The organism is Caballeronia sp. AZ7_KS35 (genome assembly GCF_023631045.1).
In the GTDB taxonomy this organism is placed as follows: Bacteria; Pseudomonadota; Gammaproteobacteria; order Burkholderiales; family Burkholderiaceae; genus Caballeronia; species Caballeronia zhejiangensis.
In genome coordinates, this window is sequence record NZ_JALQDV010000065.1 from 1 (window position 1) to 57671 (window position 57671).

Consider the following 57671-nt stretch of genomic DNA (forward strand, 5'->3'; position numbering starts at 1 on the left):
TTGCCGACGGTGCACAGCGCGGTATTGCCCGCCGTCACGCCCGACAGCGCGACGGATTTCTTCGGCTTGAATGCGCCCGCGCTTGCGGTGCTGTTGTCTGCTTCGCTCATGAATTTGTCTCCTGAAACAAGGGTTATTTCTTCGCTGCGAACAATTGGTCGAGCTTGTCTTCGTAGGCGTGATAGCCGAGGTATTTGTACAGGTCGGCGCGCGTCTGCATCGTTTCGACGGCGGCCTTTTGCGTGCCGTCGCGCTTCACCGTCTCGTAGAAGTTCAAGGCCGCTGCGTTCATCGCGCGATACGCGCCGCAACAATACAACGCGATGTCGACGTTCGCATCCTTCAGTTCATCGACGGTGAAGAGCGGCGTCGAGCCGAACTCGGTCAGATTCGCGAGGATCGGCACGCGCACCGCAGCCTTGAAGCGGCGATAGTCATCGAGCGATTTCATCGCTTCGGGGAAGATCATGTCCGCGCCCGCTTCGACATACGCGACGGCGCGCTCGATCGCCGCGTCGATGCCTTCGGCGGCGGCCGCATCGGTGCGCGCCATGATGACGAACGAATCGTCGGTGCGCGCATCGACGGCGGCTTTCACGCGATCGACCATTTCGCCGGTCGGCACGACTTCCTTGCCCGGACGATGCCCGCAGCGCTTCTGTCCGACCTGATCTTCGATATGTACCGCCGCCACGCCCGCCTTGATGAACGAGCGGATCGTGCGCGCGATGTTGAATGCGCCGCCCCAGCCGGTGTCGATATCGACCATCAGCGGCAGCGACGAGGCGTCGGTGATGCGGCGCGCGTCGATCAGCACGTCTTCCATCGTGCTGATGCCGAGGTCGGGCATGCCGAGCGAATTCGCGGCCACGCCGCCGCCCGACAGATAGAGCGCCTTGAACCCGACGGCTTCGGCCATCTTCGCGGCGTAAGCGGTGATCGCGCCGACGACCTGCAGCGGCGATTCCTCGCGGACGGCCTGGCGGAACCGCGCGCCGGCGGTCTGTGCGGACTGGATTTCGGAACTCACGTTTGTCTCCTGAAAAAGTGCTACGTATAAGAGCAACTACCTTGCCAGCTGCCGATATTTTTATAACCTGTTGATTTTTATGAGTTTGGACGTTTCGGCTCCCAGCGCTTCATTTCAGGTCTGAAATTTCTTGTTTCGAAACTGAAATCCGTATCGCATACTGGATTTTTTTGCGCAGACGATCATGCAAACGGAAACCGCGGCGCGCCCGCGCATCTGGGCTGTCGGCATCAGCCGGCTAAGGGATTTGTTCATCGATCTCGTCGACACCTACGCCGATCGCGCCGAACTCGATGTCGTGGCGCTCGGCTTCGAGGATGCCGCGAACAGCATCGAATCGGCGCGCGACGGCCGGCCGGATGTCGTCGTGGCGGGCGGCTCGAACGGCGCTTATCTGAAGAGCCGCGTGTCGGTGCCGGTCGTCGTCATCAGTCCGACCGGCTTCGACGTGATGCATGCGCTCACGAAGGCGCGGCGCGAGGGCGCGAGCGTCGCGCTCGTCACGCACGGCGACACGCCCGCGGAAATTCGCCGCTTCCTCGCCGTGTATGGCATCGACGTGATTTGCGCGTCCTATCGCTCGGCGCAGGACGCCGAAAACCTCGTGCTCGATCTGCGCGATCGCGGCGTCGATGTGGTCGTCGGCCCCGGCCTCGTCGCGGATCTGGCGGCGGACGCGGGCATGAGCGCGGTGTTTCTGTATTCGCGCACGTCGGTCGTCGCCGCGTTCGAGACGGCGCTCGAAGTCGCGCAGGCGATGCGCCGCGAAGTCGCGCGGCGCAATCGGCTCGACAACCTGTTGCAGCATCTTCGCGATGGCGTCGTCGCCGTCGATGCGCTTGGCCGCATCGAAGCGATCAATCGGCGGCTCGCCGCCGCGCTCGGCATCGCGGATGCGTCGCGCGCCGTCGGACAGGCGTTGCTCGATGTCGCGCCCGAACTCGACGGCGTGCTGCCTTCCGCCGACGGCGACGTGTTCGGCGCGGTGCGCGGCGTGAGCTACGCGATCCATCGCGGACCGCTCGCAAGCGATGGCGCGTCGGGCGGCACGATCTTCACCTTCCAGGAATCGCGCGCGGTCGAGCGGCTCGACCGGACGCTGCGCTCGCGGCAGGGCGCGCAGGAATTCGTCGCGCGTTATCGGCTGGAGGATGTCGTCGGCGAATCGGAGTCGATCGAGCGCGTGCGTTCGCTCGTGCGCCGCTACGCGAAATCCGACGCCACCGTGCTGATTCTCGGCGAAAGCGGCACGGGCAAGGAGATGGTCGCGCAGAGCATGCATCGGCTGAGCCGCCGCAAGGACTTTCCGTTCGTCGCGATGAACTGCGGCGCGTTTCCCGAAGCCCTGCTCGAAAGCGAGCTTTTCGGTTACGAGGAGGGCGCGTTCACCGGCGCGCGCAAGGGCGGCAAGGCGGGGCTGATCGAGGCGGCGCATCGCGGCACCTTGTTTCTCGATGAAATCGGCGAGATGCCGCCGTCGCTGCAAAGCCGGCTGCTGCGCGTGCTGCAGGAGCGCGAAGTGATACGGCTCGGATCGACGGAGCCGACGCGCGTCGATATTCGCGTGATCGCGGCGACGCATCGCACGCTCGCGCAAGGCGTCGCCGATGGTTCGTTTCGCGCCGATCTTTTTTATCGCATCAATATTCTGAGCATCGCGTTGCCGCCGTTACGCGCACGTTCCAGCGACGTCCTGCTGCTGGCGACCGCGCTGCTGACACAGGCCGCGCGGCGCGACAAGGCGCTTGCGTCGCGCGTGCCCGATCGCGAAGCGGCGGCGCGCGTGCTCGCGCCGCTGGAAGATGCGCTGTGCCGATATCCGTGGCCGGGCAATGTTCGCGAGTTGCAGAACATCGTCGAGCGTATCGCGGTGGAGTTATCGGATCGGGATGCGCCCGTTGCACTCGCGCTCGACGAACTGGAAGCGATCGCGCCGGAGCTGTTCGAGGACAAGTCCGACGCAAACGCGGACCGCTCGCTGCGCGATCTCAGCCGATCGGTGGAAGCCGATCAGGTCCGCGCATCGCTGGCTGCGTTCGGCGGCGATCGCGATGCCGTCTGCAAGGCGCTCGGCATCAGCAAGACGACGTTGTGGCGAAGGCTCAACGCGAAGCCGAAAAGCTGACGAGCCGCGTAAATGTGTCCGTAAGCTCGCGCTGCTAGCATCTCCTCTCTTTCCCAATCCAGAACCTAACGAACTCATGAAAAAGGCTGTCATTGCTGTGTTTGCCGCTGGTGCGGCATTTTTTTCCGTCGCTCCGGCTTTCGCCGCTTCGCACAATCACCATCAGGTTTGCCACAAGGTCAAAGTGCATCATCACTGGGAACGCCACTGCAAGTAAGCGCGTTTCGCAGCCGAAGGCGATGAGCCCCGTTCGCATCTTCCGACGGGGCTTTTTTTCGTCTCGCGACGCCGCGATCGCGCCGTGAAAGCGCGCTGTTAACAGTCGCCGTCGCCTATACTTTTTTCGAAGTCAATCGATATCCATACTGCGGCTTTCCCGAACGGAAGCGCTGTTGCTCATGCGCCATTGCCGCCTTGTCCTGCTTCCTCTCTGCCTCTTTATGCACGCAAAGAAAACGCGGCGCGTCAATACGTGCGGCCGCTTCACTTTCATTCGATGAGGACACCATGGCTACCTACATCATGCTGCTGAATTGGACCGATCAGGGCGTGCGTACCGCGAAGGACACGGTCGATCGCGCGCGCGCATTTCGCGAAGCGAGCAAGGCGATGGGCGCGACCATCGGCGCACTGCACTGGACGCTTGGCGCATACGATCTCGTTACATCGTTCGATGCACCCGACGATGAAACCGCGACGCGCCTCGGCCTCGCGCTCGGCGCACTCGGCAACGTCCGATCGACGACGATGCGCGCGTTCGGCGAAAGCGAGATGGAACGCATCGTCGGGGGATTGAAGTGAATCGGATAACTTAATAACGCATCGACCTCTGCATTTCGTGTGCCCGGGCGCGGCACGGTCATTGCGCAACTCGTGATCGAGCAGACGGAAACGCCTGCGTCCTAATTTCCAGTCCGATCAAGGAGGGAGGGATCATGAACAAGGCAATTGGCGCACTCATCGCGGCTGTAGCCGCGGCGGCACTGTCGAGCGGCGTTTATGCGCAGACGGCGGGAGGATCGAGCGGCTCGACGGGCAGCACGGCCAGCCCGGCGAATCAGGTGAACGGCGCGACAGGCGGATATGGCACGCCGGGCACCACCCATTCCGGCAGCGGCATGGCCGCCAAGCCCAATAGCGGCTTGCCGAGCAGCACGAATAGCACGACGAAGTCCGACGCGCCCGCGCCGAAGAGCAACAACACCTTGGCAACGCCGAGCGTCGTATCGCCGGCAGCCGGCCAATAACGCGGTATGAAAGACGGCGACCCATGCATCGGGTCGCCGGGCGTTGTGCGCTGCAATGCGTAGCAGGCGGATGTCGCAAGTTGCGACATCCGCATGGACAGGACTTCGGCAGGGTGTCCGATTTTGCGACAAACCCTGCCGATGCCGTCATCACAGAACGCGAAGGCCATCCACGCAGGCTCACGCGATGCCCCCGCTCGCATCGCGATTGGCGTGGTCCTTGCTCTTATCCCGGCGCATCGCTTCAGGCGAAGCATCGACGATAACGAACAAGGAGACATCACGTGAAGGCTGCCGTGCTGCATGAGTACGACGAAACGTTGTCCCGCGACGAATTCGTCCGCTATCAAGACGTCCCCACTCCCGAAATCTCGCGGCCCGACGATGTGATCGTCCGGATCGGCGGCGCGGGTGTGTGCCGGACCGATCTGCATATCGTCGAAGGCATCTGGCGCAGCAAGGTCGATATCGCGCTGCCCTACATCATGGGCCACGAGAACGCCGGCTGGGTCGAGGCGGTCGGGCGGGGCGTCGAAAGCGTCAAGGTGGGCGATCCGGTCATCTGCCATCCGCTCGTCACGAGCGGCCACTGTCTCGCGTGCCGGCGCGGCGACGACATGCACGCGACCGAAAGCCGTTTTCCCGGCATCAACGCGAACGGCGGCTATGCCGAATATCTCGCGACCGGCGAACGTTCGCTGATCCGCCTGCCGTCCACGCTCGCGCCGAAGGACGTCGCGCCGTACACCGACGCGGGCCTCACTGCCTATCGCGCCGCGAAGAAGGCATCGCGTCATCTTTTGCCGGGGCAGTTCGCCGTCGTGATCGGCGCGGGCGGTCTGGGTCACATCGGCATTCAGGTGCTGAACGCGCTGTGCGCGGCGGAGATCATCGTCGTCGACCGATCGGAGACCGCCCTCGCGCTCGCGAAGGAATGCGGTGCGCATCATACGGTTCAGGGCGGCGACGACGCCGTCGAGCGCGTGCTCGAACTCACGCAAGGCAACGGCGCGGAAGCCGTGATCGATTTCGTCGGCGAAGGCAACGCGATCGCGCAAGGCCTCGCGATGACGCGCAACGCGGGCTTCTATTACATCGTCGGCTACGGCGGAAAGATCGACATTCCGACGATCGACATGATCACGAGCGAAAAGACCATCGTCGGCAATCTGGTCGGCACGTATCCGGAACTCGTCGAGCTGATGGCGCTGGCCGATCGCGGACTCGTCCATCTCGCGACGCGCGAGTATCGACTGAGCGAGGCGAATCAGGCGCTGCGCGACCTGCATCACGGCAAGGTGAAGGGACGCGCGGTCCTCATTCCGTAACGACCGGCCGGCCTCGCGACAGACGAGGCCCGCAAGCCAGGCTTTCAGCGGAGAACGCCATGACTGCGCAGGGCCAACCCACGCCCATATCGGAGCGCGTGCGGCTCGTGATCGAGCTCACGTGGATCAATTCGGAGCATCTGCGAAGCAAGAGCCGTTTCGCGGGCGTCGAAATCGAACTCGAAAGCGCGCTGGCCGCGAGCCGGCCCGAAGCGCGCACGTCGCTGCAATTGTTGCGCATCGAAATGCTGCGCGATCAGCTTTGGGAAGCGGACCGGGCGCTGAGCGCGCTGGAGGAAGAGCGCGCGCGTCTGGAGGCGGCGCTCGCGAACGCGGAGGCGGCGACGCGCACCGCGCATGGCCGCGATCCGCGATGAACGTAAGCGCGCCCACGCCGCTCGTCGAGCTGCTCGGCGCGTGCTGGACGGCGCACGCGAGCGTGACGGCGGCGGCGTGGAATGTAGGCGGGACTCACGCGGGCTTCCCGCTCGGCGATGGAACGCTCGTGCTCGCGTCGGGCGAATGGGAAGGCGGTCCGCAACTCAAGGCGCACGAGACGCGCGGCGTCGAGTTGATCAAGGCCACCGCGCCGCCGCCGCCGCTCGCGCGCTTTGCGATCCACGATGGCGCGAGCCTCGGGCTCGCCGCCGATGCCGATGGCGGCTTTCTGAGCGCGGGCGATGACGGCAGGCTCGTGCAGATGGACATCGATGGCAATGTGCGCCAGCTCATAGCGCAGCACGGCCGACGAATCGATCACGTCGCCGTCTCGCGCTCGGGCGTGCGCGCGTATGCGAGCGGCGCGCTGGTGCGGCTCATCGGCGCGATGGAAAGCGAGTTGACGCTGCCCGCTTCATCGACCGCGCTGATGTTCGCGCCAACGGCGCAGCGACTCGCCATCGCTCACGCGGGCGGCGTCACGCTGTGGGATACGCGCGCCGCGACGTCGCGGCTCTTTGCGTGCGCCGGATCGCCGCGCGCGATCGCGTGGAGTCCCGATGCCCGGTATCTCGTCGCGGGCACGGAAGGCAACGCGCTGCACGGCTGGCGTCTTCCCGATGGCGACGATATCGAACTCGGCGGCTATGCGCTGCAGCCCGGCTCGCTGTCGTTCTCGGCGGACGGCCGCGTGCTCGTCACGAGCGGCGGACCGCGCGCGGTGTGCTGGCGCTTCGATCCGCCCGATGCGGATGATCGTCCGCGCGAATGCGGCGTCGCGGGCAGCGCGCCGGTGAGTGTCGTCGCGTGTCATCCGTCGTTGCCGCTGATCGCGGTCGGTTATCGAAGCGGCGCGGTGCTGTTGTGCCAGCCCGGCGGCGCGGACGTGCTGTTCGTCCGGGCCAACGGCGGCGCGGCGATATCCGCGCTTGCGTGGGCGCCCGACGGCGGGCGTCTCGCCTATGGCACCGAAGCCGGCGAGATCGCGCTCGTGTATTTGCCGCACGCGTTATTCCGCATTTCAGGTTCGCATTAGACGCTCGAGGGAGACGGAGATGACGACCGATGCATCCACGAAGGAAGCGTTTTTCGAGCGGCTCGGCGCGCTGTCCGACGACATGATCGCCGCGCATGGCCGCGACTTCGCGATGGGCGCGCTGATACTCGCCGCGCGTTTCATCGCACAAGGTCAGCCGGTCGCGGATGCGGCGAATGCAAGCGCGAGCAAGATCATCGTCGACCATTGAGTGATGTCGCAATTCGGGACACCGTAAGAAATTCGATCGTCGCGTTCCACGACACAAGCGCATCGAAAACCCATGAAACACGGCGTATTCGCGGATGGCACGCTTGTCGCTCTTCATGCTGCCGTGCCGATGCAAACGGCGCAATCGCCCTGTAACCGGACAAGGAGAGCTCGATGTCAGAAGCATTAACGCTCAACAAGATCACATCCCAGCGAGGCATCAGTATCGGCGAGGCGGCAAAACGCGTCGCCGATCTCGGCTGGACACCCAGTTACGTTCAGGAAGCGATGACCTTCCCGACGGACTACAAGATCAGCAAGGCGCCGCGCGATCCGATGAAGCAGGTGCTGCGCTCGTATTTCCCGATGCAGGAGGAAAAGGACAACCGCGTCTACGGCGCGCTCGATGCCGCGCTGCGCGGCGACATGTTCCGCAATGTCGAACCGCGCTGGGTCGAATGGATGAAGCTGTTCCTCGCGATCATTCCGTTCCCGGAAATCTCGGCCGCGCGCTCGATGGCGATGCTGGGCCGTCTCGCGCCCGGCGAAGAACTGCGCACGGGCTTCACGATGCAGATGGTCGACGAGTTCCGCCACTCGACGATCCAGATGAATCTGAAGAAGTGGTACATGGAGAACTACATCGATCCGGCGGGTTTCGACATCACCGAAGCCGCGTTCGGCAAGTGCTACGCGACGACCATCGGACGTCAGTTCGCTGAAGGCTTCCTCACCGGCGACGCCGTGACGGCCGCCAACGTGTTCCTGCAAGTGGTCGCGGAAACGGCGTTCACGAATACGCTGTTCGTCGCGATGCCGTCGGAAGCCGCGCGCAACGGCGACTACGCGCTGCCGACGGTGTTCCTTTCCGTGCAATCGGATGAGAGCCGTCACATCGGCAACGGCCATTCGCTGATGATGTCGGTCATCAACGACCCCGACAATCATCTGCTGCTCGAACGCGATCTGCGTTACGCGTTCTGGCAGAACCACGCGATCGTCGATGCGGCTATCGGCACGTTCATCGAATACGGCACGACGGACCGCGACAAAAAGAAGGAGTCGTATGCGGAGCTGTGGCATCGGTGGATCTACGAAGACTATTACCGCACCTACATGCTGCCGCTCGAAAAGTACGGCATCAAGATTCATCACGACGATGTCGCCGCCGCGTGGGATCGCCTCGTCAAGAAGAACTACGTGCACAAGGTCGCGCAGTTCTTCTCGGTCGGCTGGCCGGTGAACTTCTGGCGCATCGAGGCGCAGACCGAGAAAGACTTCGAGTGGTTCGAGCACAAGTATCCCGGCTGGTATGCGGAGTTCGGCGAGTACTGGAAGTGGTACGCGAAGAAGAGCGTGCCCGGCCAGACCAACATGCTGTTCGATCAGGAGAACGGCTACGTGTATCCGCATCGCTGCTGGAGCTGCCTCGTGCCGTGCCTGATTCGCGAGGACTTCTGCGTCGATGAAGTCGACGGCAAGCTCTACACGTATTGCTCGGAGTTATGCCGATGGACGCACAAGGTCGCGTTCGCGTCGGAATACGAAGGCCGCCCGACGCCCGCGATGGGCCGTTTCAGCGGGCGCCGCGAATGGGAAGAGGTCTATCACGGCTGGGACCTCGCGGATTGCATCAAGGATCTCGGCTTCGTGCGCAGCGACGGCAAGACGCTCGTGCCTCAACCGCATCTGCGTTTCGACAACCGCGACATGTGGACGCTCGATGATGTGCGCGGCCACACGATCCAAAGCCCGATCGTGTTGATACGAGAGATGACGCCGGAGCAGCGCGAGAAGCACATCGCGGAGTATCGCGCGGGCTTCACGATCAATCCGTGCAATTGACCGATGCGAGGGAGGCGCGTATGAGCGGCGATGAGTCTGTGACGCACACGGTCCGCTTCGAGCCGGTCGGTGTGGAGATGTCGGTCGAGGAAGGCGAAACCGTGCTGGAAGCGGCGTTCCGTCAAGGCATCGCCGTCATGCACGGATGCAAGGAAGGGCAGTGCAGCAGTTGCAAGTCGTTGCTGGTCGAAGGCGACGTAGAGATGAAGAAGTATTCGACCTTCGCGCTGCCCGACTACGAGAAGGAATCGGGTCACGTCTTGCTTTGCAGGACGCTGGCCTACAGCGATCTCACCGTCGAACTGCTCAACTACGACGAAGACCTGATGCGCCGCTCCATACCCGTCGCCGAATACGACGCGACCGTCACGAGCATCGCCGCGCTCACGCACGACATCAGGCTGCTCGAAGTGGAACTGAGCCGTCCGTTGCGTTACTGGGCGGGGCAGTACGTCGATCTGACGCTGCCATCGGCGGGCATCACGCGCTCTTTCTCGATGGCCAATCCGCCCGATGGCGAACGGCGCCTCTCCTTCATCATCAAGAAGTACCCGAACGGCGCGTTCTCGTCGCGGCTCGACGAAGGTCTCAAGCCCGGCGACCGGATGATCGCGAAAGGTCCGTACGGCACCTGCTTTCGACGCGAGGATCAGCCCGGCCCGATGGTTCTCGTCGGCGGCGGATCGGGGATGTCGCCGCTGTGGTCGATCTTGCAGGACCACGTCGCGAGCGGCGAAGAGCGGCCCGTGCGCTTCTTCTACGGCGCGCGCACGCGCCGCGATCTGTTCTATCTCGACGAGTTCGCGGACTTCGCTGACAAGCTGCCGGACTTCCGCTTCATACCGGCGCTCTCGAACGCCGAACCCGCCGACGAGTGGACGGGCGAGACGGGCTTCATCCACGAAGTCGTGAGCCGCACGTTGCGCGACGAAGCGCTCGCGGGCGATATCGATGCCTACACGTGCGGTCCCACGGCGATGATCGACGCCGTGATCCCGGTGCTGCAAATGGCCGGCGTAGAACCGGAACGGCTGTATTTCGACAAGTTCACGCAGGCGGTCCGATGACGGCCCGTCGCCCTGATATTCGCTGATCGGAAAGGAGACATGACATGAGTACGTCGACGGAGCAGTCATCGCCGCTTAAGTCGGGCGCTGCGGGCGCGGCGCAGTTCGTGGGCTGGGACAGCCGCAAGTACAACTATTTCGAACCGAAAGGACGCAAGGCAAGCCATTACGAAGACATGACCGTCGACGTGCAGCCAGACCCGAAGCGCTATCTCATTCAGGACTGGATACTGCAATTCGCCGACGGCACGCCGACCTATTCCGAAACGTGGACCGCCGCGCAATGCTCGGACTGGCACACGTTCCGCGCGGTCGATGAAGAATGGGAGCGCACGCACTATCAGCGCCAGTCGACCATCGTCGGAATGATTACGAACGCGATCGGCAATGCGCGGCGCTCGGGCGCGGTCAAGCGCTTCGACAAAGCCTGGGTGAAGGTGCTCGAACATCATCTCGGCGCGTACAAGCACGCGGAATTCGGGCTCGGCACGGCGACCATGCACGCGCAGCGCTACGGCTACACGCAGATGATCAACAGCGCGATCCTGACCAATGCATCGTACAAACTGCGCTTCGCTCAGGACTTGACGTTGTATCTCGGCGAGATCGCGCTCGATCTGCCGGGCTTCGATCTCGATGCGGGCAAGGAGCACTGGCTCAACGATCCGATGTGGCAGGGCACGCGCCGCGCGATCGAAACCATCGGCGGCGCGACCGATTACCTCGAAAAGTATTTCGCGGTGAACGTCGTGTTCGAGCCGCTCGTCGGCGATCTCTTTCGCAGCGGCTTCATCATGCAAGTGGCTGCCGCGCAGAACGACTTCGTGACGCCGACCGTGGTATCCGCCGCCGAAGGCGACTACGAGCGCAATCTCGCCAACGCGGTCGAGCTGTTCCACATGCTCGCCAACGATCCCGCGCATGGCGATGCGAACCGCGCGCTCTTCGGCGCATGGCTCGACAAGCATGGCGCGCTCGCCGCCGATGCCGCGAAGCATCTTCAGCCGATCTGGTCCATTCCGCACGCGAAAGCCGCGCAATACACCGACGCCCTGAGCAGTTCGGTCGAGCGCGCGCAACTGATCGCGAAGGAAGTCGGCATTCCGTTTTCGCTCTCCATTCAAGCCTGAATCCACCGCGAACAGGAGCCGCTCATGTCAGTGCATACCGACAACATCTTCAAGCCGATCAAGGATCTTCGCTTCGATCAGACCATCTCGCATCAATGCGGCGTCACGATGAACGACAGCGTCGAGGCGCGCGCGATTGCGGAACTGATGGCGACGAAGCCGGGCATCACCGTGACGTATCTGCCCGCGATGATCCGCATCGACGGGCAGGGAAAGATCGAGTTCAAGATGGGCGAAATCAGCGACGTGCTGGGCCGCGAGATGACGCCACATCTGTTCGAGATATCGACATCGACGCATTACGGACGGATGGTGATGGTCGACGACGATACCGTCGTGCTGTTCGGCAACATGGAAGACGCAATGGCCTACGAATGAAAACGTTCGCGGGTGCGCCCGCGAGCGACAACCCCACGGAGACAGCAACATGTTCAGAACCCAGGACGGCGAGGACATTTTCATCATCGACGGGCACGTTCATCTTTGGGACGGCAGCAAGGCGAACGTGAAGAACGTGCATGGCCAGCAGTTCATCGACTGCTTCTATGCGTATCACAAGAACCTGAGCCCGAAGGAATACCTGTGGCCGAAAGAAAAGTTCGACCAGTACGGCGAAGCGGTCATGTATGAAGACCTTTTCGTCACCGGTTACGACGACATGGCGATCTGCCAGCCGACCTATCTGACCGACTTCTACAAGAACGGCTTCAATACCACCGAAGCGAACTATGTGGTGAAGAAGAAGTATCCGCATCGGTTCATCGTGAACGGCGCGTTCGATCCGCGTGACGGCGAAGCGGGGCTCGAACGTCTCGAGGAGCTGGTGCAGTTGTACAAGATTCAGGGCGTGAAGCTCTACACGGCCGAATGGCGCGGCGACAGCAAGGGCTACAAGCTCTCCGATCCGGGCGCGTACCGGTTTCTCGAACGCTGCGAGAAGCTCGGCATCAGGAACATTCACGTTCATAAAGGACCGACGATCCTGCCGCTCAATCGCGATGCGTTCGATGTCGCCGATATCGACGACGTGGCGACGAGCTTCCAGAACCTGAACTTCATCGTCGAGCATTGCGGCTTGCCGCGTCTCGATGACTTCTGCTGGATCGCCACGCAGGAGACGAACGTGTATGGCGGCCTCGCGGTCGTGCTGCCGTTCATCCACACGCGGCCGGAATACTTCGCGCATGTGATTTCGGAGCTGCTGTTCTGGATCGGCGAGGACCGCATTCTCTACGGCAGCGATTACGCGATCTGGTCGCCGAAGTGGCTCATCGACAAGTTCATGGCGTTCGAGTTGCCCGAATCGGTCGCGAAGGAAACGGGCGCGAAGCTGTCGCTGGAGGCGAAGAAGAAAATCCTCGGGCTGAATGCGGCGCGTCTGTACGGCATCGATATCGAGGCGCAGAAGAAGCTGCTCGAACAGACGCCGCAAAGCGCGGTCGCGCACGCATGAGCGCCGCGAGCGCGGTGAGCGAACCGGCGGCGCAAGTGTGGGAGCGGCTCGCATCCGTCATCGATCCGGAACTCGACGAGTCGGTGACGGAGCTCGGCTTCGTCACGTCCGTCGATGTCGATGCCGATGGCGGCGTGAGCGTCGCCTTCCGGCTTCCGACGTACTGGTGCGCCGCCAATTTCGCGTATCTCATGGCGGCGGACATGCGCGCGGCGATCGCGGATCTGCCGTGGGTGACGGGCATCGGCATTACGCTCGACGAGCACATGTACGCCAACGAGATCAATCGCGGCATGGCGCAGAACCTGTCGTTCCGGCAGGCATTCGGCGATGCCGCGAACGACGATCTCGACGCGGTGCGGCAGACATTTCTCGTCAAGGCATTTCAGCGCAGGCAGGCGGCGTTGCTCGCGCATCTGCTGGCGAGCGGGCGCGAAGCGGAGGCGCTCGTGCGGCTCACCATCGGCGAGCTTGCATCGCTTGCCGACGAGCCGGAACGCGCGCATCTGATCTCGCGTTACATGGAACGGCGTCACGTATGCGGCGGCGCGATGGACGAAGCGCAGCCCGCGTTCATCGACATGCACGGCGCGCCGCTCGATCCTGCGACGCTCGGCGCGTATCTGCGCGAGTTGCGGCGCGTGGGCGTCAACGCCGAGTTCAACAGCGCGCTATGCCGCGGTCTTCTTGCGGCGCGTTACGACGATGTCGAAGAGAAGCCGGTTCGCTTCTATCCGCGAACGCGCGATGCATCGACGATACGGACATAAATCGAAAGACAGGAGACAGGAGCACACGATGCCGAACATCATGTTGCATGACGAAGAAGCGCGCGCGGCGCTCGGCCGGGGCGTGGGCAAGCTCGCGCGGGCGGTGCGCGGAACGCTCGGGCCGAAGGGCATGAACGCGATCATCGACCGGCCGATCGGCTCGCCGATCATCTCGCGCGACGGCGTGAGCATCGCGAGCGAGATCGAGCTGGAAGATCCGTTCGAGAACATCGGCGCGCAGGTCGTGCGGGAAGTGTCGAAGCAGACGAACGACGTCGCCGGCGACGGCACGACGACCGCCACCGTGCTCGCCGATGCGCTCGTGCAGCAGGGCCTCGAATGTCTCGCGGACGGCGCGAATCCGGTCGAACTCGTGCTGGGCCTCGAAGCCGCGGTGTACGAAACGATCGACGCGCTCAAGCGTTCCGCGACGCCGCTTTCCGGACCGGAAGAAGTGCGCGCGGTCGCCGTGGTGGCCGCCAACGACGAATTCACCGGCGGTCTCGTCGCCGAGGCGCTGGAGCGCGTGGGCGCTGACGGCATCGTCGATGTCGAATACGGCTCGACCGTCGAGACGCGGCTCGAAGTGGTGGAAGGCATGGCGTTCGACCGCGGCTATCTTTCGCATCACATGGTGACGGATATCGAACGCATGCAGGTCGTGCTCGACAATCCGCTCATTCTCATGACGGATCAGCGCCTGCAAAGCCAGGACGACGTCGCCGCGATTCTCGCGCTCGCGAACGAGCACAAGCGCGCGCTCTTCATCATCGCGGAGGAAGTCGCGCCCGCGTGCGTCGTCACGCTGCTCGCCAATCGCGACAACGGAGGCTTCGGCGTCGCGGCGATTCATCCGCCCGAATACGGCCACTGGCGGCGCGCGATGCTCGAAGACATCGCGATCGTCACCGGCGGGCGCGTCATCGCGCGCGATCTCGGCGGCCGGCTCGACGCCATCGACATGCGCGACTTCGGCAGCGCGCGCCAGGTGCGCGTGTCGTCGAATCAGACGATCATCACGGCGGGCGCGGGCGATCCCGCCGCCGTATCGGCGCGACGCCAGCAGGTCGCGCGGCAATATGACATGGCGCCGGAGAACGTCGAGCGCGACAAGTTCGAAGTGCGCCTCGCGAAGCTCTCGGGCGGCACCGCGATGATCCTCGCGGGCGGAGCGACGCCCGTCGAGCAGAAGCGCCGGCTTCATCTGATCGAGGATTCCATCAACGCGGCGCGCGCGGCGATTGCCGAAGGCGTGGTGCCGGGCGGCGGCACGGCGCTGCTGCGGGCATCGGCGCAACTCGACGGATTGATCGCGCGAAGCCACGGCGCCGCGCAACTCGGCGCGATGCTGCTCAAGCGCGCGCTCGCGAAGCCGTTGTTCACGATCGCGTCGAATTGCGGACTGGACGGCGCGTCGATCGTCGCGCAGGTGGCGAAGGCGGATCGCGCGACCGGACTCGACGCGCGCACCGGCGAGATCGCCGATCTGGCCGCGCGCGGGATCATCGATCCCGTGAAGGTGAGTTACAGCGCCGTGCGCAACGCGGCCTCCGTCGCCGCGCTGATCCTGACGACGCAGACGCTCATCGCGAAGAAGCCCGACATCACCGATCCGACGGCGGGCCCGGCGCTCGGCGCGGGCGCGGAGCTGCTCGGCCGCAAGTAGCGCGCGCTGCTGCGCTGCGACACAGCGCGCGCCGCCAACGGGGGCGTTTTCCCCGAGAGGACGAGAGACGCACGAGGTCTATACTCAGCGGACTGTGCTGCGCAATCGCCGGGCCAAGCCGGCGAATCCCGATGCAGCAGCCCCCGCGAGTCGCGCCGACGCCCGCCGCAAGAGCGGGCCGCGCTCCACCTCGCACGGAGGAGACACATGACGAGGCGCCTCATCGGTATGCCGGCTGGCGGCGGTCGCGCGAGCGACCCCTTCGTCGCCGGGTGGACGCGGCCCGACGCAAGCGCCGCCGATCACTCCGACACCGACACCATGCTCGCCTGGGAGCGTTTTCTCGCAGGCGAGATCAGCACGGCCGCGCCGACCGAACTCATCGCATCATGGAAACGAAGTCTGCAATCGGGCGTGAATCCGACCTCGGGGGCAGCGCCGTTCGCCGTGCATGGCGATGCGATCAACACGCTGCGCTGGCGGCATCGCGAACTGCTCGCGGCGTCCGACCGGCTTTTCACGGCCACCGCCGATCTCTTCGCGGATTCGTATTCGATCCTTCTCTTGACCAACGCCGACGGCGTGATTCTCAAGGCGGCCGGCGATCTGCGCACGCTCGACGCCGGCGAAAAGATCCATCTGATGACGGGCGGCGACTGGCGCGAGGCATCGGCCGGGACCAACGGAATCGGCACGGCGCTCGCCACGCGTCAGCCGACTTACGTGCACGGCTCCGAGCACTTCTGCGAAGGCATCAAGGCATGGAGCTGCGCCGCCGCGCCGATCTGCGAACCGGGGACCGGCGCGGTGCTCGGCGTGCTGGACATATCGGGGCCGCCATCGACGTATCAGATCAACAATCTGACGCTCGCCGTCACCGCCGCGCGCCAGATCGAAATGGTGCTCGCGGAGCAGGTGGCGCGCGAGCACATGCGTCTGCTGGCGTTCTGCTTGCAGCGGCTTTCCTCGACGGATGCCGCCGGGCTCATCGCCATCGACCGGCACGGACGGCTCGTGCACACGACGGCGCGCATCGCGTTGCCGGTCAATCCGGGCGAGCGCTTTCCCGGCATGGGTGAGCATTTTCCCGTCGAGGACTGGGCCAATCATCTGCCGCAAGGACTGCGGCCCGAGTGGTTCAATCCGGTCGTCGCGGACGGCGAAGCGATCGGCGCGATGCTGATCGTGCCGCAGCCTTCCGGCCTCTCGAATGCGTCGCGTCTTGCGGGCGGCGCGCGCCGCGTCGGGCCGCAAGTGCAGCCGCGCGGCGAAGCCGACCCGCAACGCAACCGCTTTGAGCAGATCATCTGCCAGAGCGCGGCGATGCAGCGCGCGATCGAACGCGGACGGCAGCTTGCGCGACGGCGCGTGCCGGTGCTGATCGAAGGCGAAACGGGCGTCGGCAAGGAGCTGTTCGCGCGCGCGATCCACGGCGAGGAATCCGACGAAGGACCGTTCGTCGCCTACAACTGCGGGGCGGCGTCGAAGGAACTGATCGGCGCGGAACTCTTCGGCCACGTGCGCGGCGCTTATACGGGCGCGACGGCGGAAGGACGTCCCGGACGATTCGAACTCGCGCATGGCGGAACGCTGTGCCTCGACGAGATCGGCGAATTGCCGCTGGAACTGCAGCCGGTGCTGTTGCGCGTGCTCGAAGAAGGGGTGATCTATCGGCTCGGCGATACGCAGGCGCGTCGCGTGGATGTGCGCCTGCTCGCCATGACGAATCGCAATTTGCGCGAGGAAGTCGAGTGCGGGCGATTCAGGGCGGACCTTTACTATCGCGTCGGCGTCACGCGGATTCGCATTCCGGGCCTGCGCGAGCGCGATGGCGACGTCGATCTGCTGATCGATCACTTCAACCGCTCGCTCGCGCTGCGTCACGGCGTGCCGGCGCGGCAGTTTCCCGACATCGTGATGGAAGTGCTGCGCGCCTATTCGTGGCCGGGCAACGTGCGCGAGTTGCGCAACGTGGTCGAGAACCTGTTGCTGACATCGAATGACGAGCGCGTCGCGCTGGTCGAGCTGCCGCCGGAAGTGCTCGATGAATCGCCGACCGTGCGTGACACGGTCATGTCGAACGCGACGCCCGGCGCGGGCAGCCTCGAGGAAACCGAGCGCTTCGCGATCGCGCGTGCGTTGCGGCATGCGCAGGGCAACATGGCGCAGGCGGCGCGCGCCCTAGGCGTGTCGCGCAGCACGCTGTATCGCAAGATGGAGCAGTATCGGCTTGCGGTCGACGAAAAGCGTTCGTAGCGCAAGCCGTTCTCGGATATCGCCAGCGCGCCGCGCCCTTACCGCAGCGAATAGAAAGTAACACCCGGTAAGGTTTGACGCGAAGTGTGCGTTCATCGGGCATTCGATCTGTCGAGGCATGCCATATCGTTCGATACGGCGACTCAATCCGCCGACGCCCAATGAACGAACACATCTCTGAGAACGAACCAAACATGAATACACGAAAGAAGCTGCACAGCCCATCCATCGACTTGCGGCGCTGCGCGCGTCTCGTTGCGTGCGTGATGTTGACGTCGCTCGGCGCGATGACTGCATCGCATGCCGCGAGCTTTCGCTGTCCGCATGACGCGTCCGCGTCGGAGCGGCTCGTCTGTGCGGACCCGGAACTTTCATCGCTCGACGATAAGCTGGCCGCCGTTTTCCGCGAGGCGCACGACGCGACGACCGACGCGACCGCGCTCGATGCGGATCGCGTGGCGCAATGGCAATGGCGTCAGCGCAACTGCAAGGACAAGGCGTGCGTGACCGACTGGTACACGCGGCGCATCTCCGAGCTGCAAGCGGACGTCGCGCACGGAAAGAAGCAGACTGCCGAGCACATCAAGTACGGCATCGCCGAACAGCGGCTTGCGCCGTCGGCGGAAGCGGCCGTGCTTCGGATGAAAGGGCTTGACGGCGGGAAGGATGAACAGGCCGGCGCTGAATCGAAGACATCGGCCGATGTCGAAAAGAAGAGCGCCGTCGTCGGACAGGTGAACGTCGAACGGCTTCGCGCGGCGTCATCCGCACACTACGAGACCGCTGCTGCCGCTCCGTTGATGAACGCGAACATCACGCACAATCCCGCGCTTTCGACGCCATGCAAGAGCGACTGCGCGCAGCGGCAAGTGCGTATCGCTTTCTAGTTTCGGCTTGATCCGGTGAAGGGCGACGTGGAGGAACGCGTCGCCCCGAGCGCGTCAGCAGGCCAGCGCGCAGTAGATTCCGCCGAGCGTGCCCGCCGCGCCCAGACCCATTCCCAAAGCGATGTTTCCTACGGTGGTGGCGCATCCGCCGAGCATGAAGGCGAGCAGCAACGCGATGAGGGAAGTAATGAGTTTGCGCATGATGTAGCGATTCGGTTTGCGGTAGGCGGGAGAGACGTCTTCGACGTGCGGCATACGAGGCACGAGGCCGGAGCCGATCGTAGCAACGGCCAGTCGCATCCATTGCGCGGAAAAGACGTGGAAGCAGCGCGGCTCTTACCAACTATTTCGTGTTCCGCATCGACCGATGACCGCACCGCTGGCGGATAGGAGCCGTCGGCTTCTGTCATCATGGAGTCGCTTAGGCGAATCCAGGGGTGTCATGTCAGATCTCGAGCATGAGAACGAAATCCGCGAAAATGCGATGCACGAACGCGCCGCGAGCGAGGAGCACGACGAATCGGCGGTCGGCCGCACCGGCCCGCTGAACGAAGCGGCGCTCCTCGGGCGCAAGACGCCGCCGTGGCCGGATTCCGCGGCGGCCAATCCCGGTCAGCACGCGCCCGCCGGCAAGCCCGGCACGATGCGCGCATTGGCCGGTCTGCTGTTCGGCCTCGCGCTGCTCGTCGCGGGGAACGGCCTGTTTCAGACGCTGATTCCCTTGCGCATCCTTCAGTCGGGCTATTCGACGTTCGTCACGGGGCTGATCCAGTCGAGCTATTACGCCGGATTCATATTGGGCGCGGTCGTCAATCGGCGGCTGATCGATCGCATCGGTCAGCATCGGACGTTCGTCGCGTTCTCGGCGGCGGCCTCGATTCTCGCGCTCGCTTTCGGCGCGGCGCAGTCGCCCTGGGTGCTGGGCGGCGTGCGCCTTCTCACGGGCGTCGCGTTCATGGGCTTGTACACGTCCGTCGAAAGCTGGCTCAACGGCACCGTCGACAACGAGAAGCGCGGCCAGGTATTCGGTCTGTACGCGGCGATCAACTATCTGGCAGTGGGAAGCGGCCAGTTCCTGCTGAATGTGGGCGCGGGGTCCGGCGCGCAGCAGTTCTCGATCAGCGCGGCGCTCTTTGCGGCGGCGGTGTTGCCGGTCACGTTGATGGAAGGCTGGCCGGTGAAGGTGAACGATGCGAATCTCGATCGCGTGCCCGCGCGAAGCTGGGGAGAGAGCCTTCGCGAAATGATGGCCGTGGCGCCGCTGGGCGTGCCGGGCTGCATACTGACCGGCTTCATCTACAGCAACTTCTATGCGCTGATGCCCGTCTATCTGCAACGCTCGGGCTTCACGACGGAGGAACTCGCGACGTTCATGGGCGTTGCGCTGATCGGCGCTTTGCTGCCGCAGTTCCCGATGGGACGGCTGTCTGATCGCATCGACCGGCGGCGTCTGGTTCTATGGACCTCGTTGACATCGGCGGTGTTGAGCCTCGTGCTGTTCTGCCTGGATTTTCGCATCGTCACATGGTGCGCGACGCTGGCTTATGTCGCCGTGACGTTCACGCAATACGGGCTGATCGTGTCGCATGTGCAGGACCGCACGGAGTCGCATCTGCGCGTTGCAGTGTCGGCGATGCTGCTCGTGCTCTTTTCTCTCGGCGGCATGACGGGACCGACGCTGGCATCCGCGTTGATGACGCTCATCGGGCCGAGCGGACTGTTTCTCTTCAATGCGCTGTCGTGCGTATTGCTGGCGCTGAGTGCAAGGCACGCGCTTAGGCTATCCGCGCGGGCGGCCGGATGAAGCTCCCGTTATTTCCGCCCGGTCGTTGCTTCGCTCAGTCATAAACGATAACCTTGATTCGTTCGTGATCCGTCGAATGCTGGTCAACCGGAGACAACCGTCCCGTGAAGCGAGCCTGGTGTTTCTCCTGCATCGTCGCGTTGAGCGCGGTCGTCGGCGGTTGCAACAAGGACGGATCGCAAAAAGCCGCATCGGAAGCGGGTGCATCCGCGAGTCAGGCGGCGAGTCAGCCCGCGTCGGCCGCGAGCGGCGCGGCAGCGGCATCGGGCGCGCAGCCGCACGGCGCGCTCGCTGCCATCGCCCGCGCGCAGTTGCCCGCCGAAGCCGCCGAAACGCTCCGTCTGATCAAAGCGGGCGGCCCGTTCCCTTTCAGCGAGGACGGCGTCCTGTTCCGCAACAGCGCGACCTTGCTGCCGGAACATCCGCGCGGCTATTACCGTGCATACACGGTTCGCACGCCGGGTTCGGCGGATCGCGGGCAGCGCCGGATCGTATGTGGCGGGCCGCGCAAGCAGACCCGCGACTGTTACTACACCGACGATTACTACTCGAGTTTCAAGCGCATCACCGAGTAATCGAAGACGTAGTCCAATGCGCCCGTTGGATCAAACCGAACGCTTCGCCGTGGCGCGCGAGGTCTTCGCGACTTCGCCGCTCGCATCCAGCACGGCGCCGCCCGTTTCGCGCGCGGCGTCATTCGTCGCATCGGCCAGATTCGTGATGAGCTCGCCGGACGATTGCGCCGCCGTCTGCGCGTCATCGGCGGCGGCGTTCGCCATGTCGCCGAACTTGATGCCATTGCGCTCGTACTGATTGCGCACTTCGCTCAGGATGTCGTCCTGCGTCGATGTGATGATCGACAGCACATGCTGGCCATACGATGCGGCCTTCTGAGGGAACTGCGCCAGCATGACCGATTGCCATCCGAGGACGTCGCCGGCGCCGGCTTCATCGCCTGCGCGCAGAAGCGCATTGCTTTCGTCGATGACCGTGCGAACCGTCTGCACGTTCAGTTCACCGAGCGCCTGCATGCCGCTTGCGAAGCGTCCCGTCATGTTGAGGAATGCCTGCAAATTGGCGCGCGCCAGCGACGGAACCTGATACGCGAAATAGCCGGGATACTGAAACATTGACCGCTCCTTTTCAAAGTCGAATGTAAATCGGTAAAAGGAAATGCGGCGGCCGGACGCGGGCGATTCCGCGCGTTCCTGCACGCGCGGAGTCGATGGGTTTGTACGTTGCGTCTGACCGGCTGACCACGATATGACAGTTACGTGCATATCCGATGAAAATACGGCGAGAAACGCCGATGCCATGCAGCCGTATTTCCCGTCTCAGACGTGAGCGATGCGCGGTGGTTCCCGCTTCAGCCAGTCGCGCAGCGGATCTGGTCCAGCGGGAAGCCGAGTTCGTTGGCGGCGTCTTCGAGGTCGCTCAATGCCTGGCCGAAGACTTCGCCGATTTCTTCCGTGCCGACGAATAACTTTCCCGACCATATGTGTCCCTGCGATGGCGGAATGGCCAGTAGCGTGATCTTGTCGTTGTCGTCGTGCATCGCGGTTTCTCGTGACCCGTGAGAGGAGAAGGCCTTGGTCGATAGCAGATGCATTATCGATCCGGGTGTGGGCCGAAAACTTAGCGGTCGGTCGTCCGTAACCCGTCCTTATGGAACACGATGCGTCGATGCTTTCGCGGAATACTCGTTGCTGAAAGGAGCACGAGACTTCATTCATCCGAGGCAAGCATGGACGACTCCCAAACCGTCTATATCGGCAGCGAAGATCCGGACTCGCTCGACGCGCGCATTCTGTGCGACGAACGCTCGGCCTATCACGCGGCGCTGACGGGCGAAAGCGGGCAGCAGTGCGTGGCCGATGACGATCTGCGGAGCATCCGCGCGCGCTACGTGGTGGCGCGCAACGCGATGGGCGAAGCAATGGGATGCGGCGCGATCCGGCGGCAGAGCTATCACGCCGCCGAACTGATGCGGCTCTACGTTCGCCCGCAGTATCGCGGGCTGGAAGCGATCATCCTGTCGTATCTCGAAGAGGAAGCGCGTCTGCTCGGCTATCACACCGTCTGCGTCGTGACGACGCCGGGCGAGTCGAATGCATCACACTTTTGCGAAGCCAGCGGGTATCGCCGCACGCCGGCCGATGAGCGCGGCGCCGTGTGCTTCGAAAAAACGCTGCTCGATTCCGTCTGACTTTCAAAAGATGCATGCGGCATGCCGGTTGCTTTGCCGGTGAGCGCACATGCGCAACGCAAGCGCGAGCGGCGTAAATCGCGCAACCGGGAGGGAATCGTGGACGAACAGAAGGAGCAGGACCGCATCCGTCGACGTGCGTATGAGATCTGGGAGCGCGAAGGCAGTCCGGATGGTCGCGCCGAAGAGTTCTGGCAACAGGCGCAGGCGTCGATCGAAGCAGAGGACGGGCCGGATCAGTCCGGACGCGAAGCAGAGGCACACGGCGACGCGACGATCAAGTAGCGTCGCGTCGCAAGCGCGCGCTCATTTCAGCAACGTCATCTGCAGCACCTTGAAGATCACGAGCCCGACGGCGATCACCAGATAGCCGCGCAGCACGCCCATCCAGATGCGCGTGGCGAGCGTCATTTTCTGCGGGGCGAGCGTGTCGAGCGGCGGCATGCGCCATGTGTCGCGTTGCGCGCGATCGACGCTCGTGTGCGTCGCTTGCGCCGTCTTCGTCGTTTGTGCAAAGGCGCCCACGCGACGCAGCAGCACGCTCGCCGCGAAGCCGGCGATCGCCAGAACGGTGCCGCCGGCGAGCACGCCGATGATCGTCTCGCCGCTGATGTCCGGATACATCACGGCGGCCGTCAGGATGATCGACAGCATCACGAGCACCCAGATGACCGAGCCCGTGAACAGGTTCAGCTTCTTCGAGTTGACCCACGGACCGAGCACGGCGCGGTCGTTGCAAAGCAGCAGCAGGAACACGGTCGCGCTCGGCAGCAGCACGCCCGCGAGCGTCTGCACCGCTTCGGTCAGCAGGCCGAGCGGGCTGCCCGGAATCAGCACGATCGCGGCCGCGAGCGCGACGATGCCGAAGTAGACCAGATAAAAGCCCTTCGCGTCGGTCACGCCGCGATGCAGCGAGTGCCGGATCTTGAAGACGTCGCCGATGGCGTACGCGGTCGACAGCGACACGGCCGCCGCGCCGATGATGCTCGCGTCGAGCAGCGCGACCGCGAACAGCGTCGCGCTCGTGCGGCCCGCGTACTTTTCGAGGCCGGCGATGACGCCGCCGGCATCGGTGAAGCTGCCGAACTCCGGATGCCCGGCGAACAGCGCCGCGGTGAAGCTCATCATCGCGACCGAGCCGATCAGCACGAACGCAATGCCGATCCACAAATCGGCCTTCTCGTACTTCATGAAGCGCGGCGTGATGCGCTTGTCGATCACGTAGCTCTGCTGGAAAAAGAGCTGCCACGGCGCGACCGTCGTGCCGACGATGCCGATCACGAGCAGCATCACGTCCGACAGCTTCGCGTGCGCGGGCCAGTTGGGCACGAGAAAATCGCGCGTCATCTGCGACACCGGCGGATGTATCGCGACGAGCACCGGCACGAGCACGAGGCTCAGCACGCATAGCACGACCGCGAAGCGCTCGAAGCGGCGGAAGTCGCCGGTGCTGACGGCGGCCATCGTCAGCGCGGCCGCGACGCAGACGCCCGCGACCTTGGGCAGCCCGAAAAAATCGAGCACGAACGTGATGCCGATGAACTCGGTGACGATCGTCAGCGCGTTGAGCAGGAACAGATCGATGACGCTGAACGCGCCCCAGAACTTGCCGAAGCGCTGGAAGATCAGCCGCGCATGGCCGACGCCCGTCACTGCGCCCAGACGCAGCACCATCTCCTGATTCACGTACAGCACGGGCACGAGCAGCAGCATGGTCCAGAGCAAGCTCGTGCCGTAGTTCTGGCCCGCCTGCGTGTAGGTGCCGAACGCGCCTGCATCGTTGTCGCCGACCATCACGATGAGGCCCGGCCCGAGTATCGCGAGAAGCGTGCGCAAACGCGCCCGCCAAGACTCGCGCGGCGCCGTGTCGTGATGCGCGATCGAGCCGAAGGCGCCGCGAATATCGCCGACGTGCGCATCGTCGAGCACGGCGCTGCGTGGCGGGACGCCCGGTGGAGAGACGTTGGTTGGCGTGGACATGATGCACCCCGTGGCAAATATTGTTTATCTGACTTGACCGCCGTCCGGCCCGCGGATGACCGCATGCGCGCGCGTGACGACAGGCGCGCGCGCACGGCCGACTGCGAGGCGGCGGCAGAACCAGACGGCGGACGCACGGCGGCATCACGCCATCTGGGGCGGATCGAGGTGCACGTTTGAGTGACTGCGAAGTACTACGGCGCGCACCGCTTGCCTGGGTGACAAACGGCGGCGTTGAAAAGGCGCGGACGTGAGTCGCTCAGGCGGAAATTTCGTTCGAAGGTCGACTACTGCAAGTGTCCAAGGCATTCGCCCAATCGTTGAAGATTGTGGATTTTATGGACCGCTTCAAAACCGCGTCAAGCGATGAATGTCCGTTGCGCGAAAATAATTCCGGCTCGCGTGGCGCTGAAATGTTTGCCCTTGAAGGCACGCGCGCGAACCTTTCAACGCGCGGCGTCGCCGTGCATACGAAGCGCGGACTTCAAAAACCTCAGGCGCGTTTCGTTTATTCGGTGGATCGCACGCACGAGGCGCGCGACGGATGCGGATCGGGACGGAGGATCGTATGGTGACGGACATTTCGCTGCGCGGCGCTGCGAAGCGCGTCGGCTGAGCGCGAGGCCGGTGCGCCGATGGCCAGCAACGATGCCGTAGCGCAGAAGCCGCTCGCGAGCGTCGACACGCCGCTCGGCGACGACCTGCGCTTTCTGAGCCTTTCCGCGCGCGCGGAACTCGGGCGCATGCCACGCATCGAGTTGACGCTCGTCTCGAAGCGCGCGGACCTCGACTTCAGCCGCATCCTCGGCAAGCGCGTGAGCGTGTCGCTCAACGTGCCAAAGGCGAAGCCGCGCGTGTTCGCCGGCTATGTCGTGGGCTTCCGGCAAACCGGCATGCGCGGACGGCTCCACATCTACGAGGCGGCGGTGCGGCCGTGGCTGTGGCTGCTCTCGCGGCGCAGCAATTGCCGCATCTTTCAGAACAAGACGGTCGAAGAGATCGTGAAGGCCGTGTTCGCCGATCCCGTCTACAAAGGGCTCGAATTCGGCGAGATCAAATGGAAGGCGAGCACGCGCGCGCATCCGCCGCGCGAATACTGCGTGCAGTATCGCGAATCGGACTTCAACTTCGTGAGCCGGTTGCTCGAAGACGAAGGCATCTACTACTGGTTTCAGGACAAGGATGGCAAGGAGTCGCTGATCCTGACCGATACGCTCGCCGCGCACGAGAGCGTCGCAGGCTGCGAATCGCTGCCGTACGGCGCGGTGCAGGCGGCGGCGCCCGACATCGAATTCGTCAGCGAGTGGCGCACGCATCACGCGATCGAAACGCATAACTGGCTGCTCACCGATTACGACTTCAAGCACCCGTCGCGGCCGCTGCAGAAGCAGGCCGCGAAGCACATGCAGGGCTTCGACGCGTTCTCCGGGCTCGAACATTTCGACTATCCGGGCGGCTATGTGGAAGCGGATCACGGCGAGAGCCGCGCGAAGTCGCGTGCGGACGAATGGCGCATCGAAGGCAGCGTGCCCGACGATCCCGGTATCAACTGGCATCAGGTCGAGGCGCGCACCAACAGCAAGAACGTGCGCGCGGGCGCGCTGCTCAAGCTGACGCGGCATCCGCGCGCGGACCAGAACACGCAATATCTCGTGACGCGCACGCGTTACGAGATCGAACTCGCCGATTACGAAGCCTTCGACGGCGCGCAGGCGAATCGCTGCGAATGCTGGTTCTCCGCGATCGACGCGAAGCAGGCGTTCGCGCCCGCCCGCACGGCGCGCAAGCCGTTCGTGCAGGGACCGCAGACGGCGGTCGTGGTCGGGCCGGGCGGCGACGAAATCTACACCGATCAATATGGCCGCGTGAAAGTGCAGTTTTTCTGGGACCGGCAGGGCAAGCGCGACGAGAACAGTTCGTGCTGGATCCGCGTATCGCAGCCTTGGGCGGGGAAGGGCTGGGGCGCCATCGCGATTCCGCGCATGGGCCAGGAAGTGATCGTCGATTTTCTCGAAGGCGATCCCGACCGGCCGATCATCACGGGACGCGTCTACAACGCCGAACAGATGCCGCCTTACGATCTGCCCGCGAACATGACGCAGTCGGGCATCAAGAGCCGGTCGAGCAAGGGCGGAAGCGGCGCGAACTGCAACGAACTGCGTTTCGAGGACAAGAAGGGCGCCGAGCAGGTGCTCATTCATGCCGAGAAGAATCAGGACATCGAAGTCGAGAACGACGAGACGCACTGGGTCGGGCATGACCGCAAGAAGAACATCGATCACGACGAAACGACGGTCGTCAAGCACGACCGCACCGAAACCGTGGGCAACAACGAGAAGATCGACGTCGTGATGAACCGCACGGAAACGGTCGGCGTGAACGAGAGCATCACGATCGGCGCGAACCGCACCAAGACCGTGAAGGCGAGCGAGACCGCGACGGTTCTCCTGCAACGCACGCACAGCGTGGGCATCAACGAGACGATTACCGTCGGCGCGGCGCAGGAGGTGACGATCGGCGCGTTCCAGGTGGTGACGGTCGGCGCGTATCACACGGAGACGATCGGTGCGAGTCAGACGGTCAGCGTCGGCTCCGGCCAGACCGTCACGGTGGGTTCGGATCAGACCGTGAGCGTCGGCGGCAACCAGGCGACGAGCGTAACGGGCGATCAGTCGCTCAGCGTCGGCGGCGGGCAGACGGTGTCGGTCGCGAAGGACGCGAGCGAGTCGATCGACGGCGCGCAGTCGAGCACGGTGGCGAAAGGGCGCACGACGTCCGTCGGCGAGGATGACGCGCTCAAGGTGGGCAAGAACCTCACGATCAACGCGGACGAATCGATCAGTCTCGTTACGGGCGATGCCAGCATCGTCATGAAGAAGGACGGCACGATCCAGATCAAGGGCAAGGACATCAGCGTCAAGGGCAGCGGCAAGATCAGCGTGACGGCGGATAGCGACATCGTGATGAAGGGAAGCAAGATTCTTCAGAACTAGCGCGCCATGGTTCCCGTTTCGAACGGCGATGCGATGACCGTTTCGATATGGCCCGACACGACCGGCCTTCCCGCGTCCTGCAAGTCTTATATAAGACATAAGACATAAGACGTTTGACGCAACGCAGCGTCGCAATTAGAATAGCGCGCAACGCAGTGCCCAGAACATCCCGGCTTGTTTGCAAAGCCTTCACTGAAACGCAAAGGCAACGGTCCCCCCATGCTGGAAAACTTTCGTGCTCATGTAGCCGCGCGCGCCGCGCTCGGCATTCCTCCGCTGCCGCTGACGGCGCAGCAGACCGCCGAACTGGTCGAGCTGCTGACGAACCCGCCCGCAGGCGAAGAGCAGGCTCTGCTCGATCTCATCACCAACCGCGTGCCCGCCGGTGTGGACGAAGCCGCGCGCGTCAAGGCGGGCTTTCTTGCCGCCGTGGCCAAGGGCGAGACCGCCTGCGCGCTGATCTCTCGCGCGCGCGCTACCGAGCTGCTCGGCACGATGCTGGGCGGCTACAACATTCAGCCGCTGATCGAATTGCTCTCCGACGCCGAAGTCGGCACGGTGGCAGCGAACGCGCTGAAGAAAACCCTGCTGATGTTCGACCAGTTCCACGACGTCAAGGAACTGGCCGACAAGGGCAATGCCAACGCGCGCGCCGTGCTGCAAAGCTGGGCCGACGCCGAATGGTTCACGAGCCGTCCGGAAGTGCCGCAGAGCCTGACCATCACCGTGTTCAAGGTGACGGGCGAAACCAACACCGACGACCTCTCGCCCGCGCCGGACGCCACCACGCGCCCCGACATCCCGCTGCATGCGCTCGCCATGCTGAAGAACGCGCGTCCCGGCATCACGCCGGAAGAAGACGGCAAGCGCGGTCCGGTCAAGTTCATCGAATCGCTGAAAGAGAAGGGCCATCTGGTCGCGTATGTGGGCGACGTGGTCGGCACGGGTTCGTCGCGCAAATCGGCCACCAACTCGGTGCTGTGGTTCACGGGCGAAGACATTCCGTTCATCCCGAACAAGCGTTTCGGCGGCGTGTGCCTGGGCGGCAAGATCGCGCCGATCTTCTACAACACGATGGAAGATGCCGGCGCACTGCCGATCGAACTCGACGTGTCGAAGATGGAAATGGGCGACGTCGTCGAACTGCGTCCGTACGAGGGCAAGGCGCTGAAGAACGGCGAAGTGATCGCCGAGTTCCAGGTCAAGTCCGACGTGCTGTTCGACGAGGTGCGCGCCGGCGGCCGCATTCCGCTGATCATCGGCCGCGGACTGACGGCGAAGGCGCGTGAAGCGCTGGGTCTGGCTCCGTCGACGCTGTTCCGCCTGCCGCAGCAGCCGGCCGACAGCGGCCGTGGCTTCTCGCTCGCCCAGAAGATGGTCGGCCGCGCGTGCGGTCTGCCGGAAGGCCAAGGCGTGCGTCCGGGCACGTATTGCGAACCGAAGATGACCTCGGTCGGCTCGCAGGACACCACCGGCCCGATGACCCGCGACGAACTGAAAGACCTGGCGTGCCTCGGCTTCTCGGCCGACCTCGTGATGCAGTCGTTCTGCCACACGGCGGCTTATCCGAAGCCCGTCGACGTGAAGACGCATCAAACGCTGCCGAACTTCATCAGCAACCGTGGCGGCATCGCGCTGCGTCCGGGCGACGGCGTGATCCACTCGTGGCTGAACCGCATGCTGCTGCCGGACACCGTCGGCACCGGCGGCGACTCGCACACGCGCTTCCCGATCGGCATCAGCTTCCCGGCGGGCTCGGGTCTCGTCGCCTTCGCGGCCGCCACCGGCACGATGCCGCTCGACATGCCGGAGTCGGTGCTCGTGCGCTTCAAGGGCAAGATGCAGCCGGGCGTCACGCTGCGCGATCTCGTCAACGCGATCCCGCTGTACGCGATCAAGGCGGGCACGCTGACCGTGGCCAAGCAGGGCAAGAAGAACATTTTCTCGGGCCGCATCCTCGAGATCGAAGGTCTGCCGGATCTGAAGGTCGAGCAGGCGTTCGAACTGTCGGATGCATCCGCCGAGCGTTCGGCCGCCGGTTGCACGGTGCATCTGAACAAGGAACCGATCATCGAGTACCTCAACAGCAACATCACGCTGCTGAAGTGGATGATCGCGCAGGGCTATCAGGACCCGCGCAGCCTGCAGCGCCGCATCAAGGCGATGGAAGCATGGCTCGCCGATCCGCAACTGCTGCAACCGGATGCCGATGCCGAATACGCCGCCGTCATCGAAATCGATCTGGCCGACGTTCACGAGCCGATCGTGGCCTGCCCGAACGATCCGGACGACGTGAAGACGCTGTCGGACGTGGCCGGCGCGAAGATCGACGAGGTGTTCATCGGTTCGTGCATGACGAACATCGGTCACTTCCGCGCGGCGTCCAAGCTGCTTGAAGGCAAGCGCGACATTCCCGTCAAGCTGTGGGTCGCGCCGCCGACCAAGATGGACCAGAAGCAACTGACGGAGGAAGGTCACTACGGCGTGTTCGGCACGGCGGGCGCGCGCACCGAAATGCCGGGCTGCTCGCTGTGCATGGGCAATCAGGCGCAGGTGCGCGAAGGCGCGACGGTTATGTCGACGTCGACGCGCAACTTCCCGAATCGTCTCGGCAAGAACACGAACGTGTATCTCGGCTCGGCGGAATTGGCGGCCATCTGCTCGCGTCTGGGCAGAATTCCGACGAAGGAAGAGTACATGGCCGACATGGGCGTGCTCAACGCCAATGGCGACAAGATCTATCAGTACATGAACTTCGACCAGATCGAAGACTTCAAGGAAGTCGCCGACACCGTGCAGATGTAAGCGTACTGTCGGTTTACGGCGAGCGGTTTCGTCGTAGCGTCGCGCAATGGCGCCGCGGGCTGAACGCCCGCGGCGCTTTTTTTTTTGCGCGAGGGTCGTCGAATGGATTACCTCATATGTGCGCGCCCGTTTTCTACGCGCGTTCACTTGTTCGCCCCGTATGTCGGCGACGCCAGAGTTTCATGATGACCTTATAGGCGACGATGGCCACAAGCAGGTCGAGCGCCGCCATAGAGAACACGTAAAGACCATCATAGTCACGGACACCGAGCCAGTCGGAGACACTGATTAAAATTTCCTGTTGCCGCAGCGCCAGCGGCGTCGGATAGGTATGTACGTAGCGAGTCGCGAGCAGAAATAGCCCAATAAACAGCGCGAATTTCAGCGAAAGGATCGCCACCCTACGGGCAAGTGTTGCCAATGGTAATCACCTCGATTACGCCATATGCGCGTAAGCCGCTGGCACCGACGGGCACTGTTGGCGATTGCAAGAGAGCCTGCCGCAGCCTTTGAAAATCCGCAACGCTTTGAAGCGTAATGCAGCCGAACGACACACCCGAACCGCCGATCGGATGAAGGCGAAAGTTCCCTCTATTAACGCCGTTCACCCAAGTCCAATCATCGATCAGTCCGTCATCGCGGTAGAGTGCGAACCATTCGCCGTGATATGACGGACGTCCGGCCACAGTATTCAACGTATCCTTGGCCCATGCATATAACTGCGAGCCAATCCCGCCAGTAGGTCTATCGACGATCCAGTAACGACCGGAAGGGATCGGGCCTTTATCGACCACCGCCGTGCAGCCCCCCCGATTGCGATAGGCTTTATCGCCGGAAAACGCCGCGTACGCCCCGACACCAGCCATGACAAGCGTCAGCATCGGCGCATTATCGACCACGAACTTGCCCTGCAGAGCCATCTCGTTCCCCCGAGCCTAGCGTTCCGTCCACGCGTCGGAGAACTTGATGTTGCCGTCCAGGTAGTGCCAGGTGATGTTGTCATACATGAGCGATACGGCCTCGACGTGATTGAGCGGGCTCATGCTGGCGATCTTCGTGTTCGCGAAACCGGGATGAACGCCGGCCACTTTCACGCCCTCCAGCAGCATCGTGAAGTAGTTTTCCTCCCGGCCCGCGTCATTGATCCGATAGAACCTGATCTCGGCAGATCGAAGGGTTTGCCCTTTGGCAACCGCTTTGTACAGATACGGGCTGGCCGCATCGAACTCTTTTTCGATCGACATGGGCGCGTGTATGCGCGTGCCGGTAATCCTGCCGGCGTTGCCATCGACCGGAAGCGTCAGGCCGTGTCCAAAGCCGATGATCTCGATGCTGCCCTCGCGCCCTTGCACGGAGACACTGCCCTTGATCGGCGAACCGCCATCGTCCTTCAGCCACATGTATGCGGGAATCGGCATGGTTGTTTCGCTTAATTCGTTGGGAAGCCCAAACAATGGAGTAAGACACATCAACAGCGCAATACGCTTTTTCTTAACAAGGTCGATTGAGCGGCGAAGTAGACAGCGCATGATTTTGTCGCCGTCGCGGACGAAAACGAGCCGCCCCGATATCATCCCCAATCCATCAGCCCAACCCTGCCGACATCCATGGAAAAAGCTTTCAGCGACGCCGATCGCGAAGCCGTCTACCGCGCGATCCGCGAGCGTCGCGACATGCGTCACTTCGTCGGCGATCCGGTGTCGCCGCACGTCATGCAGCGCCTCATCGACGCCGCGCTGCACGCGCCGAGCGTCGGCTTCATGCAGCCGTGGCGCATCCTGCGCATTACCTGCGCGAACCTACGCGCGCGGTTGCGCGATGCGGTCGAACGTGAACGCGTGCTGACCGCCGATGCGCTCGGCGAACGCCGCGATTCGTTCATGCGGCTCAAGGTGGAAGGATTGCGCGAGTGCGCCGAAGTGCTGGTGATGGCGCTGATGGACGGCCGCGAGCATCATGTCTTCGGACGGCGCACGCTGCCCGAGATGGACCTCGCTTCCGTCGCGTGCGCGATCCAGAACATGTGGCTCGCCGCGCGTGCCGAAGGGCTGGGAATGGGCTGGGTCTCGCTGTTCGATCCCGTGGAAGTTGCCGCGCTGCTCGACATGCCCGGCGGCGCGCGGCCCGTGGCCATTCTTTGCGTCGGGCATGTCGAACGCTTCTACGATGCGCCGATGCTCGAAAGCGAGCGTTGGGCGGCGCGCCGTTCGACAGAGGAATGCGTCTTCGAGAATACGTGGCCGTCTCGGAAGGACGGATGAATTTTTTCGCGATATCTGTCCATCGGCGCACGGCCCGCGCGTCATCGTGATGGCGCCCGGATGATCCGGCCGCATCGACCTTGTGACGGAGGCTCACATGCACTATCTGCTGATGATCTATTCGGACGAAAACCGCTGGAACCAGATGACCGACAGCGAGCGGCAGCAGGGCGTCGCCGCGTATCAGGCGTACACGGAATCGTTGAAGAAGGCGGATGCGCTCGTCGGCGCGAACCGGCTGCAGCACACGAGCACGGCCACGACGGTGCGGCTCGTCGACGGGAAACCGCAAGTGCTCGACGGGCCGTTTTCCGATACGAAGGAGCAGCTCGCCGGCTATTACCTGATCGACGTGCCCAATCTCGACGCGGCGATCGCGTGGGCGTCGCGCTGTCCCGGCGCGGCGCACGGCCTCATGGAAGTGCGTCCGGTGTGGACCGCGCCTTACGATGCGCCATCCGCCGGATGAGCGAGCCCGCTGACGGCGCGAGCGCGGTAGCGGAATTGGTCGCGCGACGCAGTTACGGCAAGCTCGTCGCGCTGCTGGCGATGCGTACGCGCGACGTCGCCGCAGCCGAGGACGCGCTCGCCGACGCGTTCGCGGCCGCGCTCGCGGACTGGCCGAAGCGCGGCTGCCCGGCGAATCCCGAAGCGTGGCTGATGACGGTGGCGCGCCGCCGGGCGATCGACGGCGCGCGCCATCGCCGGGTCGGTGAAGACGTCGCGCATCAACTGACGATTCTCTCCGGCGAAATCGACGAGCACGAAGCCGGCGCATTGCCCGACCGGCGGCTCGGGCTGCTGTTCGCGTGCACGCATCCCGCGCTCGAGGCCGCGATCCGCACGCCGCTGATGCTGCAAGTGGTGCTCGGGCTCGAAGCGAAGACGATCGCTTCCGCGTTTCTCATGTCGCCCGCCGCGATGAGCAAACGCCTCGTGCGCGCGAAGAACAAGATCCGCGAAGCCGGCATTCCGTTCAGCGTGCCGGAGCGCGAAGACTTGCCGGGCCGTCTCGACGCGGTGCTCGAAGCCGTGTACGCGGTGTATGCCGAAGGATGGACGGATCCGCTCGGCGGCGATGCCGCGAGGCGCGATCTGACCGGCGAGGCGCTGTTTCTCGCGCATCTGCTCGTCGACTTGCTGCCCGATGAACCGGAGACGCTCGGCCTTCTTGCGCTGATGCTCTACGCCCAGGCGCGATGCGACGCTCGACGCGATGCGGCCGGCGACTACGTGCCGCTGTCGGCTCAGGATCCGTCGACATGGAACGCGCCGATGATCGACGCAGCCGACAGGCTGCTGCGGCGCGCGAACGCTTTCAACGCGATCGGACGGTTTCAGCTGGAGGCCGCGTTGCAGTCGGCGCATGTGCATCGCTGCCGCACGCATCGGCCGAACTGGGACGAGATCGTGCAGCTCTACGATGCGCTGTTCGGGATCGCGGCGTCGCCGGTGGTGGCGGTGAACCGCGCGCTCGCGCTGGCGGAACGCGACGGCGCGCGGGCGGCGCTCGATGCGCTCGCGCCCTACGCGGACGATCCGCGCCTCGCCGACTATCAGCCGTATTGGGCGGCGCGCGCCGATCTGCTCGCTCGCGTCGGCGCGACGGACGAGGCGCTCGCCGCCTACGATCTCGCGATCGGACTGGAGCGCGATCCGGCGGTGCGCCGGTTCTTGCAGCGCAGGCGCGCCGCGGTGTCAGCGGGCGGGCGATGAACGCTCGGTTCCAGGCGTCGCGGGCTGCGCCGCGTTTCGCACATGCGTCAGATCGACCACGTTGGTTCCGTCGCCGTGATCGTATCCATCGATGTGGGGCAGCGCCGGCACGGTGTCGTCCTTCTCCAGCCAGTTGTCGCTCTTGTACGTGGCCGAGCGCGCCTGCATGTAGCCGTAGCGATCCGCGGCGATCGCCTGAAGCTGCGACGCGTCGCGAACGATCACCGGCCTCAGGAAGATCAGAAGGTTCGTCTTCTGCCGGCTTTTCGTCTCGTGCCTGAATAGCGATCCGAGCACCGGAATCTTCGAAAGCCACGGGATTCGGGAATTGCCGTTCGTGTAGTTGTCGCTGATCAGTCCGCCGAGCACGACGATCTGGCCGTCGTCCGCGAGAATGGTCGTCTGCAGCGAGCGCTTGTCGATGCTGTAGCCGCCCGCCTGATCCGCCGTGCCGTTCTGCACGCTCGAATCTTCCTGATAGACCTGCAGCGTCAGCGTTCCGCCCTGATTGATCTGCGGCTTGACGTTCAGCATCACGCCGACATCCTTGCGGTCGTACGTGTTGAACGCCGATACCGATGACGAGCTCGTCGTGTTCGTCGAATAAGACCCGGACTCGATGGGAACATTGGTGCCGACGAGAATGCGCGCCTCGTGATTGTCGAGCGTGACGAGGCTCGGCGTCGACAGCACGTTGACATCCGAGTTCGACTGCAATGCGCGGAACAGGCCCTTGGTGCCGAGGATATTGCCGAATCCCGCGACCAGGCCGACGTTCGTCGTGGTCGCGGCGACGGACTGCAGCCCCGCAGCCGTCAGCCATTCGATGCCGAATTCGCCTTCCTTGTCGGAAGCCACTTCGATGATGAGCGATTCGATATACACCTGAACCTTGCGCTGATCGAGCCGCGCTATCACGGTGGCGAGGTTTCTGAACACCGGTTCGGGCGCGGTGATGATGAGCGAATTCGTGGACACGTCCGCGACGACTTCGCCGCTTCCTTGCTCGTCCTTGTCATCGCCCGAGCGCGATTGCATCCCGCCGAAAGGGCTTTTCGAGGAAGACGCCGACGATGACGTCGCGCTCACCGACGATGCCGAATCCATGCCGCCCGGCAGCGGCGGCAGCGTGCCGTTGCTGCTCGGAAGCCCCGACGAGCTTTGATTGCCGCCGCCGTTGCCCGAGCCCGATTGCGAATCGCCGCCGCCTGTCTGGCCGAGAATCCGTCGCAGCGTCTTGGCGATATCGGTGGCGTCGGCGTTGCGCAGGCTGACGATATGAATGTTGCCCGGCGCGCGCGTCGGCGTGTCCAGCTTGACGATCAGCGATTCGGCGTCGGACAGCCGCGCGGCGCCGCTCGACCGAAGCACGACCGCGTTGCTTCTCGCGTCCGGCGTGACGACGACCTTCTGCGTCGGATCGCTGTTGCCGATGCCGTTCAGATCCAGCAACTTCTGCGCTTGTTGCGAGACGGCCGTCGCATCCGCGAAATTGAGCTGCACGACCGCGATATGCGGGCTCGACGCCCCTTCGATGCCCGCGATGATCGACGCGATCCTGCGCACGTTATCCGCATAATCGGTCACGATCAGCGTGTTGTTGCTCGGGTTGGCGGCAATCGTGTTGTTCGGGGAAATCAGCGGCCGCAGCGTCGGCAGGATACTGTTCGCGGACTCCCTGCGAAGCTGAAATACCTGCGTGACGATCTGATCGCCCTTCGCGACGGGCTGATTGCCGACATAGGTCGGCACGCCCTGAACCTTCGCTTCCGATTCCGGCACGACCTTGAGTACGCCGTGATCCTGCAATAGCGCGAAGCCCTGCATACGCAATGCGGATTGCAGCGTCTTGAGCGCTTCGTCTTCGGGAACCGGATTCTCGGAGACGAGATCCAGTTGTCCCTTCACGCGCGGATCGACGATGATCGTCTTGCCCGTGGCGAGTCCGATCGCGCGCACGACCTCGTTTATATCGGCATGCGAAAAATTCATCACGACGGCGGCGAACGGCACACGCGGATACGCAACGAGGAAAGTTATCCCCGCGACGAATGCGGTTCTTGCAAGAGATCGCGACAGGGCGCGGCGAAAACGGTCTTGGATCGGGAGAGTTGTCAAATCGGCGGGCGATGTAGTTGGCTTCAGCGCAGACAGGAAATACAGGCAAAAAAGCGCGCTGCGGGGACTATACGTGCCGTTCGATGACTAAAGGACTACAGGTAAGGTTTCGATAGGATTGCAGATCCGTTCAAGGCGCGCGATGACGGTTCGACTATCACAAGATGTTTCGCAATCCTTCTTTAGAGCGAAGGCACTCGCACCGATCGACGACACAACCTGTTTCCCGGAGAAATAGTTGGTAAGAAGATCGTCGCGTGCGAGTGCCGGGCGCGCTTACTTGGCCGCGCCGACGAGCTTGAACGAGTCGAAAGCGGGATCGATGGGCGTGTGGCCGATATGCGTCAGCGCTTCCGCGACGAGCGGCTCGCACGCGCTGTAGTCGGAGTTCATGCTGTCGACGTGCGCCTGGGGAAAGTTCACGGACAGCACCTTGCCGCCCCAGCGTTCGGTGGTCGCGGTCATGCTGCACTTGCCGGCGCCGCCGATCTTCAGATCGAGCAGGATCACGTTCATTTCGAACGCCGCATCCGAATTCGAGAAGTTCCACTGCATCACCATGCGGTCGCCCGGCGTATTCGTATCCACGAGTTTCATCGTCTTGTCGGGAATGCCGACCGCCGCGACGAGATCGAGAACATTCGATCCGATGAGCGCGCCGGAATCGCTGCGCGCCTCATGTGTCCGGTAAGCCGCGCATCCGGAAAACAGCGTCACGAACAGCAGAAAAATCAGGGTAAAAGGCCGCACGACAACTCCTCCGTCGAAGTAGATGGAATCCCGCAATTGGAAGAAATGCAGAGTGGGCGCCGTGAAAACGGGCGCGCAGACGGGAACCAGCAAGAAGGCGACCCAGGCGGCCGCGCGGCGCGTTTGTCTCTCGCCGATTGCCTTTCGGAATATTTCGCGGCGGTCCGCGTGAGGTATTAACTACCGCTTCATCAACGTCCATCGGGCAAAGTCGCCGCGACGGGCATCAAGAATCCGTTTGGGCCGCCGACATATCGTGCATGGCCTCCGGTGCCACACACGAATAGGCCCCGCGAATTGCGAGGCTCATCACCGCCGGACGCCGCAACGTCAAAGATGCGCGCGCAGCCAGTCCCATGCGAGCGGCCCGCAGATCACGCCCCACGTAAGCAAGCCGATGACGATGGCCACCGTGACCGCCGCGCTGCCGCAGTCCTTGGCGCGTCCGGAGAGTTCGTGACGTTCGAGCGAAATGCGGTCGATCGCCGCCTCGATGCTCGAATTGATCAGCTCGACGAGCAGCACGAGCAGCACCGAAGCCGCGAGCAGCACGCGCTCGGCGGCGCCCACGGGCACGGCGAACGCGATCGGCAGCAGCACGGCCGCGACGCACACCTCCTGGCGAAACGCGCTCTCCTCGCGCCAGGTCGCGGCGATGCCGTCGCCCGAATGGCGCAACGCGAAAAGGCCGCGCAGCAGGCCGCTGCGCTTGACTGCGGGCTTCGCGATCCGCTCGGCGTGGCCGGATTTTTCGGATGCGGAAGACGTAGCGGATGAAGAGCGGGATCGAACCATGTCGCGATGTGGCGCTTTTTTTGATGAAGGACGGCTGAGGTGATACAAATTGTCACAAATTATGCTACTGTTGCGTCCGCTTTTCAGCGGCAAAGGCGCGTCATCGCACAGACCGGCGCGATGAACGCAGCAGCCGCGCGACCGCACCCGCGTCGCGGATCACGCACGCCCCGACGCCTCGCTTCGTGCATCGCACGCTTGCCCCGATTCTTTCCCGCTCTTGCTGCATTCGTCCCGGTTGCCGCGCGCGCCGCTCGCCTGGCGACCCGATTGTCGTTGCGCCTCCGTCACGATGCCATAGCGGGCAGCGCGGCGCGCGGCCGTGAATTCCGTAGCTGACTCGCCGATGAAACCAGTCGTCTCGTTCTGCCTCTCGCTGGCGATGGCCGCCAGTGCGCTTTTCGCCGGCGTCTGCGCCGAAGCGGCGCCGCCGGCCGTCAATCCGGACGCCGCTGCCAGCGCCGACGCCGGCTCGATCCACGTCCCGTTCTCCGCGCTCGGCGCGTATCAGCCGATGCATCTGCGCGGCCTCGAAGATACGCGCTCGATCGTGCTCGGCGTGCGGCTCGACCGCGTCGTGACCGGCGCGCGCCTGCGTCTGCGCTACACGTATTCGCCCGCGCTCCTGTTCGCGCTGTCGCACGTCAAGGTGTCGATCAACGGCGAAGCGATCGCCACCGTGCCGTTCGACAAGGAGCACGCCGGCGCGATGCTCACGCAGGACATCCCGCTCGATCCGCGCCTGCTCACGGACTACAACCAGTTCGGGCTGCGCTTCATCGGCCATTACACGCTCGATCATTGCGAGGATCCGGCGAACACGGCGCTGTGGGCCGACATCAGCCCGACGAGCGAATTCATCCTCGATACCGCGCCGATCAGGCTGCCGAACGATCTCGCGCTGCTGCCCGCGCCGTTCTTCGATGCGCGCGATGTGAGCCGTCTCACGCTGCCGTTCGTGCTGCCCGCATCGCCGGACAGCGCGACGCTCAAGAGCGCGGGCGTGCTCGCGTCGTGGTTCGGCGCGCTCGCGGATTACCGTCAGGCGCGCTTCCCGACGATGAACACGCTGCCCCCGAACGACCACGCGGTCGTCGTCGGCACGCGCGCGCAATTGCCGGCGGGTCTCGCGCTGCCCGATATCGACGGGCCGACGATTCTCGTCGCCGACAATCCGGCGTCCAAGGATCGCAAGCTGCTCGTCGTGACCGGCCGCAACGGCGCCGAAGTCGACGATGCCGCGTATGCGCTCGTGCTCGGCCGCACGGCGATGTCCGGCGATGCGGCGAAGGTCGCGCATGTCGACATCGGCCAGCCGCGCGAACCGTACGACGCGCCGCGCTGGATGCCGACGAATCGCCCGGTGCAGTTCAAGGAACTCGTCGACGACGTGTCGCAGCTTCAGGTCGCGGGCAGCGAGCCGGAGCCGATCCGCCTGAACCTGCGCGTGCCCGCCGATCTGTTCTCGTGGAACAGCGTCGGCGTGCCGCTCAACCTCAAGTACCGGTACACCGCGCCGACGGTGCAGAACAACTCCGCGCTCGCCATCGACATCAACGAGCAACTCGTGAAGTCGTTCCGGCTGCCGCCCGCCAAAACCGATGACACGCAAGGCCGCCTGCAATTGCCGCTGCTTTCGGGCGCGCCGGGCGGCACGGCCAACGCGCTGGACATTCCGGCGTTTCGCGTCGGCAGTTCGAACCAGCTGCAGTTGCGCTTCAACCTCGATTCGCAGAAGCAGGGCCTGTGCGCGGGCGTGCCGACCAATCCGGCGCGGGCGGCGGTCGACCCGGATTCGACCATCGACTTCTCCGGCTTCGTGCATTACGCGCAACTTCCGAATCTCGCGTACTTCGCGAACAGCGGTTTTCCGTTCACGCGCTACGCCGATCTGTCGCAGACGGCCATCGTGATTCCCGCGCGTCCCGCCAATGCCGAGATCGAAGCGATGCTGACGATGCTCGGCCACATGGGCCAGTGGACCGGCTTTCCGAGCCTGCGCGTGACCATCGCGCGTCCGGACGATGTGCCCGCGCTCGCGCAGAAGGATCTGCTCGTGATCGGCGGCGCGCCGTCGTCGCCGGTGTTTTCGCGCTGGCACGATGCGCTGCCGCTGTCGATCGCGGGTTCGGCTGCGGGAACGCCGTCGAAGGAGGGCATCGCGCGGGCGTCGTTCTCGGTCGGCGAGCATTGGCGCGATGGCGCGCGCGTCACGCACGGCGGCGCATCGCTGGATCAGAACGGGCCGCTCGCGGCGCTGATGGGCTTCCAGTCGCCCGGAACGAAGGGGCGCAGCATCGTCGCGCTCGCGGCGACCGGCGACGGCCATCTCACCGATCTGCTCGACGTGCTCGAACGCGCGGATCGCCTGTCGCAGATTCAGGGCGATGTCGCGCTCGTGCGGCACGGCGGCGTGGACAGCGCGCGCGTCGGCGAGACGTATGTCGTCGGCTACGTGCCGTGGTACGCGAAGCTGTGGGGCCACGCGATCCGTCATCCGGCGCTGCTCGGCCTCGCCGGCGCGCTGGCGGGCCTGCTGCTCGCGATCGCGGCGTTCGCGGCGCTGCAGGAACTGGCCGCGCGGCGCCGGGGTATCTGAGCGATGAAGGCTTCGGGCGTAAAGCGCGCGATCGTGTCCGGCGCGCTTGTCGTGTTCGGCGCGAATGCAGCAGCGACGGATCTGGCGTCGCCATCGGCGTGCATGGATTCGTGGCCGCGCTGGGACGCCTTCAAACGCGACTTCATTTCGAAGGAAGGCCGCGTGATCGACGTCGGTTCCGCCGACGAGCGCACGGTCTCCGAAGGCCAGTCCTACGCGCTTTTCTTCGCGCTCGTCGCCAACGACCGCGCGAGCTTCGACACGATTCTCCACTGGACCGAAGACCGGCTCGCGCGGGGCGATCTCACGTCGCGCCTGCCCGCGTGGCTCTGGGGCCGCGACGACGCCGGCACGTTGCGCGTGCTCGACGGCAACGCGGCGTCCGATGCGGACTTGTGGATCGCCTACGCGCTCCTCGAAGCGGGCCGCGCGTGGGGCGAGCGCAGCTACACGGCGCGCGGCGCATCGCTTGCGAAGCGCGTGCTCGACGAGGAAACGGCCACGCTGCCCGGCCTCGGCCTCACGCTCTTGCCCGGACCTCTGGGTTTTCATCCGTCAGCCGATACGTGGCGCGTCAATCCGAGCTACGCGCCGCTGCAGGTGATTCGCGGCATCGGCGCGAGCCTGCCCGATGACGCGCGCTGGACGCGGCTCGCGGCATCGAGCGCACGCATGCTGATCGACACCGCGCCGCAGGGCTTTGCGCCGGACTGGGCGCTGTATCGCGCGAACCGGGGTTTCGAGCCCGACGAAGAGACGCGCGCCGAAAGCGCCTATAACGCGATCCGCGTGTATCTGTGGGCGGGCATGCTCGCATCCGACGATGAAGCGCGCGCGCGCCTCCTCGCGCATTTCGCGCCGTTCGCCGCGTATATCGACGCGCACGGCGCGCCGCCCGAGCGCATCGACACGCGCGACGGCAAGCCCGGCCCGAACGACGGCAACGCGGGTTTCTCCGCCGCCGCCGTGCCGTTTCTCGACGCCATCGGACGCCCCGAACTCGCGGATGCGCAAGCGGCGCGCGCGGCGGGGGCATCGGCGCCGGGGTACTACACGAGCGTGCTGACGCTCTTCGGCCTCGGCTGGCGCGAGGGCCGCTATCGATTCGCGGGCGACGGAACGTTGCGCACGGCGGCATCGGCATGCGGAGCGGCGAAATGAAGCGCGCGCCCCGGACGAAGGCGACGTTGCTGCGCGCGGCGCTGATGTCGGCGAGCGTCGTGTGCGCGACGCAGACGCATGCCAGCGAGGCATCGACGGACGCGCTCGCCGAGCGTCTTTACGGCACCGCGCGCGCGTGGGCCAACAAGCATCGCGACGATCTCGCGTTGCAGGCGATCGACAAGGCGCTGCTCATCGCGCCGGACGATCCGCGTCTGAACGCCGAGCTCGTGCGTATCCAGTTGCGGCTCGGCCAGGCGCAAAAGGCGCAGGCCACGCTCGCGCGCATGAAAACGCGCGCGCCCAATGCGGCGCTCACGCAGCAAGTCGACGACGAATATCGCGTCGCGGTCAGCGGCCGTCAGGAAATGGCGGCGATCCGCCTGCTCGCACGCAGCGGCCAGTCGGACGAGGCCGCGCGCCGCGTGAGCGCGCTCTTTGCGCACGGCGCGCCGTCGGGCCCGCTCGGCGCGGAGTACTACCAGATCATCGCCGCGACGCCCGCGCGACGTGCCGAAGCGCTCGCGGCCTTGCACCGGCGCATAGCGGACGATCCCGCCGACGTCGATTCCGCGCTCGTCCTCGCGCGTCTGCTCAACAGCAGCGACGCGACCCGCGCCGAAGCGAACCGCATCGCATGGAATCTCGCCACGCGCACCGACACCGACCGCAACACCGCGCTCGACGTCTGGCGTCACGTACTGCAATCGGCGGGCGCGGACACGGCATATCGGCAGGCGCTGCGCGCGTACCTCGAACTCGTGCCCGACGACACCGAGTTCAAGGATCGCGCCGATTTGCTCGACGCGCGCATCGAAGCGCAGCGCAAGCTCGAACGCGATCCCGATTACATTGCCCGGCAGCGCGGTCTGGCGGCGCTCGCTCGCGGCGACCTGAACGCAGCCGGGCCGTTGCTCGCGCGCGCGGCGGCCGCCCGTCCGGACGATGCGGAAGCCGTCGGCGGATTCGGTTTGCTGCGCATGCGCGAAGGCAATCGCGACGAAGCGCGCGCGCTGTTCGAACGCGCGGCGTCGCTCGCGCCGGACAACCGTGCGAAGTGGCTGGGCCTCGCGCGCACGGCGCGCTTCTGGGGCACGCTCGCGCACGGCCGCGACGCCGCGAACGCAGGCAAGCCGAAGGACGCCGAACGCTACGCGCGCGAGGCGCTCGCCATCGAGCCGGATAGCGCCGATGCCAAGCTGCTTCTCGCCGATGCGCTGCTCGCACAAGGCGACTGGCGCGCCGCCGAACCGATGCTGCGCGCGCAGCTTGCGGGCCGCGAGCCGAGCCTGTCGGCGCTGAAGAGCACGCGTGCGCTGCTCGAATCGACCGGACGCGCCGATGAAGTCGAGCCGCTCATCGCCGCGTTGCAAAGCCGTTTCACCGCCGCCGACGATCGCCAAAGCCTGATCGCGATGCGCGCCGATATGGTCGCGAACGAGGCGCAGCAACTCGCCGCGCGCGGCCAGAACGGGCCGGCGGCGCAGAAATACGAGGCGTCGTTGCGCATCGAGCCGGATCAGCCGTGGACGCGCTTCGCGCTTGCGCGGCTGTATCGGGATATCGGTTTGCCGCAGCTCGGCCGCGCCGTGATGGACGACGGCCTCGCGCGCTCGCCGAACGCCGCGCCGATGGCTTACGCCGCCGCGCTGTATCGCAATTCGATGGACGATCTGGCGGGCGCGCGCGCCGCGCTCGATGCCGTGCCGCAAGCCGATCGCACCGACGCCATGCGCGCGCTCGCCCGCAATCTCGACGCGCAACAGTCGCTCGCCGATGCCCGCGCCGCCTTCGCGCGCAACGACGCCGACGCCGGCGCCGCCGCGCTCGATCGCGCGCAAGCGCTGGCCGCGGACGATCCCAACCTGCTCGCGTCGATCGGTGCGCTGTATATCGATCGAGGCGACGCGGAGCGCGGCCTCGCGCTGCTGCGCGACTGGATGGCCGCGCATCCCGAAGAAACCGATGCTGACGTGCGCCTGCGCTACGGCGATCTGCTCGGCGGCGCGCGTCGCGAAGATGCGCTGTCGCAGACGCTCGCGCAAGTGCGCGCGGAGCCGAAGCTCACGCCGCGTCAGCAAGAGCGTCTGGAGGATCAGGCGTTGCGCAGCGTGCTGCGTCAGACCGACGATGCCATCGACGCCGCCGATTACGCGCGTGCGCGCCGTCTGCTCGATACCGTGAGCGACGCAGGCAAGCGCGACAAGCGCTACGCGTTCGAGCTCGCCGATCTCGCGCGCGCGCAGGGCGATTACGACAGCGCACGCGCCGCGCTCGCGCCGATGCTCGCGGCATCGCCCGACGATCCCGAAACGCAGCTCATGCTCGCGCGCGTGCTCGACGACAGCGGCGGCATCGGCGCGCGCAAGGAAGCGCTCGCGATCGTCCGCCGCGTCGCGGATGCCGCGCCGCCCGACGACATCGACACGCGCCTCTCTGCCGCGCGCCGTTTCGCCGCGCTGCGCCGTCCGCTCGATGCGCAGGCGCTGACGCAGCCGCTACGCGTCGCCTATCCCGAACGCGCGGACGTCACCGTGCAGGCGGGACGCGTCGCGGAAGACCTCGGCGAATACGAGCAGGCGGCGTCGCTGTATCGGCTGTCGATGGAGCAGGAACGCGCGTCGGGCATCGCGCCGGCGTTCAGCGTGCCGGCGGGCTCGGCACGCGCGACCCCCGCAACGTCCGCCACGCCCGCGCGATCCGCACTCGACGATCTCGATCAGCGCCGCAATCCCGAAGTCGAAACGGCGTGGATACCGGCGTACAAGTCCGGCGATGCGGGCGTGTCGCAGTATCACGCGCAGCAGGTGCCGCTGTACGTGCAGATTCCGTATCGCTACGACGGGCATTTCTTCGTGCACGCGGACGCCGTGCATCTCGACGCGGGCACGCTCGACGTGAGCGGACTCACCGATCAGGCCGGCGCTTCGGCGCCGAGCCTGCCGTACACCATTCAGACCTTCGGCACGAACGCGGGCTTCTACGACGGCACGGCGGCGTCGGCGAACGCGCTGCGCCAATATCTGACGAACTCGCCCGTCACGACCGGCGATCTGCATCAGCACGCGAACGGTCTCGGCGGCGGCTTCGGCTATCTGTCCGATGCGTGGCGCGTCGATCTCGGCTCGACGCCGATCGGCTTTCCGGTGCATTACCTCGTCGGCGGCGCGCGCTACAAGTTCGATGCAGGTCCGGCGAGCCTGTCGATAGCGGCGTCGCGGCGTGCGGTCACGAGCAGCGAGCTGTCCTACGCCGGTCTCACCGATCCGCTCACGCACGTCGTCTGGGGCGGCGTGCGGCGCGACGGCATCGACCTGCATGTGAGCGTCGATGTCGGCAGGACGAACGTATTCGCCGATATCGGCGTGGCCGAGCTGAGCGGGCGCAACGTCGCGAGCAATCAGGAATTCACGCTGCGCACGGGCTTCACCGTGCCGGTGTATCGGCGCGCGACGATGCGCGTGCAGACCGGCCTCGTCGGCAATGCCTGGCATTACACCGACAACCTGCGCTACTACACGTTCGGGCAGGGCGGCTATTACAGCCCGCAGCGCTATCTGTCGCTCGGCGTGCCGATCGAATGGATGGGCAAGCGTAACGGCTTCACCTGGGACATCGCGGCGACGGCGGGCGTCTCGAATTCGTACGAGAAGAACTCGCCGTATTTCCCGAACGGCCTGCCGGCGGTAGCGGGACTCTCGCCGGTCGATACGAGCAGCCTGATTTATCCCGGCGGCTCGACGCGTGGCGTGAGCTTTTCGTACGGACTCGGGGCGACGGTCGAATATCGGCTGAATCCGCAACTGGCGCTGGGCGCGCGCGTGTCCATCGACCATTCGCACGACTATGCGCCGAGCGCCGGGATGATCTACGCGCGCTTCGCGTTCTCGCCGCGCAAGGACGATTACCGCATCAGCCCGCAGCCGGTGCGGCTGTATTCGAGTTATTGAGGAACGGATTGCCGTGAACGACGAATCGAACCGATCCAGTGGCGCAACGAGCCTCATCGCCGCGTTTGCGCGCTTCGTGCGCGCGCGCGTCGCGGGCCGCGATGCCGCGCCGGGCCGCATCGGCGTCGATGCGCTTCCCGACGATCTCGCCGTGCTCGCGCCGGGCGCGCTCTACGCGGTGCACGTCGCGCCGCGTTCGCCCGAATGCGATGCGCTCATCTGGGCCACGGCGCGGGCCGCGAACACGCGCCATGTGAGCGTCGTGCTCGCGCGCGAGCGTGCGGAAGCGGCGGCGCGTGCGCGCGAACTGGGCTTTTCGGGCGCGGCGGCGCAAGGCTGGCCGCGCCGACTGAACGTGCTCGCGATGCCGAACGAAGCCGCATCCGCCGATGCCGATTCTGAACCCGCTCTCGCGCTCGCGCGCCTTTACGGCGGCCTGCGCGCGCTCAAGCGCTTTGGCTTTCGCGCGAACGCGCTGTATATCGTCGAAGGCGCGGAGCGCTGGTTCTCGTGGCGCGATCCGGCGGCGCTCGCGCGCGAAGGACGGCTGTTGTCGAGCTGGTGCGAGACGCGCGGCATCACGATGATCCTGCTGCTCGGCGACGCCGCCAGCGATGACGATTTGGGCATCGACGAAACTCAGGCTTCGGCGAGCCGCAGCGAACTGAACGGCGCGTGCGCGGGCGTTGCGCGCGTGCGGCGCTCGCACGGCGAACTGCTGTGGCAAGTCGATTTCTGGCGCGCGGGCCGCGCGCTCGCCACCGGCGACGTGCACGCGTTGCGCTTCAACGAAGCCGGCCGCCTGAGCATCGCCGCGCCCGAGCGCGCGGGCGATGCGCGCCGCGATGCGCGTCTCGCGCCGGACGAAGCGCGCGTCGTCGTGAGCCGCGCGGTCGTCGGCGACGAGGCTTGGGTGCCGCGCGACTGGGAAGTGCTCGCGGACCGCGATGCGGTCGTCGCCGCCTGCGATGGCGCGCGCGGCGCGACCGTCGTGCTCGCGCATCGCAACGGCGCGCAGCTCGAAGCGCTGTGCGCCGCCGTGCACACGTTGCGCCGCCGCTGCGGACGCGCGCTCAAAATCGCCGTGGTCGAACGCGGCGAAGTGCTGCGTCATCAATATGAATTGCTGATGCTGAGTCTCGGCGCGAATCTCGTCGTCGGGCGCGACGTGCCGTTCTCGCGGCTCGAATCGCTGTTGCAGTCGCTGCAAGGCCAGCTCTACACGCGTCCGCTTTTGTCCGATTACCGCACGGCGCTCGCCGCGTCGCTCGCCGATGCCGCGCTCGGCTATCAGAACGTGGCGGCGTTCTGCGCGCAGACGCAAGGCGCGCTCGCACGCGGCGCGGTGCTGCGTCTGCCGCATGTGCTCGTGAAGCTGACGCTGCCGCCTGCGCTCGCTCACGTCGATGCGCTCGCGTGGTGCCGTCCGCGCCGCGCGGGCGATGTCTTCACGGCGGACGCGTCGCATCTGTACGTGTTCCTGTTCGGCTGCCGTCTCGCCGATGCCGACGCCGCGCTCGCGCGCATCTTCACCGTGCCGGTGGAGCGCGTGGCGAAGGACGTCACGTATCTGTCGGACGACGGCATCGGCGCGCAATTGCAGGCGCTCGAAGCGGAGAACCGGCGCGCGCCGTCGGCGGATTACAGCGATCTGTTCGCCGCGACCGCGCCCGTCATCGCGATGGAAGACAAGGCGGATGCGGCTACGGAAAGCGAATCCGTGCGCCGCTCGCGCGCGGAACTCGACGCGCTCGACGCCGTGCTGAACCAAGAAGCGCGCAGGAACGCGACCGACGAAGGTCCGTTGCATCCGCCCGCGCGCCGCGCCGTGCGTGCGCATATGCCGCTCGCCGAACCGGGAAACTGAAACGATGGACACCTTGCTCATTTCGATGCTGATCGGCGTGCTGGCCGGCGTGCCCGCGTGGATCGTCTGGCAGCGCGCGGGCGCGCGGCGCGGTCTCGTAGCCGCGCGTGGTTTCGATCCGCGCGACGCGGTGCCGTGCCGCATCGAGCCGGTCGTGCTAAACGCGCGTCTCGTCCCCGATGTCGATGCCGCGCCGAAGGACGCCTCCCGCCCATGAAAACCATCGCGCTCATTTCGACGGCGGGCGGCGCGGGCCGCACGACGCTCGCCGCATCGCTCGCGACGCTGCTCGCCCGGCGCGGCCGCGCCGTGGTCGCGCTGGACTTCGATCCGCAGAACATGCTCGGCGCGTATCTCGGGCTGGACGCGTTCGCGGCGGAAGGCATCGGCGGCGCGCTCGCCGATCCGTCGCGCAAGTGGCACGAATCGACCTGGCGCAACGAGGACGGCGTGCTGTTCGTGCCGCACGGCGGTCTCACGCCCGCGCGATCCGCCGCGTGCGAAGCGCGTCTTTGCGAGCATCCGCGATGGCTCGAACGCACGATCGGCGAGATCGGCTTGCCGGAGACCGGCGTCGTGCTGATCGATACGCCGCGCTATCCGTGCTCGCATGCGGATCACGCCGCGCGCGCCGCCGATCTCGTGCTCGCCGTGTGCCCGCCTGAGCCGGCTGCGTGCGCGACGCTCGTCGCGCGTTTGCCCGCGCTGCGGGAATCGTGCGCGGATGTGCGTCTCGTCGTGAATCGCCTGAATCCCGCCCGCGCGATGCAGCGCGACGCGCTCGCGATGCTGCGCGCCGCGACCGGGAACATGCCGCTCGCGCAACGCATTCATCTGGAAGCGTCGATGCCCGAGGCATTTTCGCGCGGCGCGTGGATTTTCGACGAAGCGCCGCATCTGCAGGCGTCGCACGATCTGCACGGTCTCGCGCAGCACGTCGATGCGTGGCTGCCCGCGCTCACCGCGAGCGAGACGGCATGAAGCGCGAACCAGGCTCCCGCTCGAACCGCGCGATCGGCTGGATCGCGCGCGGGCTCGGCGTGCCCGACACGCGCTCGGCGTTCGACTGGTGCGTGCGTCTCTTCTTCAAGCCGCCGCGCGCGGGCAAGCGCGACATCGCGCGGGACATGCTGCGCGCGTTCGTGCTCGCGTGGGCGCGCGAGTGGGGCGTCATCGACGTGCGCAATCCTTGGGCGTGGCTGCTGCGCGCGTTCGTGCGCCCGCCGCGCGAAAACGCGAAGCCGCTCGCCGCGTATGCGCGGGCCGCGCTCGGCCTGATCGAACGCGCGCTCACGCCGCTCGCTCTCGCGCTGATGTGGATGAAGCGCCGCATCGATGCCGCCATCGACGGACTGCCGTGGGCGCGCTTCGGCGCGCGGCTCGAAGGCGGCGCGAATGTCATCGGCAAGAAGCGCTGGATGCTGCCCGCGCTCGTCGTGATCGGCGGATTGCTGTGGGCGGTCGTCGGCACGTCGCCGCTCGCGTCGGGAAGCCAGTTCGTGTTCTTCGCCGTGCTGATGATCGCGGCGCTCGTCATCCGCCGCATTCCGGGGCGCATGCCGGTGCTGATTCTCGCGTCGCTCGCGCTGCTCGTCACCGCGCGCTACGTCTGGTGGCGCACGACCGAGACGCTCGACTTCCGCACGCCCGGCGAGGCGATCGTCGGCTACGCGCTCTTCGGCGCGGAAGCCTATACGTGGATGATCCTGCTGTTCGGCTTCGTGCAGACCGCGTGGCCGCTCGAACGCGCCGTGTCGAAGCTGCCCGACGATCCCGCCGACTGGCCGAGCGTCGATGTCTTCATTCCGACCTACAACGAGCCGCTGTCGGTCGTGAAGCCGACGCTTTTCGCCGCACAAGGCATCGACTGGCCGCGCGACAAGCTCAATATCTGGCTGCTCGACGACGGCCATCGTCCGGAGTTCGAGGCGCTCGCGCGGGCTGCGGGCATCGGCTACATCACGCGCGACGACAATCAGCACGCGAAGGCGGGCAACATCAATCGCGCGCTCGCGAAGACGCACGGCGAATACATCGCCATTTTCGATTGCGATCACGTCCCCACGCGCTCCTTCCTGCAAGCGACGATGGGCACCTTCTTCGCCGATCCGAAATGCGCGCTCGTGCAGACGCCGCATCACTTCTTCTCGCCCGATCCGTTCGAGCGCAATCTCGACACGTTCCGCCGCGTGCCGAACGAAGGCAATCTGTTTTACGGGCTCGTGCAGGCGGGCAACGATCTCTGGAACGCGACGTTCTTCTGCGGCTCGTGCGCGGTCATCAAGCGCGCGCCGCTGGAAGAGGTCGGCGGCATCGCGGTCGAAACCGTGACCGAAGACGCGCACACGGCGCTCAAGCTGCATCGGCGCGGCTATACGACGGCGTATCTGCCGACGGTGCAGGCCGCCGGTCTCGCCACCGAAAGTCTCGCGAGCCACATCAAGCAGCGCACGCGCTGGGCGCGCGGCATGGCGCAGATTTTCCGCATCGACAATCCGTTTTTCGGGCGCGGGCTGAACTTCTTTCAGCGCCTGTGCTACGGCAACGCGATGCTGCACTTCTTCTACGGCATTCCGCGCCTCGTGTTCCTCACCATGCCGATGTGGTACCTCTTCTTCCAGATGTACTTCATCAACGCGGCGGCGACGACCATCGCGGGTTTCGTGCTGCCGTACATCGTCATCGCGAACATCGCGAACTCGCGGATGCAGGGCAAGTTCCGGCATTCGTTCTGGGCCGAAGTCTATGAGTCGGTGCTCGCGTGGTATATCGCGCTGCCGACGACCATCGCGTTCTTCAGCCCGAAGCATGGCAAGTTCAACGTGACGGACAAGGGCGGGCGCATCGACGAGACGTATATCGACTGGGCGATGAGCAAGCCGTATCTCGTGCTGCTCGGCCTGAACGCGCTCGCGATGTCCGTCGGCATCGTGAAGCTGATCGCCGGCGCGGGCGACGAAAACGCGACCATCCTGATGAACGTGTTCTGGACGCTCTACAACCTCGTGATGCTCGGCGCGGCGGTGAGCGTCGCGCGCGAGGCGAAGCAGGTGCGCGTCACGCATCGCATCGCGATGAACATGCCCGCGACGCTCGTGCTCAACGACGGCAGCAGCATCGCGTGCAGCACGAGCGATTACTCGACGGGCGGGCTCGGGCTCGTCGTCGGCGAAGGATTGCTCTCGCTCGAAACCGGCGACACGCTCGGCGTCGTCGTGAGCCGCGGCGAGCGGCAGTTTCACTTTCCGGTGCGCGTGACGCGCCTTTCCGGCACGCATCTGGGCGTGCGCTTCGATTCGCTCACGCTCGAAGACGAGCGCCGTCTCGTGCAATGCACGTTCGGCCGCGCGGATGCGTGGATCGAATGGGACGAGCGCACCGAAGACGACGCGCCGCTTAAGGGCCTGAAGGAAGTGCTGCTGATGGGCTTCGAAGGCTATGCGCGGCTGTTCGGCGGAGCGCGCCGCGCGCTGCTCGACAAGCTCGCGCTCGATGGCCGCCGCTACTGACAAGAAGAACGAAGATGACCTTCTGGAACCTGTATTTCATCATCAAGATCGCGCTCTTTTCGACGGGGCATCTGAAGCCGATATGGCTCGCGAACATCGCGTTCGCGGTGGCGCTCGCCGCGAGCTCGCCGCTGCGCTCGCGCATCTGGCGGGCGGTGCGGTTCGTCGCCGGGCTCGGCATCGGTTTGCCGCTGATGTATCGCGAGGCGAACGTGCCGCCGTTCGGCCGCATCGTCGAGGAATTCGGCAATCTCACGACCTTCAGCTTCGGCTACTGGCTCGAGTTGCTGCCGCGCTTTCTTCCGCCGATGCTGCTCGCCGTCGCGCTCGGTCTGCTCGTCGCGTATCTCGTCGTCAATCGCTGGCTGCGCGTCGCGACCTTCGTGATGATCGCGCTCGTCGCGCTGCCGGTGTGGCAGGGCGCGAATGCGGTGCTCGCGCGCATCGAGGCGAAGCCGCAGGGCAATGCCTTTGCCGCAACTAACCGTCAATCCGCGGACCCCCTGGATTACAACGCGACGCTCGCGGCATTCAGGGCGAAGGAGTCGCAGCGACAGGTGAGCTTCGGTCATCTGTCGAGCGATCCGAAAGAGCAGTTCGACGTGATCGTGCTGCACATCTGCTCGCTGTCGTGGGACGACCTCGATGTATCGAAGGAGCGCAATCATCCGTTCCTGTCGCACTTCGACTATCTGTTCACGAACTTCAGCACGGCGGCGAGCTACAGCGGCCCGGCGGCGATTCGTGTGCTGCGCGCGTCGTGCGGACAGGAAGCGCACGCCGATCTGTACAAGGACGCGCCCGCGCAGTGTCATCTGATGGCCGATCTTGCGCAGGCCGGCTACACGCCGCAGGTCACGTTCAATCACGACGGCCACTTCGACAACTTCACGCAGCTCGTGAAGGAGAACATCGGCGTGCCGAACGTGCCTTTCGTGCCGAACACGGCCGCGCCCGTCGCGATGCACGCGTTCGACGGCTCGCCGATCATGGACGATTACGGCACGCTCGCGAACTGGTACGCAGAGCGCGCGCGGGAGCCGGGACCGGTCGCGCTGTACTACAACACGATCAGCCTGCACGACGGCAACCGCCTGCCGAACAACAAGATGACGAGCCTCGAGTCGTATCCGCTGCGCGTGGCGAAGCTGATGAGCGATTTCGACAAGTTCGCCGATCTGATCCAGCAATCGGGGCGGCGCGCGGTGATCGTGTTCGTGCCCGAGCACGGCGCGGCGCTGCGCGGCGACGCCAATCAGGTCGCGGGCCTGCGCGAGATTCCGACGCCGAGCGTGATCCACGGGCCGGTGGGCGTGCGGCTCGTCGGCTTCACGGGCAATCACGGCGCGACGACCGTCATCGATCAGCCGACCGGGCATCTCGCCATCGCGCAATTGCTGTCGAACCTCGTGTCGAACAGTCCGTTCAAGGCGGGCGTCACGCTGTCGCAATACGCGGCCAATCTGCCGCAGACGCCGATGATCGGCGAGAACGAAGGCACCGTCACGATGAAGACCGCGAACGGCTATGTCGTGAAGACGCCGGACGGCGTATGGGTGGATCAGAAATGAACACGCTGAACAAGGAAGCGCGCGACCGGCATGATGTCGTCACGCTTGCGGAGCGCGTCGCCGGTCTCGACGCCGCGCGCTATTTCGATGCCGAAGCCGACGAGGAATTGCGCGCGGCGGTGACGCGCTGGCCGGTGCTCGCGCGGCTGATGGCGCTCGCGCCCGTCAGCGCCGACGACGATCAGCGCGCGATGAGCGGTTGCGCGACGGCGCCGTCATCGGCGTGATCGCGCGGGCGTCGATGGGCCGGAATCGCTCGTGTCGTACAGACGTTCCGGAATGAACAACGTGCCGATGCCGCTCGGAATGAACACCGCGCCGACGAGCAGAAAGCTCACGCCGAACGAGAACTGCGTCGCGATATGGCCGAGCGCGACAGGCGACGGCCCTCGCAGCACGAATGAAGCGCGTTCGGACTATTTCGCCGCCGTCTCCTGCACTTGCGCATCCTTGCGCCAGCCGCCGCCCAGCGCCGTGTAGAGCGTCACCATGTTGGTCTGTTGCGCGGCGCGGTCGGTCACGAGCTGGGTCTGCGCGCTGAACAGCGTGCGCTGCGCCGTGAGCAAAGTGAGGAAGCTGTCCAGGCCGCCGCGATAGCGCGCATTGGCGATGTCGTAGTACTGCTGCGCGGCATCGACATACTGAAGGTCCGCGGCGGTCTGATCGACATACGTGGCGCGCGCCGCGAGCGCGTTCGACACCTCCTTGAAGGCGGTCTGGATCGTGCCTTCGTACGCCGCGACGTAGATGTTCTTCGAGATCGTCGCGGAGTCGAGCGAGGCGCGCAGACTGCCGAACTGGAAGATCGGCACGCTGATCGACGGCTCGAACGCCCACGCGCCCGAACCCGCCTTGAAGAGCGACGACAGCCCGTTGCTCGCGACGCCGCCCGTCGCGGTCAGCGAGACGGTCGGGAAGAACGCCGCGCGCGCCGCACCGATATACGCGTTCGCGGACTTCAACGCATGCTCCGCCTCGATGATGTCGGGCCGCTCCGTCAAGAGCGTCGAAGGCAGGCCCTCGGGCACGGCGGCGAAGAGCGGTTCGTCGGGCAAGGCGCGATCGTCGGGGAAGCCGTCGGGCAACGGGCAGCCGATCACCGCGATCAGGTTGTTGCGATCCTGCTCCACCGCGCGTCGATACGCGGCGAGATTCGCCATTGCGCTCGTCAGCGATGTGCGCGCGGACTGCACGTCTTCCATCGAGCCGCTGCCGAGATTGGCCGCGCGCAGCGTCGTCTCGTAGGTGTCGCGATACGAAGCCACCGTGCGTTCCGTCACGTCGAGCAGGGCGCGATCCGCGAGCCATGTCAGATAGTCGCCCGCCGTGGTCGAGATGAGGCTGATCTGCGTGCTGCGGCGCGCCGCGTCCGTCGACAGATACTGCTCCAGCGCCTGATCCTTCAGGCTGCGGATGCGGCCGAAGAAGTCGATTTCCCACGCGCTCGTGCCGAGTTCGAGGCTGGTGGATTTCGTCGTCACGCCCGACTGGTGCGACGCGCTATGCGTGCCCGTCGCCGTGATCGACGGCCCCAGTTCGGCGCGCACGATCCGATACTCCGCCTCGTATTGCGCGACCTTCAGCGCGGCTTGCCGCAAGTCGCGGTTGTTCGTCAGCGCAAGCTCGATCAACTGACGCAGATACGGATCCCGCACGAACGAGCGCCAGTCGGACAGCAGGTCGGCAGCCGATGCCTGTTGTTGCGCGCTCGTCGATTCGTACTGCGGATAGGACGCGGGCATCGGTGCGGCGGGCCGCTCGTAGTGAGGCTCGAGCGTGCACGCGCCGAGCGCGAAAACCGTCAGCGTCGCCGCGACGATGCGGCAGACAGCGAAGCGCTTATTCATGAGCGGCTCCTTCCTTCTTCCTGTTTCCGAAGCCCCGAATCAGCACGAAAAATACTGGCACGAAGACGATGGCGAGCAGCGTCGCGGCAATCACGCCGCCAAGCACGCCGTTGCCGAGACTCTCGCGGCTCGATGCGCCCGCGCCGCTCGCGAACGCCATCGGCAGCACGCCGAAGCCGAAGGCGAGCGAGGTCATCACGATGGGCCGCAAGCGCAGATGCGCCGCTTCGATCGCCGCCTGACGCACGCTGTGACCGCGCTCGTGCAGGGACTTCGCGTACTCGACGATCAGGATCGCGTTCTTGGTCGCGAGTCCGATGGTCGTCAGCAAGCCGACCTTGAAATAGATGTCGTCGGTGAAGCCGCGCAGATGCGCCGCGACCAGTGCCCCGACGATGCCGAGCGGCACGACGAGGATCACCGAGAACGGCACGGACCAGCTTTCGTACAGACCCGCGAGACAGAGGAACACGACGATCAGCGAAAGCGCATAGAGATACGTCGCCTGCGAGCCCGCGAGCTTCTCCTGATACGACTGGCCGGTCCACTCCATCGCAATGCCTTGCGGCAACTGCGCGACGAGCGCTTCGATCGCGTTCATCGTGTCGCCGCTGCTGACGCCTTGCGGGCTTTGCGCCGTCATCTCCATCGAAAGGCTGCGATTGTAGCGTTCGACTTGCGGAGAACCGGTCGTCCAGTGGCCCGAGGCGAACGACGAGAATGGCACCATCTTGCCGTCGTAGCTGGTCGTGCTCGTCGTCGTATTGCTCGATGTCACGAACCATTTGCCGATATCGGCGGGCATCATGCGGTATTGCGGCAGCGCCTGAACATAGACCTTCTGGATGCGCCCCGTGTCCACGTAATTGTTCACGTAGGTCGAGCCAAACGCGGTCTGCAGCGTGTCGTTGATATTGGATGCGCTGACGCCGAGCGCCGACGCCTTCAGGTAATCGATATCCACGGCGTACTGCGGCACGTCGGCCATGCCGGCGGGACGCATACCGGTGATCTTCGGATCCTTCGCGGCAAGAGCCAAGAGCTTGTTTTTCGCGGCGACAAGCTGATCGTGACCCAGACCGGCCATGTCCTTCAGTTCGAAATCGACACCGCTGTAACTGCCGAGACCTTGCACGGCGGGCGGATTCATCACGAAGACCTGTCCGGCGCGCAAGCTGCGAAAGTGCGCGTTCGCGGCGCCGACGATCTCCGCCGCGGACTGGCCTTCGCCCTTGCGATCCTTCCAGTCCTTGAGCTTGACCATGGCCATCGCCATGTTCTGTCCGCTGCCCGACACGCTGAAGCCATCGAGCATGACGACGTTCTCCACTTCGGGAAGCGCCGTGAAATACGACTCGACCTGCTTCTCCACGACGTTCGCCTGCACGCTCGAGCTGCCCGCGGGCAGATTGACGATGGTCATCAGCGTGCCCTGATCCTCATCCGGCAGGAACGACGATGGAAGCTGCCAGTACAGCAGCGCGGCCACGCCGCAGATCGCGGCATACGCGGCCATCCAGCGCAGCGGGCGCGCAACGAGGCGCGTCACTACACGCTCGTAACGGCGCGTGCCGCCTTCGAATGTGCGCTCGAACCACGCGAAGAAGCCGCGCCGCTGATGTTGCGGATCGACCGGGCGCAGCAGCGTCGCGCACAGCGCGGGCGTGAGGGTCAGCGCGAGCAGCACGGAGAGCACCATCGCCGACGTGATCGTGAGCGAGAACTGACGATAGATCTCGCCCGTCGAGCCCGACATGAACGCCATCGGAATGAACACGGCCGTCAGCACGGCGGTGACGCCGATCAATGCGCCGCCGATCTCGCCCATCGCCTTGATGGTGGCATCGAGCGGCGACAGGCCTTCGCTCAGCAACCGCTCGACGTTCTCGACCACGACGATCGCGTCATCGACCAGAAGACCGATGGCCAGCACCAGCGCGAACAGCGACAGCACGTTGATGGTGAAGCCGACCGCGGCGATCAGCGCGAACGTGCCGAGCAGCGCGACCGGCACGACGATGGTCGGAATGAGCGTCGCGCGCAGGTTGCCGAGGAACAGGTACATCACGAGGAACACGAGCACGACGGCTTCGAAGAGTGTCGTGATGACCTCGGAGATGGACGCGGATACGAAAGGCGTCGTGTCGTGCGGAACGCTCAGTTGCACGCCGCCCGGCATCTGCTTCTGCAACACCGCGAGTTGCGCGCGCACGGCCTTCGCGACCGACAGCGCGTTCGCGCCGCTTGCGAGCATGATGCCCATCGCGGCGGCGGGCTTGCCGTTCAGACGCGACGTCATGTCGTAGGAGTCGCCGCCGACTTCGACCGTGCCGACATCCTTCAGATACACGCGCGAGCCGTCCTGATTGACGCGCAGGAGAATGTTGGCGAACTCGTCCGAAGTCTTGAGAAAGCCGCGCGTCACGATGGTCGCGTTGATGGCTTGCGTCTTCGTCTGCGGTGCGCCGCCGATCTGCCCGACGGAAAGCTGCGCGTTCTGACTGTCGATGGCGGTCGTGACATCGCTCGGCATCAGGCCGACGCTGCGCAGCTTGACGGGATCGAGCCACACGCGCATCGAGTGCTGCGCGCTGAAGAGCGTCACTTGCCCGACGCCGCTGATCTGCGTGAGCGGATCCTGCACCCGCGTCGCGAGCAGATTGCCGAGATCGACGGTGTTCATGCGGCCGTCCGTGGACGTGACCGATACGACCATCAGGATGTTGCCCGCGGTCTTGCTGACCTGAATGCCCTGTTGCTGAACGGCGCTCGGCAGTGATGCGTTCGCTTCCTGCACCTTGTTCTGCACCTGCATCGCGGCGACGTCCGCGTTGGTGCCCGACTTGAACGTCAGCGTGATGGTCGCCGTGCCCGCCGAACTGCTCGTCGACGACATGTACATCAGATTGTCGATGCCCGTCATGTCCTGCTCGATCACCTGCGTGACCGTGGTGGCGAGCGTATCGGCGGATGCGCCCGGATAGGTCGCGGTGATGCGGATCGACGGCGGCGCGACGTTCGGATATTGCTCGACGGACAGCGTGCGGATCGAGAGCGCGCCGATCAGCATCACGACGATGGCGATGACCCATGCGAGCACGGGCCGGTGAATGAAGAAACGGGAGAGCATCGTGCGTCAGTCTCCCTTGGCGAGCTGCGCTTGCGCATCGCGTTCGACGGGCGAGACCTTCATGCCCGCGCTCACCACCTGCAGATTGTCGGTGGCGATGCGCTCGCCCGCGCGCAGGCCG

51 protein-coding genes (1 of these 51 running past the window's edge) are annotated in these 57671 nt (G+C 65.2%); 36 read left to right on the forward strand and 15 right to left on the reverse strand.

All coding sequences use genetic code 11. From position 1 onward, the window contains the following. Positions 1–133: 133 nt before the first annotated feature. Positions 134–1030, reverse strand: a complete 897-nt coding sequence (gene prpB / locus NCT05_RS34335) for a methylisocitrate lyase (RefSeq protein ID WP_008345869.1) — start codon at positions 1028–1030, stop codon at positions 134–136. A 184-nt stretch (positions 1031–1214) separates the two neighbouring features. Here prpB and prpR point away from each other — a divergent pair, with 184 nt between their 5' ends. The 17 genes from prpR (at position 1215) to NCT05_RS34420 (ending at position 18488) form a co-directional block, all read left to right on the forward strand. Beyond that, positions 1215–3155 carry a propionate catabolism operon regulatory protein PrpR gene (gene prpR, locus NCT05_RS34340; RefSeq protein ID WP_250504429.1) on the forward strand — a complete coding sequence of 647 codons (1941 nt, stop codon included), beginning with the start codon at positions 1215–1217 and terminating at the stop codon, positions 3153–3155. A 76-nt stretch (positions 3156–3231) separates the two neighbouring features. Continuing rightward, positions 3232–3372: a hypothetical protein gene (locus NCT05_RS34345; protein ID WP_167561871.1), complete on the forward strand. Its 141-nt coding sequence runs from the start codon at positions 3232–3234 to the stop codon at positions 3370–3372. Positions 3373–3662: 290 nt separating this feature from the next. Further along, on the forward strand, positions 3663–3956 hold the full coding sequence (locus NCT05_RS34350) for a GYD domain-containing protein (RefSeq protein WP_008345865.1): 294 nt from the start codon (positions 3663–3665) through the stop codon (positions 3954–3956). A gap of 134 nt (positions 3957–4090) precedes the next feature. Beyond that, positions 4091–4402, forward strand: coding sequence for a hypothetical protein (locus NCT05_RS34355; RefSeq protein ID WP_075583566.1), 312 nt, complete (start codon positions 4091–4093; stop codon positions 4400–4402). A 284-nt stretch (positions 4403–4686) separates the two neighbouring features. Then, a complete protein-coding gene (locus tag NCT05_RS34360) occupies positions 4687–5730 on the forward strand; it encodes an NAD(P)-dependent alcohol dehydrogenase (protein ID WP_175982210.1) in 1044 nt (347 codons plus the stop codon). Between the two features lie 59 nt (positions 5731–5789). Further along, complete coding sequence (locus NCT05_RS34365; protein WP_008345862.1) at positions 5790–6107, forward strand: hypothetical protein; 318 nt, start codon at positions 5790–5792, stop codon at positions 6105–6107. Continuing rightward, positions 6104–7204, forward strand: coding sequence for a WD40 repeat domain-containing protein (locus NCT05_RS34370; protein ID WP_250504430.1), 1101 nt, complete (start codon positions 6104–6106; stop codon positions 7202–7204). The genes NCT05_RS34365 and NCT05_RS34370 overlap by 4 nt, the downstream gene beginning before the upstream one ends. 19 nt (positions 7205–7223) lie before the next feature. Then, positions 7224–7415 carry a hypothetical protein gene (locus tag NCT05_RS34375; protein WP_008345859.1) on the forward strand — a complete coding sequence of 64 codons (192 nt, stop codon included), beginning with the start codon at positions 7224–7226 and terminating at the stop codon, positions 7413–7415. Between the two features lie 173 nt (positions 7416–7588). Further along, positions 7589–9259, forward strand: coding sequence for an aromatic/alkene/methane monooxygenase hydroxylase/oxygenase subunit alpha (locus NCT05_RS34380; RefSeq protein ID WP_008345857.1), 1671 nt, complete (start codon positions 7589–7591; stop codon positions 9257–9259). Between the two features lie 20 nt (positions 9260–9279). Further along, a complete protein-coding gene (locus NCT05_RS34385) occupies positions 9280–10326 on the forward strand; it encodes an NADH:ubiquinone reductase (Na(+)-transporting) subunit F (protein ID WP_175982208.1) in 1047 nt (348 codons plus the stop codon). 44 nt (positions 10327–10370) lie between these two features. Next, positions 10371–11456 carry an aromatic/alkene monooxygenase hydroxylase subunit beta gene (locus NCT05_RS34390; RefSeq protein ID WP_008345854.1) on the forward strand — a complete coding sequence of 362 codons (1086 nt, stop codon included), beginning with the start codon at positions 10371–10373 and terminating at the stop codon, positions 11454–11456. A gap of 24 nt (positions 11457–11480) precedes the next feature. Continuing rightward, complete coding sequence (locus NCT05_RS34395) at positions 11481–11834, forward strand: MmoB/DmpM family protein (RefSeq protein ID WP_250459654.1); 354 nt, start codon at positions 11481–11483, stop codon at positions 11832–11834. A 49-nt stretch (positions 11835–11883) separates the two neighbouring features. After that, positions 11884–12909 (forward strand): amidohydrolase family protein, encoded by a 1026-nt coding sequence (locus tag NCT05_RS34400; RefSeq protein WP_250459652.1) that lies wholly within the window; start codon positions 11884–11886, stop codon positions 12907–12909. After that, positions 12906–13679 carry a metal-sulfur cluster assembly factor gene (locus NCT05_RS34405; RefSeq protein ID WP_250504431.1) on the forward strand — a complete coding sequence of 258 codons (774 nt, stop codon included), beginning with the start codon at positions 12906–12908 and terminating at the stop codon, positions 13677–13679. The genes NCT05_RS34400 and NCT05_RS34405 overlap by 4 nt, the downstream gene beginning before the upstream one ends. 28 nt (positions 13680–13707) lie before the next feature. Further along, positions 13708–15345 carry a molecular chaperone GroEL gene (locus NCT05_RS34410; RefSeq protein WP_250437816.1) on the forward strand — a complete coding sequence of 546 codons (1638 nt, stop codon included), beginning with the start codon at positions 13708–13710 and terminating at the stop codon, positions 15343–15345. Positions 15346–15552: 207 nt separating this feature from the next. Further along, positions 15553–17601: a sigma-54-dependent Fis family transcriptional regulator gene (locus NCT05_RS34415; protein WP_175982205.1), complete on the forward strand. Its 2049-nt coding sequence runs from the start codon at positions 15553–15555 to the stop codon at positions 17599–17601. Between the two features lie 194 nt (positions 17602–17795). Next, positions 17796–18488 carry a lysozyme inhibitor LprI family protein gene (locus NCT05_RS34420; RefSeq protein WP_144403547.1) on the forward strand — a complete coding sequence of 231 codons (693 nt, stop codon included), beginning with the start codon at positions 17796–17798 and terminating at the stop codon, positions 18486–18488. A gap of 54 nt (positions 18489–18542) precedes the next feature. Here the strand turns inward: NCT05_RS34420 and NCT05_RS34425 are convergent, their stop codons facing one another. Next, positions 18543–18743, reverse strand: coding sequence for a hypothetical protein (locus NCT05_RS34425; protein ID WP_008345837.1), 201 nt, complete (start codon positions 18741–18743; stop codon positions 18543–18545). Positions 18744–18930: 187 nt separating this feature from the next. On the opposite strand from NCT05_RS34425, the gene NCT05_RS34430 reads away from it, so the two are divergent. Together NCT05_RS34430 and NCT05_RS34435 are read left to right on the forward strand one after the other, a co-directional pair. Further along, positions 18931–20292, forward strand: coding sequence for an MFS transporter (locus NCT05_RS34430; RefSeq protein WP_175982203.1), 1362 nt, complete (start codon positions 18931–18933; stop codon positions 20290–20292). A 104-nt stretch (positions 20293–20396) separates the two neighbouring features. Further along, entirely contained in the window at positions 20397–20867 is a 471-nt protein-coding gene (locus NCT05_RS34435) for a ribonuclease (protein ID WP_250459648.1), read from the forward strand. A 30-nt stretch (positions 20868–20897) separates the two neighbouring features. Here NCT05_RS34435 and NCT05_RS34440 read toward each other — a convergent pair whose 3' ends face one another. Together NCT05_RS34440 and NCT05_RS34445 are read right to left on the reverse strand one after the other, a co-directional pair. Continuing rightward, positions 20898–21422, reverse strand: a complete 525-nt coding sequence (locus NCT05_RS34440; RefSeq protein WP_250442174.1) for a phasin family protein — start codon at positions 21420–21422, stop codon at positions 20898–20900. A 236-nt stretch (positions 21423–21658) separates the two neighbouring features. Then, positions 21659–21901 (reverse strand): hypothetical protein, encoded by a 243-nt coding sequence (locus tag NCT05_RS34445; protein ID WP_250504432.1) that lies wholly within the window; start codon positions 21899–21901, stop codon positions 21659–21661. Between the two features lie 135 nt (positions 21902–22036). Here NCT05_RS34445 and NCT05_RS34450 point away from each other — a divergent pair, with 135 nt between their 5' ends. Both NCT05_RS34450 and NCT05_RS34455 read left to right on the forward strand, forming a co-directional pair. Continuing rightward, on the forward strand, positions 22037–22498 hold the full coding sequence (locus NCT05_RS34450; RefSeq protein WP_250437819.1) for a GNAT family N-acetyltransferase: 462 nt from the start codon (positions 22037–22039) through the stop codon (positions 22496–22498). 99 nt (positions 22499–22597) lie between these two features. Then, positions 22598–22783, forward strand: coding sequence for a DUF2934 domain-containing protein (locus tag NCT05_RS34455; RefSeq protein ID WP_033535677.1), 186 nt, complete (start codon positions 22598–22600; stop codon positions 22781–22783). 21 nt (positions 22784–22804) lie between these two features. Here NCT05_RS34455 and NCT05_RS34460 read toward each other — a convergent pair whose 3' ends face one another. Continuing rightward, positions 22805–24478, reverse strand: coding sequence for an NRAMP family divalent metal transporter (locus NCT05_RS34460; RefSeq protein WP_250504433.1), 1674 nt, complete (start codon positions 24476–24478; stop codon positions 22805–22807). A 296-nt stretch (positions 24479–24774) separates the two neighbouring features. Here NCT05_RS34460 and NCT05_RS34465 point away from each other — a divergent pair, with 296 nt between their 5' ends. From NCT05_RS34465 to acnB, 3 genes are all read left to right on the forward strand, one after another. Beyond that, positions 24775–25053 (forward strand): hypothetical protein, encoded by a 279-nt coding sequence (locus NCT05_RS34465; protein ID WP_175982198.1) that lies wholly within the window; start codon positions 24775–24777, stop codon positions 25051–25053. 60 nt (positions 25054–25113) lie between these two features. After that, positions 25114–27471 carry a type VI secretion system Vgr family protein gene (locus NCT05_RS34470; RefSeq protein ID WP_250504434.1) on the forward strand — a complete coding sequence of 786 codons (2358 nt, stop codon included), beginning with the start codon at positions 25114–25116 and terminating at the stop codon, positions 27469–27471. Positions 27472–27690: 219 nt separating this feature from the next. Continuing rightward, entirely contained in the window at positions 27691–30276 is a 2586-nt protein-coding gene (gene acnB / locus NCT05_RS34475; protein WP_008345821.1) for a bifunctional aconitate hydratase 2/2-methylisocitrate dehydratase, read from the forward strand. A 133-nt stretch (positions 30277–30409) separates the two neighbouring features. Here the strand turns inward: acnB and NCT05_RS34480 are convergent, their stop codons facing one another. Genes NCT05_RS34480 through NCT05_RS34490 form a run of 3 tightly spaced genes read right to left on the reverse strand, consistent with a single transcriptional unit; the run spans position 30410 to position 31694 of the window. Next, positions 30410–30697, reverse strand: a complete 288-nt coding sequence (locus tag NCT05_RS34480) for a hypothetical protein (protein ID WP_250504435.1) — start codon at positions 30695–30697, stop codon at positions 30410–30412. Further along, positions 30678–31196 (reverse strand): DUF2778 domain-containing protein, encoded by a 519-nt coding sequence (locus tag NCT05_RS34485; RefSeq protein WP_250504436.1) that lies wholly within the window; start codon positions 31194–31196, stop codon positions 30678–30680. Before NCT05_RS34485 ends, NCT05_RS34480 begins: the two co-directional genes overlap by 20 nt. A gap of 15 nt (positions 31197–31211) precedes the next feature. Next, positions 31212–31694: an Hcp family type VI secretion system effector gene (locus tag NCT05_RS34490; RefSeq protein WP_008345816.1), complete on the reverse strand. Its 483-nt coding sequence runs from the start codon at positions 31692–31694 to the stop codon at positions 31212–31214. A 189-nt stretch (positions 31695–31883) separates the two neighbouring features. Here NCT05_RS34490 and bluB point away from each other — a divergent pair, with 189 nt between their 5' ends. The 3 genes from bluB (at position 31884) to NCT05_RS34505 (ending at position 34253) form a co-directional block, all read left to right on the forward strand. Beyond that, on the forward strand, positions 31884–32537 hold the full coding sequence (gene bluB / locus NCT05_RS34495) for a 5,6-dimethylbenzimidazole synthase (RefSeq protein ID WP_250442178.1): 654 nt from the start codon (positions 31884–31886) through the stop codon (positions 32535–32537). Between the two features lie 97 nt (positions 32538–32634). Next, entirely contained in the window at positions 32635–33006 is a 372-nt protein-coding gene (locus NCT05_RS34500; RefSeq protein WP_008345811.1) for a YciI family protein, read from the forward strand. Next, a complete protein-coding gene (locus NCT05_RS34505) occupies positions 33003–34253 on the forward strand; it encodes an RNA polymerase sigma factor (RefSeq protein WP_250504437.1) in 1251 nt (416 codons plus the stop codon). The genes NCT05_RS34500 and NCT05_RS34505 overlap by 4 nt, the downstream gene beginning before the upstream one ends. Here NCT05_RS34505 and NCT05_RS34510 read toward each other — a convergent pair. The 3 genes from NCT05_RS34510 to NCT05_RS34520 all read right to left on the reverse strand — a co-directional run bounded on the left by NCT05_RS34510 (position 34236) and on the right by NCT05_RS34520 (position 37916). After that, complete coding sequence (locus NCT05_RS34510; RefSeq protein WP_250504438.1) at positions 34236–36245, reverse strand: secretin GspD/PilQ domain-containing protein; 2010 nt, start codon at positions 36243–36245, stop codon at positions 34236–34238. The genes NCT05_RS34505 and NCT05_RS34510 overlap by 18 nt on opposite strands. A gap of 402 nt (positions 36246–36647) precedes the next feature. Further along, positions 36648–37121 carry a hypothetical protein gene (locus NCT05_RS34515; RefSeq protein ID WP_008345806.1) on the reverse strand — a complete coding sequence of 158 codons (474 nt, stop codon included), beginning with the start codon at positions 37119–37121 and terminating at the stop codon, positions 36648–36650. A 330-nt stretch (positions 37122–37451) separates the two neighbouring features. After that, the gene (locus NCT05_RS34520; RefSeq protein WP_250504439.1) at positions 37452–37916 is read right to left on the reverse strand and encodes a diacylglycerol kinase; all 465 of its coding nucleotides are present in this window, start codon (positions 37914–37916) and stop codon (positions 37452–37454) included. Positions 37917–38262: 346 nt separating this feature from the next. Between NCT05_RS34520 and bcsB the strand changes: the two genes are divergently transcribed. The 9 genes from bcsB to NCT05_RS34565 are packed head-to-tail and all read left to right on the forward strand — an operon-like array spanning position 38263 to position 52800. Continuing rightward, complete coding sequence (bcsB, locus tag NCT05_RS34525) at positions 38263–40515, forward strand: cellulose biosynthesis cyclic di-GMP-binding regulatory protein BcsB (RefSeq protein WP_250504440.1); 2253 nt, start codon at positions 38263–38265, stop codon at positions 40513–40515. A 3-nt stretch (positions 40516–40518) separates the two neighbouring features. Then, entirely contained in the window at positions 40519–41676 is a 1158-nt protein-coding gene (bcsZ, locus tag NCT05_RS34530; protein WP_250504441.1) for a cellulose synthase complex periplasmic endoglucanase BcsZ, read from the forward strand. After that, positions 41658–45626 carry a cellulose synthase subunit BcsC-related outer membrane protein gene (locus tag NCT05_RS34535; protein ID WP_502801825.1) on the forward strand — a complete coding sequence of 1323 codons (3969 nt, stop codon included), beginning with the start codon at positions 41658–41660 and terminating at the stop codon, positions 45624–45626. The genes bcsZ and NCT05_RS34535 overlap by 19 nt, the downstream gene beginning before the upstream one ends. A gap of 13 nt (positions 45627–45639) precedes the next feature. Next, a complete protein-coding gene (gene bcsE / locus NCT05_RS34540) occupies positions 45640–47493 on the forward strand; it encodes a cellulose biosynthesis protein BcsE (protein WP_250504443.1) in 1854 nt (617 codons plus the stop codon). Between the two features lie 4 nt (positions 47494–47497). Beyond that, complete coding sequence (locus NCT05_RS34545) at positions 47498–47710, forward strand: hypothetical protein (protein WP_175982192.1); 213 nt, start codon at positions 47498–47500, stop codon at positions 47708–47710. After that, positions 47707–48474, forward strand: a complete 768-nt coding sequence (gene bcsQ, locus NCT05_RS34550) for a cellulose biosynthesis protein BcsQ (RefSeq protein ID WP_250504444.1) — start codon at positions 47707–47709, stop codon at positions 48472–48474. Before NCT05_RS34545 ends, bcsQ begins: the two co-directional genes overlap by 4 nt. Beyond that, the gene (gene bcsA / locus NCT05_RS34555) at positions 48471–51002 is read left to right on the forward strand and encodes a UDP-forming cellulose synthase catalytic subunit (protein WP_250504445.1); all 2532 of its coding nucleotides are present in this window, start codon (positions 48471–48473) and stop codon (positions 51000–51002) included. The genes bcsQ and bcsA overlap by 4 nt, the downstream gene beginning before the upstream one ends. A gap of 14 nt (positions 51003–51016) precedes the next feature. Continuing rightward, positions 51017–52573, forward strand: a complete 1557-nt coding sequence (gene bcsG, locus NCT05_RS34560) for a cellulose biosynthesis protein BcsG (RefSeq protein ID WP_250504446.1) — start codon at positions 51017–51019, stop codon at positions 52571–52573. Beyond that, positions 52570–52800 carry a hypothetical protein gene (locus tag NCT05_RS34565; RefSeq protein ID WP_250504447.1) on the forward strand — a complete coding sequence of 77 codons (231 nt, stop codon included), beginning with the start codon at positions 52570–52572 and terminating at the stop codon, positions 52798–52800. Before bcsG ends, NCT05_RS34565 begins: the two co-directional genes overlap by 4 nt. Here NCT05_RS34565 and NCT05_RS34570 read toward each other — a convergent pair. The 4 genes in view from NCT05_RS34570 to NCT05_RS34585 are tightly spaced (at most 18 nt apart) and all read right to left on the reverse strand, a layout consistent with a single transcriptional unit that may run on beyond the window. Further along, entirely contained in the window at positions 52789–52971 is a 183-nt protein-coding gene (locus NCT05_RS34570; protein ID WP_250437835.1) for a hypothetical protein, read from the reverse strand. The two genes, NCT05_RS34565 and NCT05_RS34570, sit on opposite strands and share 12 nt — an antisense overlap. 18 nt (positions 52972–52989) lie before the next feature. After that, entirely contained in the window at positions 52990–54420 is a 1431-nt protein-coding gene (locus tag NCT05_RS34575) for an efflux transporter outer membrane subunit (protein WP_250437837.1), read from the reverse strand. Further along, positions 54413–57550, reverse strand: coding sequence for an efflux RND transporter permease subunit (locus NCT05_RS34580; protein ID WP_250504448.1), 3138 nt, complete (start codon positions 57548–57550; stop codon positions 54413–54415). The genes NCT05_RS34575 and NCT05_RS34580 overlap by 8 nt, the downstream gene beginning before the upstream one ends. 6 nt (positions 57551–57556) lie before the next feature. Beyond that, a protein-coding gene (locus tag NCT05_RS34585; RefSeq protein ID WP_250504449.1) for an efflux RND transporter periplasmic adaptor subunit crosses the window boundary here: on the reverse strand, positions 57557–57671 show its 3' portion. The gene runs 1022 nt beyond the window's last position; the window shows 115 of its 1137 coding nt (coding positions 1023–1137); the start codon falls outside the window, past its right edge; it ends in the stop codon at positions 57557–57559.

Coding starts and splice junctions, on each gene's coding strand:
- prpR (WP_250504429.1), top strand. CDS start 1,215: ATGCAAACGGAAACCGCGGCGCGCCCGCGCATCTGGGCTGTCGGCATC.
- NCT05_RS34345 (WP_167561871.1), top strand. CDS start 3,232: ATGAAAAAGGCTGTCATTGCTGTGTTTGCCGCTGGTGCGGCATTTTTT.
- NCT05_RS34350 (WP_008345865.1), top strand. CDS start 3,663: ATGGCTACCTACATCATGCTGCTGAATTGGACCGATCAGGGCGTGCGT.
- NCT05_RS34355 (WP_075583566.1), top strand. CDS start 4,091: ATGAACAAGGCAATTGGCGCACTCATCGCGGCTGTAGCCGCGGCGGCA.
- NCT05_RS34365 (WP_008345862.1), top strand. CDS start 5,790: ATGACTGCGCAGGGCCAACCCACGCCCATATCGGAGCGCGTGCGGCTC.
- NCT05_RS34370 (WP_250504430.1), top strand. CDS start 6,104: ATGAACGTAAGCGCGCCCACGCCGCTCGTCGAGCTGCTCGGCGCGTGC.
- NCT05_RS34375 (WP_008345859.1), top strand. CDS start 7,224: ATGACGACCGATGCATCCACGAAGGAAGCGTTTTTCGAGCGGCTCGGC.
- NCT05_RS34380 (WP_008345857.1), top strand. CDS start 7,589: ATGTCAGAAGCATTAACGCTCAACAAGATCACATCCCAGCGAGGCATC.
- NCT05_RS34385 (WP_175982208.1), top strand. CDS start 9,280: ATGAGCGGCGATGAGTCTGTGACGCACACGGTCCGCTTCGAGCCGGTC.
- NCT05_RS34390 (WP_008345854.1), top strand. CDS start 10,371: ATGAGTACGTCGACGGAGCAGTCATCGCCGCTTAAGTCGGGCGCTGCG.
- NCT05_RS34395 (WP_250459654.1), top strand. CDS start 11,481: ATGTCAGTGCATACCGACAACATCTTCAAGCCGATCAAGGATCTTCGC.
- NCT05_RS34400 (WP_250459652.1), top strand. CDS start 11,884: ATGTTCAGAACCCAGGACGGCGAGGACATTTTCATCATCGACGGGCAC.
- NCT05_RS34405 (WP_250504431.1), top strand. CDS start 12,906: ATGAGCGCCGCGAGCGCGGTGAGCGAACCGGCGGCGCAAGTGTGGGAG.
- NCT05_RS34410 (WP_250437816.1), top strand. CDS start 13,708: ATGCCGAACATCATGTTGCATGACGAAGAAGCGCGCGCGGCGCTCGGC.
- NCT05_RS34415 (WP_175982205.1), top strand. CDS start 15,553: ATGACGAGGCGCCTCATCGGTATGCCGGCTGGCGGCGGTCGCGCGAGC.
- NCT05_RS34420 (WP_144403547.1), top strand. CDS start 17,796: ATGAATACACGAAAGAAGCTGCACAGCCCATCCATCGACTTGCGGCGC.
- NCT05_RS34425 (WP_008345837.1), bottom strand. CDS start 18,743: ATGCCGCACGTCGAAGACGTCTCTCCCGCCTACCGCAAACCGAATCGC.
- NCT05_RS34430 (WP_175982203.1), top strand. CDS start 18,931: ATGTCAGATCTCGAGCATGAGAACGAAATCCGCGAAAATGCGATGCAC.
- NCT05_RS34440 (WP_250442174.1), bottom strand. CDS start 21,422: ATGTTTCAGTATCCCGGCTATTTCGCGTATCAGGTTCCGTCGCTGGCG.
- NCT05_RS34445 (WP_250504432.1), bottom strand. CDS start 21,901: ATGCATCTGCTATCGACCAAGGCCTTCTCCTCTCACGGGTCACGAGAA.
- NCT05_RS34450 (WP_250437819.1), top strand. CDS start 22,037: ATGGACGACTCCCAAACCGTCTATATCGGCAGCGAAGATCCGGACTCG.
- NCT05_RS34460 (WP_250504433.1), bottom strand. CDS start 24,478: ATGTCCACGCCAACCAACGTCTCTCCACCGGGCGTCCCGCCACGCAGC.
- NCT05_RS34470 (WP_250504434.1), top strand. CDS start 25,114: ATGGCCAGCAACGATGCCGTAGCGCAGAAGCCGCTCGCGAGCGTCGAC.
- acnB (WP_008345821.1), top strand. CDS start 27,691: ATGCTGGAAAACTTTCGTGCTCATGTAGCCGCGCGCGCCGCGCTCGGC.
- NCT05_RS34485 (WP_250504436.1), bottom strand. CDS start 31,196: ATGGCTCTGCAGGGCAAGTTCGTGGTCGATAATGCGCCGATGCTGACG.
- NCT05_RS34490 (WP_008345816.1), bottom strand. CDS start 31,694: ATGCCGATTCCCGCATACATGTGGCTGAAGGACGATGGCGGTTCGCCG.
- bluB (WP_250442178.1), top strand. CDS start 31,884: ATGGAAAAAGCTTTCAGCGACGCCGATCGCGAAGCCGTCTACCGCGCG.
- NCT05_RS34500 (WP_008345811.1), top strand. CDS start 32,635: ATGCACTATCTGCTGATGATCTATTCGGACGAAAACCGCTGGAACCAG.
- NCT05_RS34505 (WP_250504437.1), top strand. CDS start 33,003: ATGAGCGAGCCCGCTGACGGCGCGAGCGCGGTAGCGGAATTGGTCGCG.
- NCT05_RS34510 (WP_250504438.1), bottom strand. CDS start 36,245: ATGAATTTTTCGCATGCCGATATAAACGAGGTCGTGCGCGCGATCGGA.
- NCT05_RS34520 (WP_250504439.1), bottom strand. CDS start 37,916: ATGGTTCGATCCCGCTCTTCATCCGCTACGTCTTCCGCATCCGAAAAA.
- bcsB (WP_250504440.1), top strand. CDS start 38,263: ATGAAACCAGTCGTCTCGTTCTGCCTCTCGCTGGCGATGGCCGCCAGT.
- bcsZ (WP_250504441.1), top strand. CDS start 40,519: ATGAAGGCTTCGGGCGTAAAGCGCGCGATCGTGTCCGGCGCGCTTGTC.
- NCT05_RS34535 (WP_502801825.1), top strand. CDS start 41,658: ATGCGGAGCGGCGAAATGAAGCGCGCGCCCCGGACGAAGGCGACGTTG.
- NCT05_RS34545 (WP_175982192.1), top strand. CDS start 47,498: ATGGACACCTTGCTCATTTCGATGCTGATCGGCGTGCTGGCCGGCGTG.
- bcsQ (WP_250504444.1), top strand. CDS start 47,707: ATGAAAACCATCGCGCTCATTTCGACGGCGGGCGGCGCGGGCCGCACG.
- bcsA (WP_250504445.1), top strand. CDS start 48,471: ATGAAGCGCGAACCAGGCTCCCGCTCGAACCGCGCGATCGGCTGGATC.
- bcsG (WP_250504446.1), top strand. CDS start 51,017: ATGACCTTCTGGAACCTGTATTTCATCATCAAGATCGCGCTCTTTTCG.
- NCT05_RS34565 (WP_250504447.1), top strand. CDS start 52,570: ATGAACACGCTGAACAAGGAAGCGCGCGACCGGCATGATGTCGTCACG.
- NCT05_RS34575 (WP_250437837.1), bottom strand. CDS start 54,420: ATGAATAAGCGCTTCGCTGTCTGCCGCATCGTCGCGGCGACGCTGACG.
- NCT05_RS34580 (WP_250504448.1), bottom strand. CDS start 57,550: ATGCTCTCCCGTTTCTTCATTCACCGGCCCGTGCTCGCATGGGTCATC.